The sequence below is a fragment of the Acetobacter persici genome (assembly GCF_018256955.1).
Taxonomy (GTDB): Bacteria; Pseudomonadota; Alphaproteobacteria; order Acetobacterales; family Acetobacteraceae; genus Acetobacter; species Acetobacter persici.
Window position 1 is genome coordinate 1 of record NZ_JAERKU010000009.1, and the last position, 57,671, is coordinate 57,671.

Sequence of the window (57,671 nt, forward strand, 5' to 3'; positions counted from 1 at the left end):
ACAGATGCCCGACCGTCTTCTTCTCGGCAATCTGTCTCGCCGCAACCGTCATCTTCTGGCTATGAGTCCTGAGCCTAGGCAAATACCGCGAGGGCGTACTGCCAACAGCCTTTCGAAACATCGTAATAAACGCATTGACGGACTCATAACCGAGTATGGCCGCGACCCGCTGCACGCTCGTGCCACTCGCCAGTTCACGGAGCGCGACGACAAGATGAAGCTGTTGTCGCCAACGACCAAATGTCAACCCGGTTTCCTGAACCATCAGTCTGGCCAGAGATCGTTCGCTCATCGCAACACGTTGCGCCCAGTCGGCAACTGTACTGCGATCTGATGGCCTGGCTGTCAGCGCATCAGCAATGGTACGAATTTTGGTATGCTCTGATACGGGCAGGTTAAGACCCTGTCGTGGCATGTCGGCCAATTCGTCGAGCATTACGCGCGCCAGTCGGGCGGCATGACTATCTGGAAGATAATCTTTCGGCTCAGCAGCCAGACGATCAATCATCGTCCGGATCATCGGCGTGATCTCCAGCGCACAGCAATGATCGGGGAGGCTACTCGCACCACTTTCAACGAAGAGATAATCGACCCGTGCGTTCGCAGTCGCCCGGGCACTATGCGGCACCCCGCCCGGAATCCAGATCCCGGAGTTCGGGGGAACGATCCATACGTTTTGAGCGGCGATGCAGGTAACGGCGCCATAAGATGCCAGAATCAGCTGTCCTTTTCGATGGATGTGCGTCGGCACTTCGGATGCATGATCAGCAAAATCGAGCCTGTGGGCGATTGCGGTTGCATCCGAAGTGTCCGGGTCCACGGAAGCGATAGCTGAGGAGCGGTACGACATCGGATTGGCAGCTTTCAGTGATTGATTGTCTGGATACCTAATTTACCCAGTTGTTGCAACTTATTATCAACAAGGCATGACATTCAGGCCTTTCTGGCAGGACGGGTGGATCAGACCCGCGTTGATTCTGCCGCAACTCATCGCCCTGCTTCGTAACCCAACCCTCAGGGCGGACGGTGAAGCACTGCTCTTTTCCGCCAAGAGTTTCGCTGCCGCGATGCTGGCTTATTTCATAGCGCTTCGCATTGGATTGCCGCGCCCTGCCTGGGCGATCGTCACCGTTTATCTCGTGTCGCAACCCACGGGGGGCGCCTCGCTCAGTCGTGGTCTCTACCGTCTGATGGGCACTCTGGCCGGGGCGCTCGCGACCGTCACAATCGTTCCGACCTTCGCCAACGAGCCAGTGGTGTGCAGTGCGGTGCTCGCAGGATGGATCGGTCTCGGTCTATTTTTGTCGCTACTCGACCGCACGCCGCGCTCTTATGCCTTCGTGCTGTCCGGCTACACCACCAGCCTGATCGGCTTTCCTGCAGTTGCGGCGCCTGGCGCAGTCTTCGACACCGCCATCGTGCGCGTACAGGAGATCGCACTGGGCATTGTGTGTGCTGTGGTGATCCATCGCTATGTGGTCCCCCGGCCGATGATCGGCCAGTTTCAGGCCAAGCTGACAGCAACGCTGCATGATGCCCGAAAACTGGCCTGCGACGTATTGAACAATGTCTCGGAAAGCTCATGCCGCGATGATCGCTACCGAATGGCTCTGGACCTGCTCGCGCTCAGGGGACTGGCGACACACCTTCCTTATGATCCGATTACAACACGTCTAAGCCGCTTAACGTTGCGCGCTTTACATGATCGTCTGGCTCACCTGTTGTTGCTCCTTGCCGATGTTGAAAAACGGATTGCCCTCATTCATGCGCCTGGAATGCCTGAGGAGTTAGCGCAGCTTTTATACAGAGTTCGCAGATGGATCACTCTGGACACGCCGAATGATCGCGGAACAGAAGCACACAGATTGTTCCAGAGTGCCCGTTCGCTCGACCATGCCGATGACGCCACCTTGATCGATGGCCTTGTCGCCAACATCGCCCGTCATCTCGCCGAGCTTGTCGGCCTCCTTCACGATATTGAACGGCTCGGCGCCGAAGCCAGCGCAGCAGAGTGTGCGACAGAGCCATTCCACGGCGATGGGAAAACGACTGGCTATGTCTTCCACCGCGATCCGATGATGGCGGCGCGGGCAGGTCTGGGTGCCGCTTTGGGGATCCTCCTCGGCTGCTTTTTTTGGATTTGGTCTGCGTGGCCCGATGGAGGGCTGGCCGTATCAGTTTTGGGTGTCACCTGTGCGCTATTCGGCAATGTGGACGCACCGGTGCCCTATGTCCGAAAATACATGCTTGGCTCAGTCTATGGCATCGCGATCAGCCTGATCTACAGCTTTACCGTCCTGCCGCGTGTCTTCGAATTCTGGGTGTTGATCGCGGTCCTCGCACCGGCGTTTCTGTTCGGAGGATCGTTGCAGGCTCGGCCGTCGACCGCCTTCATGGCGCTTGGCATCACGCTGACTGTCCCGATCCTCGTCGGGTTGGGGCCTGTTTATGGCGGAGACTTCGCTGAGGCCATCAATAGTAGCATCGCGCTGTTGATGGGGGTCGGCTTCGGAGCAGCAACTATGACGTTGTTCCAGACCGTCTCCCCAGATACCGCGATCAACCGCTTGCTGCGGCTCGGCCGTCGAGACGCGGCCTATCGCCTCCGAAGCAGGGTTTCCGCCGAAGCCATCTGGACCAATCTGACAATCGATCGCATCGCCCTGCTGCGACCCCGTCTAAGTCTCTCTGCGCGGCCGACAACGGAGACGATCGACATGATCATTCGTGACCTTCGCATCGGTCACGCAGTGAGCCGTCTTCGCGAGCAATTCGACCAGTTGGAAAGTGAGCCCCTCAGTGTCATCCAGGTGCTGCTGCTCGATCTCGCGCACCATTTCGACAGAGGTTCACCATCGGTCGACGAACTGAACGCGCAGGTTGAAGAGTTGATCGCGCTCATGGTCGTCGGGACGGGCGCGCACCGTCACCTGCTTGATCCACTCATCGACCTGCGTTTCGCGCTTTCTTCCGTCCAAAACAGCGAGGCCAGAGCATGATTCCGGACCTCTGCATCAGTGGCGTCTTTGTTCCCGGCTTGTTGGGAGGCGCCTTCATCGCCTTGGTAACCACCGTTGCGTTGCTACGTCTGCTCACCGTCCTCGGCGCGTGGAGAGTGTTTTCTATCCGGCCGCTCGTCGAATTTGCCGTCTTCACCATTCTGTTCAGCCTGCTCGCGCAGGGTCTCTCCACCATCGGATCCCTCCCATGAAATTCCTCCTCACCTTTCTGGGCCGCCATGTCTTGACACTTGGGCTCGTCGTCATCGCCGCTGCCGTCGCGCTCCATCTGTGGGAACGCAATCAGCGCACGCCCTGGACCCGTGATGGCCACGTACGGACTGACGTCGTACGGGTTTCGACCGATATTGGCGGTCTCATCACTCAGGTTCTGGTCCATGACAATCAGGTGGTGCGCGCTGGACAACTCCTGATCGTCCTTGATCGACCGCGTCGGGCCGCGGCGCTCGGACGTGCAGAAGCCGCCATAACGGAGGCAAGGGCGCAACTCGATCTGGCGCGCAAGGAGGAACGACGCGACTTGGCCTTACGCGATCTCGTCGCGACGGAGGCTCACGAGCAGAACATCGCAAAGGTCCGAACGGCGGAGGCAGCGCTGACGCGCGCACTCGCTGACCGCGACGTGGCCCAGATCGACATGCAGCGCACTGAAATCCGTGCAACAGTCGGGGGCACCGTCACCAATCTCGACCTTCATCCTGGTGATTATCTGGCCGTTGGCGTCCAAGCCATGGCACTGGTGGACGCCGAGACATTGCGCGTGGAAGGGTATTTCGAAGAAACCAAACTGCGCAGTGTCTCCATCGGCGATCGCGCGCGCATCCATCTAATGGGAGACGATGCCGATATTGTCGGTCATGTCGAGAGTATTGCCGCCGCAATCGCCGACGACCAGCGCGACAACACCGGAAATCTTCTGCCTAAAGTCGCGCCAACATTCTCATGGGTGCGGCTCGCTCAACGCATTCCTGTCCGTCTGCACATAGACCGCGTACCAGCGGGCACGAAGCTGATCGCAGGACGAACAGCGACGGTGGAAATCCTGCCCTCTACACCCTTGAGCGTGGTTGGGAGGCACCTATGAGATCTGTTTTTGCCCTATGTATGGCGCTTCTGATGACGGGCTGCGTTACTGGACCGGATTATCGTATTCCCGAGGTGGCCATGGCCAATCGCCCTGGAGCGACGCAAGCGCTGCTTGGCAACAAGAACGATGGCGTGGTCCCGGCGCCGCTGCCACCGCATTGGTGGCGTCTTTATAAGGATGCCCGGCTCGACGCCTTCGTCGCCGAGGCACTGACTGCAAATACTGATCTTCGCACCGCAGAGGCCAATCTCGGGAGAGCTGACGCGCTTGTACGCGAAGCAGAGGCAGCACGCACCGTAACCACGGATCTCAGTGGGCAAACTACTGGCTCGCGGATCGGAGGTCCGACCCGGTTTCTGCCAGCGCCTTTCAGCTACGCGTTGGGTATGAACGTCAGTTATCCTCTCGATCTGGCGGGAGGCATCCGTCGCGCAATCGAAGAGGCTCGCGACCAGTCAGAGGCGGCGCAGGCAGCACGCGACCAGGTGCGTGTGATCGTAGCTGCCACTGTCACGCGTAATTATGCTCGCGTTTGTGCTGATGGCGTAGCGCTGGCCGCCGCGAGACACGTTGTGGCAGTGCAACGCGCGACACTTGATGTCGCGTTGCGTATGGCCAGCGCGGGACGCGGCACGCGCTTTGATAGTGAACGCGCGCGGACGGCAACATTCGCCAGCAAAGCAGCCATTCCAGACATCCTCGCTGATCAGAAAACAGCGTTATTCGCATTGGCCGCCGTCATGGGGCGCATTCCATCGGACTATCCGCGCGATCTGGAGGCATGCACTACTATTCCGTCGCTTACACTCCCGCTGCCGGTTGGCGACGGAGCCGCGCTATTGAGGCGTCGCCCCGACATCAGAAAGGCAGAACGCCTTTTCGCCGCAGCGACAGCCGGCATCGGCGTCGCCGAAGCCGATCTCTATCCCCAGGTCAGCCTTGGCGGCTCGGTGGGGAGCACCACGTCGATCACTCACGCCCTGACGTTGTCGTCGTTTGGTTTGAGCGTCGGTCCATTGGTCTCGTGGTCGTTCCCTAATCGGGTCTTGGCGCGCGCGCATATTGCGCAAGCCGGCGCAGAAGGCCGTGCTGCGCTTGGCACGTTTGATGGAACGATTCTACTCGCATTAAAACAGACTGAGACCGCCCTGTCTGTCTACATGCAAACACGTGAGCGTCTGGGAGACCTGGAGCGGGCGGCGAACTCCGCTGGCAAGGCGAGCGCCGATGCCGAAACACTGCAACGCTTCGGCCGCACGCCATTCCTCGACGTCCTTAACGCGCAAGCAAATTACGCCGACGCGCAGGCACGCCTGTCATCCGCCCGGATCGAACTTGTTGATCGGCAGATTGATCTGTTCCAGGCGCTCGGCGGTGGTTGGGAGTGATAGTGGTCTGTCTGGACATTATACCAACGGCTATTATGTGTGACTCATCTGTGAAGTGACGTGTCCGGCCTATTCTGATTCTGTCTTGTGAGGGAGGATCGGAGATGGCTGGTGCGATTGCATTGCGGACGGATTATACTGCTGAGGCGCTTCGGCGGCTTGCCTCTCGTGCACGGGAGGCGAATGTTGCACGGCGCCTTTTGTCACTGGCTGCGGTGCGGGACGGTGTCAGCCGAGGGGACGCGGCACGGATTGGTGGCATGGACCGGCAGACCCTGCGGGACTGGGTACACCGGTTCAATGCTTTGGGGCCAGATGGCCTGCGGGATCAATGGCGAAACGGCTCTGTCTGCCGCCTGACGGGGGATCAACAGGCGGAACTCTCGGCATTGATCATGACAGGCCCTGACCGAAACCGGGACGGCGTGGTCCGCTGGCGCCGCGTTGATCTGAAGCAGGTAATTGAGGAGCGCTTTGGCGTCTCGTATGGCTTTGTTGCACAAATGGTGTCGAAGCGGATTCACGGCGTGAAACCAGTCTGGTAGCTGGGTGTCATGAGCAAGTCGAAGCCCACCCGCTACCGTACGACGAACTGGTGTTCCTACAACGCGTCCCTGAAAAAGCGCGGATCGCTGACGGTGTGGTTTGATCCTGTGATGGTCTGGGAAGGCCTGCCGACGGGGCGGCGAGGACGACGGCAGAGTTATAGCGCGGCGGCGATCCAGACCTGTCTGACACTGAAAGTTCTGTTCGGTTTTGCCCTGCGACAGACGACGGGGTTTGTTGAAGGTCTCCTGCGCCTGGCAGGCCTTGCCTGGTCAGTGCCGGATTTCAGCACGCTCAGTCGTCGGCAGAAATCCCTGACAGTCGACATTGCATATCGCGGTTCGGATGGGCCGCTCCATCTTCTGATCGACAGCACCGGGATCAAGGTCGAGGGAGAAGGCGAATGGCACGCCCGCAAGCACGGTGCTTCAAAACACAGGATATGGCGTAAGCTTCATATTGCTGTCGACGAAGGGTCTCTGGAAATCAGGGCCGTTGAAATCACGGGAAACGATGTCGGTGATGCCCCGGTCCTACCAGCGCTTCTGGCTCAGATCCCCGAAGATGAGGAGATCGCCAGCGTTACGGCCGATGGGGCTTATGACACGAGACGATGTCATGAAACCATTGCCGAACGCGGGGTCCAGGCTGTCATTCCTCCTCGAAAGAACGGAAAACCATGGAGCCCCACCTCGCCCGGAGCGATCGCCCGCAATGAAGCCTTGCGGGCGGTAAACCGTTTTGGGCGTACCATCTGGCGATGGTGGAGCGGATACCACAGGCGAAGCCGCGTCGAGACGAAAATGAACTGCATCAAGCTGCTGGGGCAGCGGCTGATGGCTCGGGATTTCGATCGTCAGATCGCAGAGTTTCACGTGCGTGTTGCCATACTCAATCGCTTCACGGCGCTCGGGGTCCCCCTCACACAGCCTGTCACGTAAGACAAAGTCCTGAATGGTTTCGGCACGCACAATGGACGAATTGTGCAACAGAGCCCCTTCGACTTTCAGGCCAGAGCGCCGCAATATTGGTCCGGTCCACGGCGAAATCGGACAGAAGCGGGAGCAAGTCGCCACGCGCCACATAAGGCGCCGCAATGAATGTCGCGAGCATTCCGATACCGCCTCCGGCCGCGACAGCCGTGACCAGCGCTTCGCTGGCGTCCACCATGATCCCCGATGAGGGGACGATCTCGATCTCGCGGTCGCCAACCCGAAACGGCCAGCGATAGGAGCGCCCTGTGCTCTGGTAACGCAGATTGACGGTGTCGTGCTCCTTGAGGCCATCTGGATGCGTCGGCGTGCCGTGCTCGGCCAGATAGGCGGGCGAAGCGAAGGCGCAGAGCCGGTAGGACGCCAGTCGACGCCACAGGAGCCGCGAGTCCGCGGGCACCCCGATCCGCACCGCGATGTCGATACCCTGCTCGACGATGTCGACAATGTGGTCGCTGAGTCGCAGATCGACCATGACGTCGGGGTAGCGCCTGCGAAACGCAGGCAGGGCGGGTCCGATCAGATGGATGCCAATCGGCAGCGGCGCTGCGATCCGCAGCGTACCTGACGGCACCGCCCGGGCCGCAATCGCGGCCTGTTCGATTTCTTCGGCATCGCGCAGCAGCTTGAGCGCACGCTCGTGCAGGTCACGGCCCTCCGGCGTTAACGTCAGGGTGCGTGTAGTTCGCGTGAAAAGCGACACCCCCAAACGCTGTTCAAGCCGCTGAACGCTCTTGCTGACCGCCGAGGGTGAAATGGAGAGAGCATGTGCGGCGGCCGTATAGCTGCCCATCGATCCGGCCCGCGCGAATGCGATCAGGCCGGTCAGGCGGTCCAAGCCTATCTGTTCCTTCATGGCATTATTAAAGCGACACTGACCGGCATTATCAACCGGGTCCGTGCGGTCTAGTTGTCGGCCTAAATCGCGTCGATGTTCTCCTCTGGAGATCATGGCGCCCAACAAACCGATTCACAGGCCCCTCGTCACTGCCCGGGATCGGTCGTCAAATAAGGATTACGCAATGTCGGAATACACGATGAAGGCAATACGGCAGCATGCGTTCGGCGGCCCAAACGTGCTGCAATATGAAGATGCACCGCGCCCCACAATGAAAGCTGGCGAAGTGCTTGTGCGTGTCCAGGCGATCGGCCTCAATCCTCCCGACTGGTACCTGCGCGACGGGCTGAAGATATTGCCCCCGGAGTGGCGCCCTCCGGTGCACTTTCCCCTGATCCTGGGAACGGATATCTCTGGCCAGGTGGCTGACGTGGCACCAGACGCCGCGGGGTTCGCGATCGGAGACGAAGTCTATTCGATGGTGCGCTTTCCCAGTGGGTTTGGGGAAGCCTACGCCGAATATGTCAGCGTGCCATCCTCCGATCTCGCGCACAAACCGGCCGGGATCGATCATATTCATGCCGCCGCCGCACCGATGTCTTTGCTCACGGCATGGCAGTTCCTGATTGAGGAGGGCCATGATGCTCCCAACCCCCTCCAATCCACCCCGCACATGCCGGTTCCGCTTGAGGGCAAAACTGTTCTGGTTAACGGAGCGGCGGGGGGCGTCGGCCATTTCGCGGTTCAGATCGCAAAGTGGAAGCGGGCGCATGTGACCGCGGTTGCATCGGGCAGGCATGAAGCCTTCCTGCGCGATCTCGGGGCGGATGCCTTTATCGACTATACCAGGGTTGCACCCGAAGAGGTGATGCACGACGTCGATCTCGTCGTCGATGCGATCGGCGGACCGACAACCGCCCGCTTCCTGCGAACGCTCAAACGCGGCGGCGCGCTGTTCCCGATCTTCGGTCTTGGCGCATCCGGTGGCGACGAGGCGGCGCAGCGCGGCGTGACCGTCTCGACGACGCAGGTCCGTGCCAATGGCGCCCAACTGGAAAAGGTTGGCCGCTTGCTGAATGACGCGACGATCCGCGTCGCGATCGACAGCATTTTTCCGCTCACCGACGCCCGTAAGGCGCACGAGCGGGCGGCCGAAGGTCACATTCAGGGCAAGATCGTGCTGACCGTGAAATGAGCAGGGCTGAAGCGGAGCGACACCAGAATGGCGCGCACTCGCCGAACGCTATTGCGTGTTCATCTTGCCTGACCCAATCTCCCGTAAAAATGAATGGCAAACCCGAGGAGGGCGAACATACCGCCTAATGTGCAAACCGTCGGCCATCCACCCGTTCGCCATGCGAGGCTGGCCGCCCAGGATCCTGCAGCACCTCCAACGAACATGCCGCTCATAAAGATCGTATTGAGCCGGCTCCTTGCGTCCTGCCGCAGAGTGTAGACCACGTGCTGGTTCGAGATCAGCGCGGCTTGTTCGCCGAGGTCGAGCACTACGATTCCGACGACGAGGCCGATCAGGCTGCCCCAAACACCCATGACGACATAGGACAGGGCCATGATCAGGCAACCGAGACCGATCACCACATAGGGGCCGCGACGGTCGGCAATGCGTCCGGCTAAAGGGGCAATCAGGATGCCAGCTGCACCTACCATCCCCATGAGACCTGCGGCCTGTGCTCCCAGCCCGAACGCTTCATGCATATGTAGTGACAGGATCGTCCACAGCCCTATGAACGAGCCAAAAAGCGCGGCCTGAATACAGGTCGCGCGGCGAAGCCGCGGCTCATCCCGCCACAGCGCGGCCAGGGACTTCATGAGCGCGGCATAAGTATCACGGGTCTCGGGACGACTTGACGGAAGCCAGACCCACAACGCGACCCACATGAGAGCGCTGAGGGTGGCACCGAAGCCAAAAGTGGCGCGCCAGCCCCAATGGCCGCCGGCAAATCCGCCAACCGCCCGGCCCAGCAGGATCCCACATAGCACGCCGCTCATGACCGTGCCCACCACTTGTCCCCGCCGATCAGGCGCTGCCAGCCCAGCCGCAAACGGCACAATCTGTTGGGCAACTGAGCCCGTGATGCCGACTGCCACCGACGCGATGACGGCAACCCAGGCGTACGGGGCGGTGGCAAGAGAGATAAGGGCCATGCAAAGCGCCGCTGCTTGCCAAAGGATCAACCTTCTGCGGTCCATTCTGTCTCCAAGTGGGATTAACAGAAAAAGCCCGCAGGCGAAGCCCAATTGTGTCGCCATCGGGATTAGGCCGACAGTACTCGGCGCGTTCGGGTATGCGCGCAACAAAAGTTCGAAGATTGGCTGGTTGTAATAAACATTGGCTACGAAGACCCCGCAAGCCAAGGCCATTACTGTCAACAGTACGGGACGAAGCTCTGGCGCGGCTTTGGCTTCTTCCGGCCCGAAGGACTGAACGGCGGAGTCTTGGTCGGTTGGTTGGTATGGCATATCGAGACCCGTCTAATGCTGAACTAAATCGGGCGCGCGGCGGGTCGCCCGGCTGTTTTCGCGCATCGGCATGCCCTCTGGCCTGCCATTGCTTCCAATATGCTCGGCAGTATGATGCACCGTTTCTCTTTCAGGAATTGACAGGATTGATAAATACTCTTTCATCTTTGAAAGAATGGGAGCCGACGCAGAGCGATGGTCGATCGTAGAGATGAAATGGCCCTTCTGGTTGCCGCTGTAGATCAGGGAAGCCTCTCAGGCGCGGCACGTCTCAAAAGCATGTCACTGCCATCTGTAAGCAGGCATCTCAGTGCGCTTGAAGAACGCCTTGGAGTCCGTTTGCTGGTGCGCTCGACCCGCGCCTTGATGCTGACCGATGCAGGTCGGAGTTATTACGCCGCTGCGAAACGGCTGCTCGCCGAAATCGATGACATGGAGGCGGAACTCACTGCCGAGGATGCTGCGCCTGTGGGCCGGTTGCAGATTACCGGGCCAACCCTGTTTGGCCGCGTTCACATGCTGCCGCTCCTCGCGGATTTCCTCGTTCAATATCCCAAATTGACTTTGGATGTCTCGTTGATCGACCGTCCCGTCAACCTGATGGAAGAAGGGATCGACATTGCCGTCGTTGTCGGAGAGCAGCCAGATTCGAACATCATCGCGCGCCGGCTCGGTGCCATTCGTTGGGTGTTGGCCGCTTCGCCAGAATACCTTTCGAAGCGCGCTCAGCCCTCCTGCGTGGAAGATCTGTCTGAGCACGATGGGTTGATTGTCAGCCATTACACCAACGCCGCGACCTGGATTCTCAACAGCGCTGGCCGCTCCGTCACCGTACGGCCTAAGGTCCGCATGCGGACGAACACGTTGGACGGTGTTGTGGCGGCTGCTGTCGCAGGAGCCGGGATCGCACTGGCACCGGCATGGGCCGTTAATGATTACGTCGAATCAGGAGTTCTGCGGATTTTACTTCCCGAATGCGAAATGCCGCCCAGACCAATTTACGCGTTGATGACACATCAGCGCCTCCTCGCCAGCAAGATCAGAGTGCTGCTGGACTATCTGGTAGCGCAACTCGCATCCAAAAATTTGCACTTATAGCAGGCCGTCGCCTTCCCGTCACGGCGATCGGCGTCCGCATGCTTCCAATAACCTGCGGTATGCAGGTTCACGGCCAATACGGTCGCTCCGCGCGCCGGGGCCAGTATCGGATCGTTCTATCGATACGTAGCTGACAAGGACGCGCTGATCAGGGCTCTTGTCGTGCGGGAAGGTGACTGCCCGTTCGAGGCGGCCGTGGCGCATCAGTTCCGTTGCCCCGATCTCGCCCGGATGCAGGATTTCGAGGAATCGCGTCTGCCGTTTGATGCGAGCGTGCGTAGCCGGGACGATCGCTTCAGGCCTCTGCTTGGGAAGATTCTAGTGCGCGAGGATGTTCATCCGCAGACGGATTCTCAAGCGGCCTCGCGTGATGTGCTGGCGATCGTCAAGGGAGTCGTGAACGGCGTTGGCGCCGAAGGCGAGCAGGACGCATCGAGTTTGGTGCTACGAGTCCCGCGGGCGGTCTTCGGCTATCTTGAAACGGCCTGATCGCCCATCGACAAAGCAGGTACCGCGATCCGCAATTGCTTGAATTAACAAGCTTGATTTTCCCCACACCGCGTTGCGCCCAGAAATGGCCAACTTGGGCAGCCTGCCGCAGTCAGCCGTTGGAGTCTTTGGGATTTGCGCCTGCGTGGCGTTCGGCCATGTAGCGGCCAGGCGAAGTCCCCAGAGCCTTGCGAAACATCGTCACGAAGCTTGGCACACTTTCATATCCGAGATCATACGCAACCTGCTGGATCGATGCGCCCCCCGCGAGCCATTTAACAGCAAGCAGGATGCCGAGCTGCTGCCGCCAGCCGCCGAAGCTCATCCCGGTTTCACGACGGATGACCCGGGCCATGGTTCGCGCGCTGAGACCCGCACGTTTCGCCCAGAAATCGGTCGTTCCCCGATCGGCTGGCGCGCCGATCAAGTCTTCGACAATCCGGCGGAGTCGCGGGTCGCCGGGCATCGGTAGGTGGAGGTGCTCGATCTCCGCCGCAGCAAGCTCGTCGAGCAGTACCGCGAGCAGGCGGGCATTCGCACCGTTTTCTTCGTAGAGTATTGGCAGACGCGCTACGCGGGTCAGCAGTTCACGCAGCAATGGCGTTACCGATACGGCGCAACAGCGTAGCGGGAGGTCGGCGGTGAATTCTGGATCGACGAAGGCGCCATATCCCTCCAATGGTCCGCTCACCTTTATCGAATGCAGCGCGTTGCCCGGTATCCAGACTGCACTGCGCGGTGGAACGATCCACAGGCCGCCTTCGACTTCACAGCTTAGCGCTCCGCTCTGGACGAGCACGACCTGACCCTTACGATGCCGATGCGGCTCGAGTTCGAGCCCGCCGAAATCTCTCGCGATGAAACCATAGGTGACCACTGCCCGGGGCACATCGTCGGGCTCGACCATCCGCCTTTTCCGGTAAAGCGTCGGATGATTCATGTCCGCTTTTGGGACAACTTTCCCACTCTCGGCGGCTGCGAGCAGCATGACGCCGCCGTTCGAGGTCAGGCGGCCCCCATCGAAAGCCGCGGTTAGTTTCTTCCGTCTGATTGTTAGAAAGGCGAACGTCTCGGACATGGCGGGTATGGCTCGGCAAGATCAGCTGAGTGGTGCGCTCTCAACACCAAATTCCAGCCATGGCAGTGTAGCTGTTTCCGGGGCCAGGGGCCGATATCCAAGGCTGCTGTGGGGGCGGACGTGTTGTACAACGCGTCCGTCCATATGGGGCGACAAGCCACAGAACGCCGACTTCGCTGCATATTACCGGTGACAAATCCAGCCCGTTACAGCGAAATCTCGCTGGAAACCTACCTTCCGGCGGTTCAACCATCGGGAGCAGATCAATCCCACCCCATCAATAAAGTCCAGTTGAGGGCATGTTCGGCGCAGGGTCGAAATCAACAAACCCATGTAATTTCTGTCCGCAATACCGCTACAGAAAATAAACACAAATACAAAGAATAAAATTATTCGTGAAAAAGAATCTGCATTTCGTGCCCCCTTGACGAGGCATGCATCTCTTCCAATCTTGCTTTCGCTGGACGCCATCGGGTCCGGCATAGGCTCTGTGAGCCAGACAACTGAAGTCCATGTTGCTTTAATCGGAGGATGTGGATGTCGACACTGAAAGGACTTTATTCCCGCTATCGCCGCTCCCTGCGCACAGCCGCCCGGAGATGGCGCAACCGACTGGAGGGAGGCGTATCATGGTAACGCACCCCCTTTTCGGAGACGATCCGCTGGCTCCGCGTGTCCTCTCCATGCTCCGCCGCCTCGGTCACGACGGACGTGGCGTGACGCTGACGTCTCTGGTGGCCCATACCGGCATACCGGGGATCAGACTTCGCGCCACGCTGGAACGTCTGGTCCAGGCGGGCGCGGTAGCCCCTGCCGGGTGTGATCCCCTGGCTTCTGATCTCGCGTTCCGTCTCCACCTGCGGGCAAGAGCCGCACCGCCAGTTCCGGTCGCGGCGTAAGGCACCGAACGCGCCGGGCGGATCAGAAACGCCTTCTCCGAGCGGAAACGCCGTCTTTTCTGGAACGACCGCACGAATGAGAGGGTGGAGCGGGGCCTTCCATCGGAGGCCCCGCGTCTCTGAAGGTGAGGTCGAAAGCAGAGAGAACAGGGAGATGTCGAGTTTTATCCATTTTCTCAACCTGAAGGCGCTTCAGGACTATTGGAATAACCATCCCTCCTTGCCCCGTTCACTTGTGACGATGGGGCCAGTTTGGTCGCATTCCGCCGGAGAGACGGAGCGAGCGGAACAGACGGCCAAGCAACCTTGGCGCCTTCGGCAGAGGGAGAGACCACACGTCGCTGTCGGTCTCGTCCTCATGCTGCTGGTCGGAATGGCCTCGCCGACATCAGCTCATGCGCCGCATGATGTGCTGTCGTGCGAGACAGAAAAGCAGCCGGTGAACATTCCATCCATGCCACTGGCCCGCGCCATCGAGATGTTGGGCCGGCAGACCGGGTGCCCGGTCCTTGTCGACCCGCCCCTTATGGACGGCCGGACCTCGGCAGCCGTCAAGGGCACCTATACGCCTCAGGGCGCCCTCCTCCATCTGTTCGGGTCCGTGCATGTCGACGTCACCGCCACTGTTTCGGGCTTGAGCGTCAGCCCTCTGGATGCGACGGCTCTGACATCGGGCGACACGCGCGCCGGCCTGAGGACTGCATCATGACTCTTCACACGGACAGGCCGAACAGGATTATGTCGCTTCCGACCGTTCAGATCGGCACAAAACTGGCGGCCCTGCTGACCGACTATCTCGGCGACGAGGAAAAAGGCCGGGGATATGACGGCCTCATGCGTCGGGCGGCTGACCACCGGGTTTACGATCGGGTTTCTCGCTGGAGAACCGCGTCAGACCCGGAACCAACGACCGTCGCCGTGGTCCGAAAACTCCTGCCTGTCGCTGACCGCACGCACATGGCCAAGGCCCTGGGCTGGTCGTTGGGAGCCCTCGAAACCCAGCTGACACCGGCTCTGACCTGGATGTGCGCCGGGAGGGCCACAAGCCCTTCCGGAGACTGATTCAATCCGCATGGGGGTCCGCATCCACATCCGAGGGATCGAGCGGTTCGACCAGTCCTTCCTTGTCCGGATCAATTGGCGACTCCTCTTCGTCAGGCGCCGGACGCGGGCGCTGTTCCTTCTCCCGAGAAGGAAGCGGAGGCGGTTCGAACGGGCGGTGAGCGCCCATGATCCGTAACGTGTCCTGCATGGGGACATTCTCCATCGCTAAAAGAAAAACCAGACCCAGGACGTGGGAACTATAACGCAATTCATAGATGGGAAAACGGCTATGGAAGACCTCTCCATGAAACGTTCCTGGCAGAGCAGGGACTGGTCCCGCCTCATCAAGCTGTTCAGGGGCCTGACATTCTACGAGCGTTTTGAACAGGCGATCATTCTGACCCTGATTGCGCTCATCATGCTGGTAACCGCCATCGCGACGATTCATCTGATCGGCGCGGTATGGCATCTGGTCGTCGATGTCGGGATCGATCCGATCAACCAGACGATCTTCCAGGCGATTTTCGGCGCGATCTTTACTGTTATCATCGCTCTTGAGTTCAAACACTCCCTGCTGGTCGTTCTTGCCCAGCATGAGAACGTTATCCGGGTGAGAACCATCGTCCTGATCGCCCTCCTGGCGATTGCCCGCAAATTCATCCTGCTGGATCTGCATGATGTGACTGCCATGGAACTGTTCGCTCTCTCGGCGGCTGTTCTGGCTCTGGGCATCGTCTACTGGCTGGTTCGCGAGCAGGATGCGCGTGTCGCGCGCGACGCCAGGGAACAGGCGCCTCTCGAAGATAATCCTGCGGCCCGCTGTGAGCCTGAACGGTCTTCATCCTGAAGAATCGAGGTAAAGGCGGTCTATAACGCCGCCTTTACTCAAAGCCCCATTACGTCCCGTGCGATGAGGGCGTGTTCTTCGTCGTCTCTGGCCCTGAAGGCGCCAGATGATCTGCGTCGATGGGCCGGAACGGCGGAATGGGTTGTCCGGGATAATAGACAGGCCCCTTGTAGTTCTGATCCAACTGGCTTGCGTTCAAGCTGTCGACAAGCATATCACCTGTGCCGTCTTCGTAATGAGCGCGAGCCCCGGTTTTGGGGACTGTGGACGGTCCCTCAGTCGCCCTCGCATCGAACGATGTTGCAGCCGCCTGGGCAAGATCACCAGCATGTGCACCCGACTGACTCAGGAGAGACAACCCCAGAGCAGCGCACGACAGAAATATTTTCATCCTCTTCATGCTCATGACCTTTCGAGACTCTCCCCCGGCCGGATGAATGGCCGGGGGAGAGGTTTCGTCACGCCATCAGGCTGCCTCTTTCCGCGCCTCGATCTGGGGCACGGCTTCCTCCGCACGTATTGTAGAGGACGTAATCGCGATACGACGCGGCTTCATCGCTTCGGGTATCTCACGTTTCAGGGTAATGGACAGAAGTCCGTTCTCGAAGTGCGCATCGGTGACTTTCATATGCTCGGCCAGATCGAAGCGGCGTTCGAATTCTCTGCCCGCAATACCCCGATGGAGATATTCGGCGGCACTTTGCGGCTCCGGTACCTTTCGTCCTGTCACGACAAGAGTATTGCGCTCCTGTGTGATCGTAAGGTCGTTCTCGGCAAGTCCGGCAACCGCCATGTCGATCCGGTAATCATCCTCACCAGTCTTGATAATATCGTAAGGCGGCCAGTTATCGACCGTCGGGATCCTGCTGGCAAGATCGAGAGCGTTGAGCATTCTGTCAAAACCCACGCTCGAACGGAACAGGGGAGCAAAATCAACGGTGGCTCTCATAGCCATATCCTCCTTTGAGCAACATGGACACAAGATCAAAACTGATAGTTCTGTCTGCCGACCCCTTCGGCGGTCGGCAAATTCAATCTGGGAACTCCGTGCATGGTGTCAAGAGGCATCAAAAATGCAGAAAGGCAGGTTTTGGCGTCCTCTATCGCGCCTTCATTGCCCGCGCGTCATCGCGGGTAAGACGGACCCAATCCCATTTCACGAGCATCGTGCTATAAAGCATCATCGCGTGTTCAGAGTGGACCAGGACAATGACTGATAGCGTCAGATGGAAGTTGCTGGCCGCGGCTTTCGCCGCGACCATGCTGAGCGCCGCTCCGGCGGAGGCCAGGCCATGGATTTACGCTGGACCACCAGTTGTCATTCCGCCACCAGTCGTGGTCACGCCGCCACCTCCGCCTGTCGTGATTGCACCGCCTCCCGTCACGATCATTCGCCCCCCACCACCGGTGCCACCCTACGAGATGGTGCCTTTGCCACGCCGAGGCTATGTCTGGGAGCCAGGCCGCTGGTTCTGGACTCCGCGCGGCTACATCTGGCGAAGAGGCTGGTGGCGGCGCTGGTGAATTCTTTTGTGTAGGACGCCGTTAATGCCAAAGATTATAGAGACGCACCTATGTAAGCCCACGTTGTGAGACGGATGGATCGGATGGTCCCCGGCACGGCAGTGAGATTGTTCCAGGCTGGTCTGGAAGCATAGATGATATGCCCGGAGACCGTCGAAGACGGTATCGAACAGCCAGTTGGCGCGTAGGAACTGCCAGACATTATCAACCGGGTTCAGTTCGGGCGCGCGGGATGGCTGAAACGCGGTAGCACAGCGCAACCAAAGAAGAAGACGGTCGCGTTCCCCGTATCGCAGCCAGCGACTGATCGGCCCGCGGCAATTCTGTCTATCTATCCCGCGGTCGTTCCCGTGCCGAATGCGAGACCCTCCGGCATCGGTCCGGCCTCCACATAGCGCCAAAACGCAATCAGGAGCTTTCTCGCCATGGCCATGACGGCAATCCGTCGCGTCCTTGCTTTCAGATTACCGACGCGCTCAAGCTTGCCTGAGTGACTTTTATTCACTCAGGTGAGTATCAATGTCCGATAGTTTCAGTTCGGTCCGAACCGGCGTTTCTTTTCGAAGGCTTGATAAAACGCGTGGCGAGCAACAGAGCGCCATGGAATAACGCGAGCAATGCAAATGTTTCGGCATAAGCTTCCGACCCGGCATGGGACGGGCCGACCGTCGCAAGCTGCCACCCAAGGAATGTGGCGCATGCTGTAATCAATGTCGGCCCGCCAATCCTTTGCATGATGTTCAGCGCGGTCGTCGCCATCGGGATATCCTCGCGGGCGATCGAAGCGTATCCCGCGCTCATCGCCGGAATGCCGACGGCACCCCCGCCGCCGCCACGCAATAACAATGCTATGGTCAGCAGGGCAACGTTTAGGCCGCTATAGGCGAGCACCATCAAGACCACTGTTCCGACTAAGGACAAAAGAGCACCGCAACCGGTCAGATCGCGCGCGTCAAACCGGTCACTCAAACGACCAATGAGCGGATAGACGCACATCATCCCTAGACCCAAGGGTGCCATGAACAGGCCCGTCCGCTCGGACGAGACACCGCAGGCGTGGATCAGCCATAGGGGTAGAAGCATCTGACCAGCGAACGACACCCCGTTCGTCAGAAACATGATGATCGCCGACACCGAAAAGGCAGGCGCACGCAGCAGGCGCAGGTCGATCAGCGCGTCATCGCCCTTGCGTCGCGCGGATCGGACATACAGGACGAACAGCACGATGGACGCACCCAAGGTCGCCTGTCCATAAGGCCGGGCGACATGATCCATGCCGTAGAGAAACGAGACGAGAGCGGGCGCGAGAAATCCGAGCCCTGTCAGGTCAAGTGGACGGGGGCGTTCGTCATGCCGATCGTCAGGGAGAAATAGAACGGCAAGGGCAAAAGCCGCAAGCCCGACCGGCACATTGAGAAGAAAGATCCAGCGCCAGGACGCGACGGAGAGAATGGCACCGGCGACGACAGGTCCAAGAAGCGGCGCGAGCAGAACAGGTGCCGTCATTGCGCTCGCGACCCTCGGCATCTGACGGCCCGCGACACGAGCAACCGTCATCTGCGCCATAGGGGCAAGCAGACCGCCCGCCATACCTTGCAGCAGACGGAATACGATCAGGGACGGCGCAGACCACGCCAGCGCGCACAGGCCTGATGTCAGCGTGAAAGCACCGAAGCACCATAAATAGACCGCTCGCCCCCCGAGGCGGCTTACGAGCCATCCATTCAGCGGCAACGTCAGGGCGAGCGCCAGCAGATAGCCGCTGACCACCCACTGAATGTGTGAAAAAGGCGCGTGCAGGGTCGCGACGAGATCAGGGAGCGACACATTGACGATCGTGGCGTCCAGTTGCGCCATGAAAGATCCGACCGCCGCGACGCTCACGATTTTCCAGATTCCTGGAGGCAGTTGATCCGGGTCTGAGCCTGGCGACGTCGTTCTGGCGTTCATGAATGATCTCGCTGGGAACTGCGAGACGCGCAGCCATGAGTCATGCGTTTACGCATCCAGCGCGATCGCCTCGCTCGTCGTCACACGGCCAAGACGGGGAAAAATCTCCTCGCAGGCAAAGCGCTGCATGTCTTCGGTGAATGTGGACATGACATCCTCGACGAGCACGACGTTGTATCCATGCTCATGCGCCGCTCTGGCGGTAGATTCCACACCCAGATTGGTGGCGATCCCGCCGAGCACGATGGTCGCGATACCACGTCGCCGTAACTGAAGATCGAGATCCGTGCCGTAGAAGGCACCCCATTGCCGTTTCGTGATGTGCAGATCGGTCGGTTCGGCAAGCCCCTCGACCAGTTCTGCCCAGTCTGGTGCGAAGCCGCCAGGCGGTGAAAAGGAGCGATCGACAACCGCATGCACGGCATCGGCGAAATCTGGCGCAAACGCTACATTAACCAGAATGACCGGAGCCCCGGCGGCCCGGAAGCGGGCTGCGAGTGCTTTCGAGCGCTCCACAATCGCCGCACCCGATGTCGGAGCCAGGGGAAGCCCCGTGATGCCCTTCTGGAGATCGATCAGGACGAGGGCCGTCCTGGTGGCTTGAAGCGAAATCATGGAGCAACATCCCTGTCGGCGTTAGAACCGCCATCTCGAACCATTGTCCGGAACACGCGGAAACGTTAGTAAGTTGAGTAGATACTCAAGTAGGAGCATTATTTGAGGATGGACTCAAATTCGTCAAGGGGTAAACGGACGTCTCTTCAGCCGATGCGCGCGGCTGGGCGTCAGCGCGTCGAGGAGTTACTGGAGGCCGCGTCCGACCTCATGGCGGAACGAGGGTATGAGGCGACAACCATGGCGGAGATCGCCGCGCGCGCCGGGGCGAAGATCGGCTCGCTCTATCGCTTCTTTCCGAACAAGGAGGCGGTGGCAGACGCTTTGGTGCAACGGCATATTGCCGTTCTGGAAGACGAATACGCGGCGCTCGCCAAACGTGCCGCCACGCTGTCCCCGGACGCTCTGGCGGACGTTCTCATAGAGCTGCTTGTCACGCTTCATCCTCGCGTGAAATCCCTGTCCGCGCTGATGGAGGCACGGACTGACAAGATGGAGATCCGTGATCGTGCACGAGGACATGCCATAGCCGGAATTGCGGCAGCGTTGCGTGTCTGTGCGCCAGGACTGGATGAGGCGCTGGCGAAAGACATCGCGGCGGTGGTTCTGAACACCATGAAAGTGTTGCGAGGTATGATTGCGAAGGACGCGCCCACGACGTCAGGCGCGCCTGACGAATTGCGGCGGATGCACCGTCTCTATCTAGCGGAGCGTTTGACTCCCTTCCGAAATATTTTAGCCAGTACAACGGATACGGAGCCATAATTGTCCGGCGCAGGACTTATGGGAGGGAATTGGTGAATTGGATAGAGGGAGATTCGGAGCATTCGGATGGTAGCTTTATCTTAATTGTATTCGCCTGGATTACGGGTCTCCAACGGACGAAGGCGCGTAATAACGTGGTCAGAATGGAAGACGACTCTTGCCGACGGAAGGTGTCTTAGCTATATAGTTAGCTAAGGAGATATCTCATGGCCCAGTTTTCGGTTCACGATGCCAAAACCAACCTGTCTCGCCTGATTGCCGAAGCGCTTGCGGGTGGTGATGTGGTGATTGCGCGTGGTTCTGTACCCGTCGTGCGCCTTGTGCCGGTGGAACCGCAGGGGCGTCGCGTGTTTGGGGCGCTCAAAGGCAGGATCACGCCGGATAAGACCTTCAATGAGACCCTGCCCGACGACGAACTGGACGGGTGGAATCTCGCTTGAGGCTGTTGCTTGATACACATGCGTTGATCTGGTGGCTGGCGGGCGACGAGCATTTGAGTCATCGCGCTCAGGAAGCCATAGCCAATGAAGATAATGTCATAGCCGTGAGCGCAGCGTCGGCCATGGAGGTCGCAACCAAGTTCCGCATCGGTAAACTGCCGGGGGCGGCCCTGCTGGCACAGGATTTTGAGGCTATTGTTGCTGGGCAGGGGTTTGTTGAACTGCCAATCAGCGTTACTCATGCCCGCATTGCGGGCGAGATGAACATCGCTCATAAAGACCCGTTTGACCGTTTCCTGATTGCCCAGGCGCAGGCCGAAGATATGACGCTGATCTCCAACGAGGCCTTGTTTGACAGCTTCGCCGTCAAGCGTCTTTGGTGATCGTCTAAAGCGGACGTACGAACGAGAGGATGGTGGATACGAACCGATCTGAACCGTTGGGATCAGTTCGCGACAACGGTCATGGCGTTGAATGGGAGTTGCCCTACTCCTTGGAGATAGGAGGTGCTATGATTGGGGAAAGATCAAGCGAGCGCAGAAAAAATCTTTTCAAAACAATTATCTAAACCCGCTTTATTCTCACCTTGCGATTGTCGCAATTTGAGAAGCAATCCTGCCCCCGCAACCAAAATCCTACTAAATTGCAATCACTACAGCCAGCCCGCCTCCCTCAGGCGGGGTTTTTGCGTGGCACTTAATCCTTCCCTGGCAAATCCATAAAATCCATCACACTCTCCCAGAGCAGAAATGCTAGCTCAAACTGTTATTCAAAATAGAAATGAAAAGGGGACCGGTAGAGCCGGTGTAATCCGGAGCCGTATCTCTGCAATCCTCTGGTATGACAGGTTTTTAATACTACAATTGTGAAGGGATATCTGTGTCAGATATACTCCCCTTTCTTCATGTAATTTTCTGGAGAAGGTAATTTCTGGATCGCAGCAGGATCTGCCACAGGACGCGGCGCCCCCACAGGGAAATGCGGCTCGAAGGGACAAACAACTGAGAGCGAAGTGCGATGAACCTCTGATGCTTACAGACGAATGGACGCATTTGGGCCTCGAACATTTGAAGAGCAGCATCCATATTGTTCGGACAAGCAGCAAGCGCTTCCCCAAGGGCCTGCCCACCAATCATGCCAGCTGAAGCTCCCATCCCGGAATACAACGTCAGGCACCAGGCAGAATCTCCCAGGAGAAGGACGCGACCTTTCGACCAGTGAGGCATTTTCACCATCTGCACAGAATCAAACAGAAAATCGTCTGTTGCTGAAAGGTCTTCGAGCGCTTTGGAGACAATCCCGTTTACATCCAGATCGGCAAAGATATTGCGCAGTGTAGGAAATGGATCCTTTTTTGACGCTCTCTCCGGATGTTTCGTGCGGTAAGAAAAAAGTGCTGTTGAAGGACGTCCTTCCAATGGGAACACGGTCAGGGTACGCTTTACGTCTGCGATCATAAGGCCATCGCCTGCCTTGAAGCCCGCGACAGGACGCGCCAATGGAAAGGCGCATAGCATGGTGCCAATTGAGTGGAAGAATGCTTGATCCGGCCCAAAGACCAGTTTGCGAACGGTCGAACGTACTCCGTCAGCGCCAATCACAAGGTCATAAATTTCCGTCGTTTCCTGACCATCGTCGTTTTGCAGTATGACATGAGCCTGTGTTGCGCCATTGATGATTGCCACAGGGATAGTGCCAAACCGGACTTCCACTTTCCCCTCAATCCCCTGCCAAAGCGCCTCTTCAATATCGCCTCGCAATACGGCAATCGGCGCATTTGTCTCCTGCGTCAGGTCGGCAATACGCCTGCGGGTGCCATCCTTGCGTACATCCCAGAACTGAATGTGGTCTGGAGTTCTCTTTTCCATGATATCCAGCACCCCCAGAGCGGCGGCAGCGTTTTTGCCTTCCTCACGCAAACCTATGAAATAACCGCCTTTTCGCCGTTCTGCGGCTCTTTCGATAATCACAGGCATCCAGCCCTGACGCTTTAATGCTATGGCAGCCGACATGCCGCCAATACCAAGACCGACAATTAATGCGCGCTGTGTCATATACCGTCATTCCCATAGAGGTGGCTTTTTCTATCTGAACATTGCATAGATTAGGGATTGCATCAATCTAAACACTGTTCATATCGTGAAGAAGGAGAAGACATGGTGGATCAAGAGCGGGAGAAGTACCATCACGGGGATCTGAAAACAGCGCTGATTGAAGCCTCAGAGGGCATCATCCGCGAGGAAGGTGTTGAAGGTTTTACCCTCAGGAAAGCTGCCAAAGCGGCGGGAGTATCCCCAGGAGCCCCCTCACATCATTTCAACGGCACAAAAGGCCTTCTGACGGCTGTCGCCATTCGAGTTTTTAAGCGTCTTGAAACAAAACTGAATGCTTTACCATTTTCCGGTATTGCTGCTCAGGATATCAGAACGCAGGCTTTGGGCTACGTGACGTTTGCTGCGCATAATCCCGGGCTATTCCGCCTGATCTGCCGTGTAGATCTTATTGACTTCAAAGATCCGGATTTCATTCAGGCTTCCTTTGATGCGCTAACACGATATGCAAAGGCAGCAGCGGCTTATTTCGGGCAAGAGCCACCAGATCTGCACAGGCGGGTTTTCCGTCCACATATGGCCAGTGCGATGGCAACCGCACACGGACTGGCACATATGGTAATAGAAGGGCGACCTGCTGTCTTGTTGGATACACCCGACCCAGTCAGCACTTTTATTGAAACAATGCTTCCCTCAGTGCTTCTGGCAACATGGCCAGATTAGTCTGTAAGGCAGGAGTCAGTTTCTCGTGTTCCCCGCAAATACGGGGATGAACCGGAAACTGGTCTGATCCTCCGTTGCTGAGAAATTTTGTCCCAGCAGGCAGGTGTAATAGCATGACTGTGAGCGCTGCTGGTCGCCACTCTGAAGAGTCCTTTCCTGACAACAGGAATATCATTCTCGGACGTCGTACGTCCGACGTGACGATGCCCGACAGGGAAATAGGGTGCCCAGAGTTCCTCTATTCTGCGGGACGACGTAACTGCGCTTGAGGGGGGCGGATAGGCACCATCAGGATACTCTTTTCTTCCGCGGGCATAGGCTGGACGTGGTGGCAGCCCTTAAACTAAGGTCACTGACACCAACCAGATGGTAGATCCATGCGCCTCCTTTCACGCCTCCTTCATGAACCTCGTCGGTTTAAGGGACTGAAACTAAACCGTGACACGTCTAATCATCGGTCAACTGACGATACGTCGTTGCGTTACTGTCCTGTTGGAACAGGATGTTCAAAGGGCTCAGGTTTGAGGGCAGGGAGAGGGTGCGTGGCCATTTGCTTCTGTAAATAGTCAAGTGCTGCATCAAGCTGCTGGTCTTGCCCGTTGAAGGTTGCAACTGGCATGTTTTCTACCTCGATATCCGGTTTCACCCCTTTGTTTTCAACAAGCCAGCGTCCTTGCATGTCGAAATACGGATTTTCAGCGGTCCGTGCACTGCCCATGTCCATCAGACGTGTTCCATCAGAAAGCCACACCCCTGCGCCTGCTGTGCGTTCCCCGATAACGGGAGCGATGTGCAATGCTTCAATGCCCTGAGCAAAGGCCTCGCCGTCTGAATAGGTGCGTTCATCCGTCACGACAGCAATAGGACCCTGAAAGGCCTGCTGGAAGTTTACAGAAGGCGCGTTGCCATAGCGTGCCCAGAACATCCACGGCCGCCGCATAAGTTGTGTCAGAACCCAGCTATCAATATTCCCGCCGTTATTGCCTCTGACATCAATAACAAGGCCCTTCTTATCGATGTTGGCGTAAAATTCGCGGGTAAAGGATTCCATGTCTTCACCCGTCATACCGCCTAAGTGCAGATAGCCAATAGCACCTTTACTGGCTTTTTCCACGGCTTCAGCGCGGTTAATTTCCCAGTCGCGTGTGCGCAGATCTCGCTCATCGCTGGCGCTGACAGCTTTAACAATAACTTTGTGTTCTTTGCCATTGCGGGACAGTGTCAGGAGGACCTGCTTATTTGCCTGATCCGCCAGCAGGACAGAGAGATCAGGGGCATTGACGGTCGATTGTCCGTTAACAGCAGAAATAATATCGCCATTTTGCGCATCCACACCGGGTGCTGCCAGAGGAGACTGCTGGTCAGGTAGGTCTTTGTCACCCTGATAAATATGGTCTATGCGAAAGCCATTTTTCTCCCGGACCAAGTGAGCGCCCAGACTTGCAACAAGCGAGGTCGCGGGTTTTTCAGTGCTTTTTGCAGGAATGATCTGGGAATGCATTGCCCCGATTTCCGCCACCATCTGGGCAAGCACATCGTCAAGGTCCGAACGATCACCCGCACGCGCCAGCAGAGGTTCAAAATGTTTGCGAATTCCGGGCCAGTCTACACCCTGCAAGGCGTGGTCATAGTAATGGTCGCGATGAATGCGCCATGCATCAAGAAATTCTTCGTTCCATTCCTGCACAGGGTCAATTCTTAGCCGGGTTTCTGAAATGTCGATTGTTTTCCCGGTCAGATCATCAGGTTTTTTGGCTGTTGTGGGAGCAATAAACAGATCAGGCGCATCTTTTTTAGGATCACTGGTGATAACAAGAATTTTCTTCCCGTCAGCGGTTACTTGAAAATCACTGGCTTTAGGAGCGAAAATCTCTGTTTTATGTTCATTGTTGTCAATATGAATGGATTTGAGGGGGCCTGTTTCTTCAGACGTTTCAAGGGTGTAGAGGAACTCCTCTGTTGCGCCGAGCCCCCGATAATCAGCCGCCGCAACAGGGACCTTGTAAAGGCGTGTTGCCAGACCGTCCCATTCTACAGCAGGCAGAGGCTTTTTCGGTTCAGATTTGCTTTTATCATCCTTCTTTTTATCGTCGTCCTTGTGATCTTCCGGATCATCAAGCTCTGTTGCAGGCTGGAACGGAAAATGAGTCTTTTTTTGCAGAGCAAGCGCATAAATTCCGGTTCTGTGCGGGAAGGCCGGTCCAAGGTTTCTGTCACCCCATGGGGAGTTGTTTCCCAGTGAAAAATTACGGTCTGATAAAAACCACAACCATTTTCCATCGGGTGAGAAAACAGGTGTGAAGGACTCATAACGGCCGTCAGTCACCCATTCCAGACGGCTGGAGCTTGTATCAAAAAAAGCAATCTGGCGACGGAGGTTTGAGCCGCGCGTGCGCACAAAAGCGAGGGTTTTTCCGTCCGCAGACCAGGATAAACTATCAAAACTGCTGGTGCCATCCGTTGTGGCGGTGTCAATAATGCGGTCTTTTTTGGTCGGGATATCCAGAAGCCACAAACGGCCAGCCAGATCGGTATGAGCAACCTTTTTGCCATCAGGGGAGACGGAAAGATCAACAGGTTCCGCAGCAACAGCTTCATTAAGCTGTTCTCCTGCGCCGCTCCCGTCCGCAGAGAAACGCCAGATGCTTGATTCGCCCTTAACATCACTAAAGGCAATGACTGATTTGCCGTCAGGGCTCAGACGGGCATGCCGCAAACGTACCGTATCCGGCGTTGCGATAATAACCTGCCTGCGGGGGGAGGGCGCCGCTACAACAGCATGCCCGCGCATGGTGAAGACCACTGCGTCCCCTTTGGCAGAGAGATCTGTATCCGTTAAAAACTTGGCAGGCTTTGCCAGCCAGTAGGGCGTGCTCGGCGTATTGTCCGAGACCAGATCCAGCGGGACAGGCTTTACTTGATTTGTTGTCAGGTCATACTGATACAAATCAGCCCCTTTGCGGAAAATGATATGGTCTCCGGAAATACTGGCTTCCAGAACGCTGTAATCCGTAAAATGGGTCAGCTGTTTTGCATCAGATCCGTCTGTAGCAAGGCTCCATAGATTATACCGTTCATTTTCATCTGAAAGCACAATCAGGCGGTCATGCCAAGGCATGGGGCGGTTCAGATTAACTTCATGAGACCCGATACGCTCGGCCTCTTTTCCGCCTTTGAGGTCAAACCGCCAGAGCTGGGACATACCACCACCCCGGTAAGCACGCATGTTGTCGCGCGTCATGGCAAGCCCAAAACGGGTGAAATAGATCCAGCGGCCATCATCACTCAATGCCGCATCATTGGCATTGGCCAGAGGATAAAGTGTTTTTTTACCGTTTTCTGGATGAACCGAGGCGACGTTATAAAAATAGTAGGGTCCGGTTACAGCGGGAAATGAGAATAAGATTCCTGCATTCCTGTCCCATCCGATCAGGCGGATCCGGCCATTTTTATAAGTTACTCTGCGCGGAACGCCACCTGTGGTCGGCATGGTGTAAATTTCTGACGGGCCATCAAAATTAGCCAGAAATGCGATCTGTGTACCATCCGGCGAGAGAATGGGGTGCGGATCAATGTCATGTGGGGCATGCGGAGGACTTGTGAGGCGTTGCGCCTTTCCCCCCGCAAGTGGAGCGCTCCAGATGGATTGTTCAGCGTTGAACAAAACGGTCTGTCCGGCAATGGACGGTTCTCTTGCATAGCCAGTTGCTGCAACCGCCTGCAGTGGGAGCGTAAGGCATACCCATGAGCTGCATGAGAAAAGAAAATATCTTGAACGATTGGAAAGCTTTTGAATTGTTTTCATGTGTTTATGTATCCAGCGCCTTGTAAAAAGTGAACTGTGCTGTAATTTTTCCTGTCACAGCCGTATCATGTTGTTCTGATGTTTCAACAACAAACTGTTGGGCCCTCTCTAAAATTATTCTCACCATGCTCACACGTAAGCCGTCTTCTCCACCATAGGGCAACGCGGACCGCAGGACTGATTTTAAAGCCTTTTAGAGGCTTCATGAGATGCTCATTGTTGAGATGATCACGAGCATAATCAATTTGCACCCGTCTGCGCGTGTTTATGATCAGGAGCACCAAAACACTCCTTTCCATGACAGAGAGCCGCAAAATCCTCTCGAAATACCACTGAGGTATCTTTGAGATAGTGTTCTCGTTCCGGTTTTATCTGGGATGCCAGAGGCGACTGTTGCCGTAAAAACACAGTGCAGGTCCGCAATGATGAAGTCCTCCAAATTTATATTTGCTCACTAAGGATCGTGTAGTAGCAGAAAGCACGGATATAATTTTGCTATATAAACATAACACTAATCAATAGGGTGGAATATGAATTTTTCTAGGCAGGATTTTTTTATTCCTCAATCCATAAGACGTGTCCGCTCAACCGGTTTCAGACTGGCGCTTCCCATGGCGATGTCCACGCTCCTTTTTTCGCCTCTTCTGCGCGCTGAAACAGTGCCTGAAATTGTAAAACCGTCTGAACAGGTCAAAAAAGACAAGAAGACAAAAAAGCAGAAAGATTCGGAGAAAACAGTCGCTGCTGTCCAGAAAAGCGGTAACTCTTCTACAGAGACCCTGACTGTAACAGGCACGCGTTTGTCCCAAAGCCGCCTAACAAACGTGATGGCCGGTGTGACGGTTGGTGCCGATCAGGTGCGTAAGCGGGGCTATACCGACCTTGGACTGGCGCTGCTACGTGAAAACACGGCCTTTTCTCTTGGCGACCAGTCTCCTATCGGTGGGCAGGGACTAGGGGCTGGGCAGTCCTTTGTCTCTCTGCTTGGTCTGGGCTCACAACGTACCCTGACCCTTATTGACGGTATGCGTATGGTAGGGGGTGCCTCAGCGTCTGTTTACGGGGCAGGGTCGGGCTCTCAGGTTGACGTGTCGGCCATTCCGACTTCCCTCATCAAAAGCATGGATACCCGCATTGGGGGCGCGGGTGCCGCTTACGGTGCTGATGCTGTGGCAGGTGTCGTGAATTATCAGCTTGATGATCACTTTACAGGCGTGGATATGACGGCTCAGGGTGGCTGGACACAAAGTCTGATTGCACCGTCTGAAAAAATTACATTCAAATATGGCCATACGTTTGACCATGATAAAGGTGGCGCCGTACTGGATATTGAATATCGTAATGCCGGTGGCGTTGTGTATAATGACCTGCCGAATACACTGGGCTCAAACGCTACATCGTATCAGCGTGGCCCGCTGGGTGTCAGCACACCTTATACCTACATGCTGGAACCTTCAGCCAGAAACCTTTGGGCGTCTGTTACCGGTATTCCGGGGCTGACGGGCACGGATATCCCTATCTACAAAGGTGTAAATGACGGAATTGCCAACGCGGCTGGTCAGCCTCTGATGTTCAGTCAGGATGGGAAATCTCTTGTTCCTGTCACGTGGAATTACCTTACAAAAACAGGCTATAATGCTTCGGGTGGCAATGGTCTGGCGACCCGTGACTATAATCAGCTTTACGCTCCTTCAAGCCAGCTTAACCTGACCACTCTTGGTCATTATGATTTTACGGACCATCTGCATGCAACATGGCAGGGCTGGTACGCCCGCAGCCGCGCCAGTAGTCAGGTCGGGCAGGGGACATGGACAACACCCTATTTTGGTGACGGCCCTCTGGACATGGACAGCTATCTGAACACAGACGGGTCTTATGGAGCAGGCTATCATAACGTAAACGGTGCCTATACGCTGAGCACCGACAATCCATATCTGACGGATGCCGAACGGACGACAATCAAAAATGCACTTGCTGCCAATGGCCTGCCGACGGACAAGTTCTATCTTTCCCGTCTGAATCAGGATCTTGATGGCGGAATGTATCGCACTGATATGCAGATGTTCCGTTTTCAGGGCGGTCTTGCAGGGGATTTCAACGCACTGGGGCGGCATTTCAACTGGTCTTTGCGGGGGCAGTACAGCAAATATATGAGCGATACATGGCAGCCTATGATCAACACCCAGAACCTGATCAATGCGCTCAACAGCACACGGGACGCGAGCGGTAACATTGTCTGTGCGCCCGGATATCAGAATTCTCCCGCTGCAACCCGGAGCGAAACCTGTGCTCCATTCAATCCGTTTGGAACGGACCAGCTCACGCTTGGCGCAAAGAATTACATTATATCTGATGCGCATTATAAAAACAGCAATGCACAGCGCGATTTTCAGGCGGAAATCAACAGTACGGTCCTGAAGCTTCCGGCGGGTGATGTTCGGTGGGATCTGGGGTATGAACACCGCCGTGAAGGTTATACCTTCAATCCGGGTAGTTTCTTCGCGGGTGAAGAACTGGCGGATGGTTCCCGCAGGCAGTATGGTAACGTCACAGCTATGCCATACACATCCGGTTCTTACTACACGCACGAAGCGTTTGGAGAGCTTGATGTGCCGCTTGTCTCTCCTGCGATGAATGTTCCGGGAGTGTACAGCCTTTCTGCTACGGCAAATGGCCGATACATTCGCAATAGTATGACAGGAAGCTACTGGACGTATATGTTTGGCGGCGCCTGGTGGCCAACGCAGGATCTTGGTTTGTCCGGGAATTATGCACAATCTGTTCGGAACCCGTCTGTTACGGAACTGTTCTCACCGCAGAGCACGTCTTATGAAACTGCTGATGATCCGTGCGATGCAGCTTATGTTAACTCAGGCCCGAACCCCACTGTCCGTGCTCTGAACTGCGCAAAGGCACATGTGCCGAGCGGCTTTGTCTCCAACATCACTAACGGAACTGTCAAAGGAACAACGGGTGGTAATCGTGGCCTGCAGAACGAAACCTCTCATAGTTACACAGGTTCTCTGGAATTTCGTCCGCACTTTATCAGGGGATTTGATCTGAAGGGTTCGTTTGTTGATGTCAAAATCAATAACGAGATTACCTCTCTCAGCGCAGAAAATCTGATCCAGGCGTGCTACGATTCATCGTCCTACCCGTCAAACGCTTACTGCAACACGTTTACCCGTGACTCTTCCACACATCAGATTACGGGTTTTACGGATGGATATTTTAACATTGCCAACCAGCACATGCAGGCTTTGCAGGGCGCGCTGAGCTACGTTCTGCCTTTGTATCGTGTTGGTTTGTCAGAAAATGCGGGGACTGTAGCTGTTAACGGTAACTACACGCATTATGTGAAAAATTCGCAGACTTATCTGGGAAATACATATTATCAGGTAGGGACGACAGGTAGCCCGAATGATTTGTTCACTCTGAACCTCAACTATACCCGTGGGCCTCTTTCTGTGCAGTGGCAGACTATTTTCTACGGGAAGTCACAATACGCGGTTCAGGTTGCCAAAACGGCTTATGAACATAATGACCGTCCGAGCTTTGCCTACTTCAACGCAACCTTTGGGTATGAAATCACGAAAAACTTTGACGCCAATTTCATGATTAATAATATTACAAATGCTCTGCCGAAATATCCCGGCACCGTCAGCGTAACCCGTTATTATGAAGCTCTGATTGGCCGATCTTTCCAGCTCAATCTCGGAGCACATTTCTAAGAATTAACTGCGGAGGACGGTCTGAAAGAAGTGAGGGAGCCAGAGGCTCCCTCATTTTTTATGGGGGCTTGTCTGAGGCTGGTTTGTTTGCAGCACGTTTTTATTGCCAGTTCTTATGGTGATATCTCATTGACTTGAGGTGAGGCGTCTGTTTCAGGCTTCTATGAAGAGACTATAGAATAAGTGATCTATATTGGCTGACGGCGAACTCATGATGCGCCTTTACCCGTTTTTCCCTGAGAGGCAGACGTCAGCGTACAGTGTGTGACCGCCGCGTAATGAGCGGGATCATCTTCGTCAACCAAAATGGCTAGCGCAGCCGAACGCCATGAAGACATATGGTCGCACAAGACGCTTTGGATCTGCTGGAAACGTGGGGGGCATGAGTGTTTGCGTCTGGGTAATGGATGGACTGGCGGCCTTCCAGAAAAGCAGAACGGCAGAGAGTTGTGATTGAGGCCTCTTATCTGAACGCACCGCACAGCGACGAGACTGTGAATAAAAAAGGGGACGCTTGGCGTCGGGCCAGTCGGACCAATGACAGTATAATACGAACCCTCATGGCGTGACCAACCGCAATGGGGAACCTCTGAGTTTCTTCATGACCATGGGGCCGGTCAGCGACCACAGGGGAGGTGGGCGGTAGCCCTTCTCGATACTCTGCCACCATAGTTTTGATCCCCTCAAAGCATGCTATCAGATCGACTGCGGCTATTCTGTAGATGCTTTATGATCAGCCCGAGAAAGCTCCGTGGCTATTTTATGCATATGACGCATGGAATATGCTGAATTAGCATTGGCTAGGGTGGCCGCTTATACCGTATTCATATCGAAACGAGAACAAAAAGCAAAAAGTCTCTTAAAAAGTGGTTGGAAAATAAGAAGGCCAGCTTTTTACCTTTGAGGTTTTTTGATGTTTCGAAAAGGATAAAAGGTGACGGTTGTCTTCCTGAATGGTCGTTTCATCAATGAGGATGAAGCAATGATTTCGCCCTTTGACCGGGGTTTTACCTTCGGAGAAGGCGTTTACGAAGTTTGTATTTCCGTCGCGGGAAAGATCATTGATCTGGAAGAGCATCTGGCCCGTCTAGACCGGTCTCTGAACGCGGCGGGGATCACTCTGCCGCCGGAAAGAAGCCTGATGCCGGGTCTGATGCATGATCTTCTTGAGAGAAATGGCATTCAAAACGGGTTCATCTATATTCAGGTCACACCCGGTAAAACTGTCCGTAATTTTATCGCATCTCCAACGGAACGCTCGACACTCCTCATGAGCACCGGTCCGACACCACTTGAGGAGAGCAATGCCTTCAAACACGGCATGCGTGTCCAGGTTATTCCCGACATTCGCTGGGGGCGGCGTGATATCAAAACGACCATGCTCATGCCGCAGGTCATGGCTAAACGTGCCGCGCTGGATGCGGGTTTTGACGACGTAATCTTTTATGACGATCTCGGGATTACAGAAGGCAGTTCCTCAAATGTTTTTATGGTGACAAGCGAGGGTGAACTTGTCACGCGGCCTGTATCGCATCAGATCCTGTCTGGCTGTACGCGGAATACTGTGATTGAGCTCACGGAGCAGAACGGTATGACCGTTACTGAACGCCCGATTACGCGTGATGATCTGTTTCAGGCAAAAGAAATATTTCTTACCAGTTCGACTTATCTTGTTGTTCCGGTTGTTGAGCTGGAACTCGACGGAAAATCTAAAACCTATTCTTGTGAAGAAACAAAAAAAATCCAGAATATTTATATAGAATACTTAAATAAATAGTTTCCTTCTAAAAATAACGCCGTTTTGTCGTCAACGCCTAATGCTGAACAATGGAGTGAGGGTATGAAAAGGAATAGAACGGTTATTTGCACAGCCATTGTTTCGTTCCAGATCGGGTTGGGCGGAATGAATGCTTATGCCGCCGTGCAGGATGATGAGAATGTCGACAAGGCGAAAGATCGTCGGTCGTCGCTGGTTAAACCGGGGTCTAAAGCAACGAATGCTGCGGCAGTGCGTCAGGCCCGCGGGCGCAGTGTGCGATCGGCTTCCAGTGCGGTGCCAGCCAGTTCTGCGGAGACGATGATTATCACCGGAACGCACGCGTTCAACCGCCGTGCTCGTGATTCCACCTCTCCGATTTCTATTATTACCGGTGCGCAGTTGCGTCAGACCGGCCAGATGAATATTGCAGATGCCATCACCCGGCTTGATCCTTCTATTACCATGCAGGCAGTGGGTGGAGATGCTGGTGCACTGACTTCGTCTATCCGTATGCGTGGCCTGAACCCGAATGAGGTTCTTGTGCTTGTGGACGGAAAAAGACGTCACACCACAGCAAATATCTATGCGGATAACGGTCCGCAGCAGGGTGGTACGCCGGTTGATCTGAATATGATCCCGCCCAGCGCCATTGATCATATCGAAATTCTGCGCGATGGCGCGGCGGCCATGTACGGGTCGGACGCAATTGCGGGTGTTGTTAATATCATCCTAAAAAAGACCGATCATGGCCTGCACATCAGCGGGCAGACGGGGGCAAATGCTTATGCCGGTAATGGCTGGAATTATCAGGTCAATGTGGATGGCGGACTAAAATTCGGTGATGATGGCTACGTCCACATCAGCGGGTCCATGTATCACACGGATCATATGTATCCGCGCACCGTTGATTATCGTTCTCAGCCGGGGCGGCTTGGTTATGCGGGGTATAGTTTTCCGTCCAATTCCAATAAGGTAATCAGCACGCCCGAAGAAACGCGTGAGAGCCTGAGTATCAAATTCGGTAAGACCTTGTTCAGTGGCGTGAAAGGCTATGGTCTGATTACATACGCGCACCGGCATGGTGAAACATATGAGAATTTCCGTCTGCCGAGTGTTCTGCCGGAAGTCAAACCTAATGGCTTCACGCCCATTGAGACCATGAACGAGAATGATTTCTCCGGCATGCTGGGTCTGACCGGGGATAACTTTCTTGGGTTTTCCTGGGATCTGAGCACGACTTACGGCGAGGATGATGACCGGGTTAACAACCGGAATACGGTTAACATCAACCTCTATAAATATACAGGTTATACGCCCACAACGGTCACGGCGCAGTCTTATTCAATGGCGCAATGGACGAACGATCTTGGTTTCCGTCGGCGCTTCAATATTGGTCATGTCGTGCCGATGACGCTGGCGTTCGGTGGGCAGCACCGGCTGGATATGTATCATCTGTATGCGGGTGAGCCTGCATCCTATCTGTATGGCGGCACGCAGGCCTTTGGCGGGATTATTCCGGAAAACGCCGGAAAGTGGAGCCGGGACATCTGGGCAGGCTATCTGGACGGAGATTTCCATCCGTTAAAGCACTGGGACCTCGATTTTGCCGGTCGTTTTGAACACTATACGGACACAGGTAATACGGAAAACGGTAAGATTTCGACCCGCTATGATTTTACCAAACGCATTGCAATCCGTGGCACCATCAGCAACGGGTTCCGTGCGCCCACTCTTGCGGAAGAGCATTATAGTGAGGTGAATATCGGGCCGACCAATGCGGGTGGCTTGCTGGCGTCCTCCAGTGATGCCGCAAAGGCGCTTGGCGCAAACCATCTGAAGCCCGAACGCTCCACGAGTGCCGAGGCCGGAATTCTGCTTGAGCCGGTGGACCGTTTTCATATCAGCGTCGATGTGTATCAGATCAATATCCGTGACCGGATTGCTGGTGGGGGCACAGTGCGGGGGCAGGCGGCGCATGATGCCATCCTCCAGACGGGGGCTTCCATCCCGCCGGGTGTGCTTCTGGACAATACAACGGCTTATTATTTTGCTAACGTAGGCTCTACCCGGACGCAGGGGATCGATATTTCTGGTGATTATCTGTTCCATTTTGAAAAATACGGGAATCTCGACCTCAGCGCATCGCTCAATCTGAACCGGACGCGCATGAGCCATATCAATACGGATCAGCACGGCAGCCCGGTGCTCAACGCACAGAATGTCAGTTATCTCACGACGGCCTCTCCGCGCAGCAAGATCATTCTGAACGCACACTGGACCTTTCAGAGCTGGGACATCAATCTGCGTGAAACGCGCTATGGCCTGACAAGCACCTTGATGACTTATGAGGATCAGACGCCTGCCAGTGCTGTGTGTCCTCTGGATGGTGGGTCACTGCGTTATTCGGTGCATTGCTTTGGCCAGTATAATAACACGCCGGTCTGGCTGACAGACCTTGAGGTGGGTTATCGTATTACGCCGCGTCTGCATGTTGCGGTTGGTGCGAACAACATCTTCAATCAGCGGCCGCGCAGGCTGCAAGATCAGTTCAATTATGTTGGTGCCAATATCTATGATTTCCGAAATTCGGGAATTCCCATTACGGGTGGGTATTATTATGGTCGCGTCAACGTCGATCTGTAATGCAGACTGAAGAGATACGGTCTGAAGAGCGGTAGAAATGTTTCCGGGTGTTTGCTGTTTGCCCGGAAACATTCTGAATTCTGGAGGAAGCAATGGGTGTGCATGATATGGCAAAAAGATCGCTCAGGGCATGTTTGATGGCGACCGCTCTGGGGCTGACTTTTGGCTCCTTTTGCCCGCTGCATGCTGCGCCTCAGCCAGCCTATTCCGAGGCCTCTCATGCTTCATCAAAGTATGATGTGCGGGAAGTGATGATTCCGATGCGTGATGGGGCGCATTTGCAAACGGTGATTGTGACCCCAAAAGATCAGACAGGCCCTCTGCCAATTTTACTGACGCGCACGCCTTACGGCATTCCTGATCAGGCCATGATTGATACAGAATCTGTGAAAGATATTTCCAGCGCCCTGCCAAGCTGGAAGGCTTTTCAGAAAGACGGCTACATCATGGTGTACCAGAATTTGCGGGGGCGCTTTAAATCTGAAGGCCAGTTTTTGAAAACTGCCCGCTATGATGCGAATGACCCCATGCAGGCGAATGAAGTCAATGACGCATGGGATACGATCGACTGGCTTGTTAAAAACGTCCCCCACACGAACGGTCGCGTTGGAATGTATGGTGTGTCTTATGCCGGAATGACATCGGGTATCACTTTGCTGCACCCGCATCCTGCGCTTAAGGCCATCAGCGAGCAGGCCGCCCCGGCGGACCAGTGGATGAATGATGATAATCATCATTACGGTGCTCTTCGGGAAAGCTATACATTTGAATATTGCGTTCTTGAACAGGCCGATAAGAACAAAAATACAAATTATGATTTTGATACCCATGATGTTTATGACTGGTACCTGCGTGTTGGACCAGTCCGTAATACAGACAGGCTCTATACGCACGGTAAGCTGAGTTACTGGAACGCAAATCTGGATCATCCGGATTATGATGCGTTCTGGCAGGAAGAGGCGTGGTATAAAAAAATTACAGGCTCCACAGTCCCTAATCTGAATGTTGCAGGGTTCTGGGATCAGGAAGATCCAATGGGACCGTGGGATATTTTTTATAAATCTCAGTCTCATGACCCTGATAATACGAATTTCATCGTAGCTGGTCCGTGGTTTCATGGTGGATGGCAAAGGACAGACGGGGCCTCAATCGGGCCGATGTTGCTGGGGGGGCACAAGACCAGCAAGGAGTTTCAGGATGAAATAGAGGCACCTTTTTTTGCCTACTATCTGCATGACAAGGGTGCAAAGCCTGACTGGAAAGCAAGGGTTTTCGAGACAGGCTCTAATACATGGCGGACGTATGCGACATGGCCGGACAAGCACGTCTCACCTCAGAACCTCTATTTCCATTCTGACGGAACATTGTCTTTTGTCGCTCCTAAAGTGCAGGACACGCCTTACCGACAGTATATTTCCGACCCGGATAATCCGGTTCCTTACCGGCCACGCCCGATATCACCAACATTTCCAGTCAGGGAATGGCGGACATGGGAGACGATGGACCAGCGGTTTGTTGATCACCGGCCGGATGTGCTGAGTTTTACGAGCGCGCCGCTTGAGCAGGATCTCCGGATTGCCGGGCCGGTTCAGGCACATCTTTTTGCAGCGACGTCCGGGCAGGATTCCGATTTTATTATCAAGCTGATCGATGTTTTTCCGGAAAAGGGGCAGGAAAGCGTTTATTCCAAAGATGACAAGGCATCATGGGCGCAATCACTGGACGGGTATGAATTTCCTGTTGCGATGGAGGTACGTCGCGGGCGTTATCTGCGTGATTTTAGCCATGCGACGCCACTACAGTCGAATAAGGTCACAGAATGGCCTGTTTCCCTGCGGGACCATGACCATGTCTTTCTGAAAGGGCATAGACTTATGGTGCAGGTCCAGTCTACCTGGTTTCCGCTGATTGATCGCAACCCCCAGACATGGGTGCCGAGTATCCCGGACGCGAAAGGGACGGATTTTAAGGCCGCCACACAGAGGATCTATACCACGCCACAGGCGGCATCAAACATTACGCTTCCCGTTCTGCAGTAAGCCCCTCAACACATTTTTCAGGCCTGTTCTCTTTCCGGAATGATATGGTATCATGCAGGAATGTGAGGTCTGGTTGCGTTGCCTGTGCAGACGCTGCGTGTGGATGCATAATGATGGATATCAAGTGGCTTGAAGATTTTCTCGTGCTGGCACGCCTGCAAAGCTTCTCAAAAGCGGCTGAGGAGCGGAATGTCACGCAATCCGCGTTCAGCCGCCGGATACAGGCTCTCGAATTGTGGGTAGGCGTGGCGTTGATTGACCGGACGCGCTACCCGGCATCCCTGACCGCGGAAGGGATGCTTTTTCGTGAAACCGCGAAAGACACCATCAGGCTGCTCAATACTGGAAAAAATAACCTGCAACGGCAGCCGGATGACAGAATGCCGACTGTATCAGTTGCGGCACTCCACACAATTGCGATCACCTTTTTTCCGCTTTGGCTGCAAAAGATTGAAGACGAGGTAGGGCAGGTCTTTTCACGCTTATTGTCGGACGATTTCTACAATTGTATTTCAGCCCTTTCTGAAGGGGAGTACGATTTCCTGCTCTGTTTTTACAATGAGAGCATGGAAATACCTTTGGACGACAATGCCTATAGTTATAAAATTGTCGGGTTTGACTCTTTTGTTCCTGTGATTTCAAGAGCTATTTATAAAGATAACGATACGGTCTATCCACTCCTGTCCTATAGCGAAAACTCTCTGCTGGGGCAGTTAAGTCACTCTGCCCAATCAAGGACGCTGCATGTTCTGACAGAAGAGCGACACCTTAATGAAAGTGCGATGGCGGAGGCACTTAAACATATGGTGTTTGCAGGCCATGGTGTTGCCTGGCTCCCCAAAAGCCTTGTCTCGAAGGAATTGCAGGACGGTCAGATTGTTGCTGTGGGTGAGGACCTTCCTCTGGAGATAAGACTTTACCGGAAGATGGGGCGCAGGAGCGCTGTAACTGAAAAAATCTGGCGTTCTCAAAGCAGTCGGTAAGAGTGTTTGCTGCTGTTTTTTGACTACAAAAGACGCACAATCTGGGGGCGTATACGCTGTATTTTATCCTTCCGTGCATTAGCGGAGGAAAGGGAATACAGACTTGGTTTTAATCTCCTCCACCCAGTAGACGCCAAAAATGCTGACAAAGAAAAAGGACTTCTTTGCTACAGAGCATCAGTCCTGAGCGCTCCGATAGTCCGCTACTCTAAATAGTTTTGCAATCTTATAATATAACCCAACAAACCCGAATGTTGGGGCGTGTTATTACAGTGTATATGTCTCTGATCACGCCAATCAAACAGGAACGCTCAGACACTCGAATTGACTTATTAAAAATTTATATAAGACGATAATATTTTTTTTAAAAGATTTCCGTATAAATCAAATTCTATTGTGCGTTGAATTCCACCGACCCTAGCAAGGAAGGAAACGCATGAATGCCATCGTTGTGACGGCGCTGAAGCGACCTTACACATTTATTGTCCTGTCGCTGCTTATTCTCGCTTTTGGTGTGCTGTCTCTCTTCAAAGCCCCGACCGACGTGTTTCCAAATATCAGGATTCCCGTTGTGTCTGTGGTGTGGACATACGGTGGCATGTTGCCGGAGGAGTTTGCCGGGCGCATCACCTATAATTATGAACTGGCCGTGACCTCCACCGTGGAGGGCATAGAGCATATGGAGAGCAGCTCTTACTACGGCAGAAGCATCGTCAATATCTACTTCCAGCCGGGCACGGATATTGGGGAGGCTGAGGCAGAAGTCACAGCAATTTCCCAGACTGTTATCAAACAGCTCCCGGATAATATTCCAGCACCTATGGTGATGAAGCTTGAGGCATCTTCTGTTCCGGTTCTGGCTCTTCAGATCACGTCTGAAAAACAGACGCCGTCGGACCTGTATAAAATTGCCATGACACGCATCCGTCCTGTTCTGGTAACAGTGCCGGGCGCGGTTCTCCCCCATCCTTATGGTGGGATGGACAGCTTTATCATGGTGGCGCTGAACCAGAAGCAGCTTCAGGCGCATCATCTGTCCGCAATGGATGTACAGAACGCCCTGCGGAAGCAGAATATTGTGCTTCCTGCTGGTGATCAGAAAATCGCCACAACCGACTGGATGGTGCAGACCAACGCTACGCCGCGTTCCATGAAAGAACTTGGTGATATCCCGGTCAAACGTGTTGGGAACGCCGTCATTTACGTGCATGACGTGGCGCAGGTTTACCGTGGCGGGCACCCACAGACCAACCTTGTTCTGGTGCAGGGGCGTCAGGGTGTAGAAGTGGTTGTTATGAAAAGCGGTGATGCTTCAACACTGGATGTTGTGGCACGCACAAAAGAACTTCTGCCCCGTATTCAGAAACTTGTTCCGCCTGACGTGCATATTTCCATCCTGAGTGATGCGTCCGTTTTTGTGAAAGACGCCATTAAGGACGTTGTGCGGGAGATGGTGACGGCGGCTATTCTGACAGGGCTTGTGGTTCTGCTTTTTCTGGGGTCATGGCGTTCGACCCTTATTATCGCCACGTCTATCCCGCTTGCTATCCTTTCCGCCATTATCTGCCTTTTGCTGTCCGGCCAGACCATCAACGTCATGACGCTTGGCGGTCTGGCGCTGGCTGTCGGGATTCTGGTGGATGATGCCACCGTGATGATTGAAAATATTGATACCCATCTTGAAGAAGGGAAGGAGCTTGAAACCGCCATTATCGATGCTGCAAACCAGATTGTCGTGCCGACACTGGTTTCAACATTATGCATCTGTATTGTCTGGACCCCTCTTTTCCGGCTGAGCGGGGTTGCTGGGTGGCTCTTCATGCCCATGGCGGAAGCCATTGTTTACGCCATGCTGGCCTCCTTCATTCTGTCACGCACACTGGTGCCGACCATGGCCAAATATCTTCTGGCCGGGCAGGTGCATCCGGGCCTGCATAGCGATGAACATCTTGCGCTGCCCAAGGGTGTTCTTGGCCGCTTCCAGAACAAGTTTGAGCATGCGTTCCATAATTTCCGCGCGGCATATGGGCGGCTGCTTGAACGTATTATTGTGCGTCGCGGTGTTTTCGCTCTGGGCTTTCTGGGGGCGTCTGTACTCTCTGTCGGGTTGTTCCTGCTCTCCGGACAGGATTTTTTCCCTGAAGTGAAATCTGGTGTCATGCAGATGCATATGCGCACTCCTCTGGGCATGCGCATTGAAACAACCGGCCGGATTGTCTCTCTGGTGGATGATCGGGTCCAGCAGCTTCTTCCGGGGAAAGTTTCTGGCATTATCAACAATTGCGGCTTGCCTGAAGGACCTCATAACCAAGCCTTTATCCCAACCCCGTCTATCGGAACGCAGGATTGTGACCTGACAATTTCTCTTAAAGATGAGGAATCTCCTGTCTGGAACTACCGTAAACTGCTGCGGAGTGATTTATCCGCCAGATTTCCGGGAAGTGTTTTTACCTTTCAACCGGCTGATCTGACTGAAAAAATCCTGAACTTTGGTTCTCCTGCGCCGATTGATATTCAGGTTTCCGGACCGGACATTCGTGACAACTATCAGTATGCGCGTCTTCTGGTGAATAAGCTGCGTGCCATCCCCGGTGCGGCAGATGTGGTTATTCAGCAGACCATGAAAACGCCGACCCTGTTTGTGCAAGGTAACCGGACTTTCAGTCAGGCGACCGGCATGACCGAAGCCGATATTGCCAATAACGAACTGATGACCTTGTCTGGCAGTCAGACGGTTGACCCTCAATACTGGCTTGACCCGAAAACCGGCATTACATTCCCGCTGAATGTGTATGTCTCACAGGATCAGCTGACCCATTATAATGATTTGCTGACAATCCCTGTTGATAAAGGGGATAATGACCCTAAAGGAACGGATATGCAGCTTCTGGGCAGCATCAGCACCGTGACGCCAACAGGAACGCCGGGGCAGGTCTCCCACTACAATTCCATGCCGGAAATTGATGTGTATGTTTCCGCTGAAGGCACAGATCTCGGGTCTGTTCTGGCAAAAGTAAAACAGACGGTCGCCAGCACACAAAAAGACCTGCCGCAGACAGCCGCGGTGGATATCCGTGGGCAGGCTGTCACCATGCACGGGGCCTATGTGGAACTCATTGCCGGACTGGTTGTGTCGGTGGTGCTGATTTACATGCTGATTGTTATCAACTTCCAGTCCTGGGTTGATCCTTTCATTATTATTTCGGCTCTGCCGGGCGCACTTGCCGGTATTGCGTGGAGCCTGTTCCTGACGCAGACACGTCTTTCTGTTCCGGCCCTGACGGGCGCCATCATGTGCATGGGCACAGCAACGGCAAACTCCATTCTGGTTGTCTCTTTTGCAAAAGAACGGTTTGCCTTGCACGGGAATGCTCTGACCGCAGCGATAGAAGCCGGGTTTGGCCGTATTCGCCCGGTTATCATGACCGCTTCTGCCATGGTGATTGGCATGGTGCCGATGGCAATCAGTAATTCGCAAAATGCACCGTTGGGAAAAGCAGTTATTGGTGGCCTTATTCTGGCGACCGTTTCAACTCTGCTCTTTGTTCCGTGCGTCTACGCAATTTTCCATAATCGTTCTCATACAAAAAAATCTCGTCCGCCTGAAGCGGGCCATGAAAACGGGCAGGAGGCTATCTGATGTCCACTCTTACAAAAAACCGCCTGTTTATCGGCGCTCTGCTGTGCGTAATTGTGGGATATGTGGTTTATCTGGAAATCCAGCATCAGCATAACCAGCTCACGCTTCAGGCTGATGCCACGCATGCCACCGTGCCGGATGTTGCGGTGGTGCAGCCAAAACCCGCCCCGCCGACACTCGCCATGACTTTGCCGGGAACGATCAGCGCATGGTACGAAGCGCCCATTTACGCGCAGGTCTCCGGCTATACAAAAATGTGGTATAAGGATTACGGCGCAGCGGTCAAAAAAGGGGAAACTCTGGCTGAAATTAATGCGCCGGGTCTGGATGCCCAGTATGCACAGGCCAAAGCGGATTTGCAGGTTGCACAGGCCAAATATGGGCTGGCAACGGTTACGGCAGACCGCTGGCGTTCCATGGGCAAATCACAGGCAGTCTCTGGCCAGTCTGTGTCTGTTCAGAATGCCAACGAAAAATCAGAGCGCGCAGCGCTGGACGCAGCCCAGCATAACCTTGACCATTATGATGCGCTTGAGCGGTTTAAAACCATTGTTTCCCCGTTTGATGGCGTGGTGACAGCCCGAAATATCAGCGTAGGGGACTATGTTGGTGCAGGGAGCGGCAATCTGAATGCCAACGGTACAGCAAGTGAGCTGTTTACTGTGGCCGATACGCATGAAATGCGCCTTTTTGTTTCTGTTCCGGAAGTGTTTTCCTACGTTCTGAAGCCGGGGCTCAAGGCGCGTGTAACGGTGCCGCAATATCCTAATCAGGTTTTTACAGCCAATTTTCTGACGATTGCAAAAGGGTATGACCCCAATACCCGAACGGCCGTGACGGAATTTACCATTGATAACGCTGACCAGAAACTCTGGCCCGGCACCTTTGCCTCTGTCTCTCTTTCTGCTCCGGCGGAAGGTGGCGTTTATACAGTTCCAACTGGTTCGCTGGTGTTTCAGGAAAAAGGGATGCAGGTTGTTACTGTGGATGCCCAGAATAAAGCCCACTACAAAAACATAACGGTGGGCCGCATGTCTGACGCCTATACGGAAGTGGACGCAGGCCTGACCCCGACGGACCATATTATCAACAACCCTCCCGCTGACCTGCTTGAAGGCCAGACCGTGCGCCTGAGTGTGCCGGAGAAAGGATACCTCGCATCTTCCAGTGATAGTGAAGAGGAGGATGATGAATGAGCACGCTCCTGATACGTCCCCAGACACCAACGCGTAAGAGCAAGCCGATGCCGGGAAGAGATAAGGCGGCCTTTCAAAAAATCTTTTCTCAGAGAAAGATTTTGAAAGCTGTAACCCTTGCAGCCTTAACAGCGCTGAGTGCGTGTGATCTTGCTCCTGCCTATCAGGCGCCGCATTTTGTTGTGCCGATGTCCTGGCATGGGCAGGGGTTGTTCCATGAGGCACAGCCGCAGGAAACTGTCATGGGCTCGGATTGGTGGACACTTTTTGCAGACCCGACGCTCAACACGCTTGAAGCGCAGGCGATGAACGGGAACGCGGATCTGCAGGCCGCGGCTGAACGCTTTATTCAGGCACGATCTATCGTGATGGAAGCACGCTCGGACCTGTTGCCGCATTTTGCGCTGGCTTTTGGGTCCAGCAACAACAAAAGCTCTTCTGACAGATTGTTCCGATACAAAGGGCCAATAACAGCAACAGACGAGTTTTACGGAGGAATGGCGAGCTGGGAGCCTGATATCTGGTCTTCCATCCGTAACCGGGTGCGGGCGCAGAAATATTATGCGCAGGCACAGGCCGCGCAGTATGCCTCCGCACGGCTCAGCCTTCAGGCGGAACTGGCAAGCGATTATTTTGCTTTAAGGGGGCTGGATGCCCAGAATGCGATCTATACGCAATCCATCAGCTATTATCAGCAGGCGCTGCGTGTGACGCAGACGCGGCTGGATAATCAGGACGCAACCGGCATTGATGTGGCGCGGGCTAAAAACCAGCTTTACATGACGCAGGCGCGTCAGCTTGATGTGCAGGCGCAGCGCGAGGTTCTGGAACATGCTCTGGCTGTTCTGGTCAATGCGTCACCGTCGTCCTTTCATATTTCTGAGGTAGCGGCTCAGGATCAGGAGGAACCTGTTTTTCCGCTCGGGATGCCGTCTGAACTGCTGCAACGCCGGCCGGACATTGCTGTTGCGGAGCGTGAGATGGCGCAGGCCAACAGGGCTATTGGTATTGCCCGTGCGGCGTTCTATCCGCATGTCTCCTTTAATGCCAATGGCGGTTTTGATGCCAACGGGTTTGATCTGGCTAATCTGGCAAACAGCATGTGGTCTTACGGGGCTTCCGTCACCATGCCGCTGTTTGAAGGCGGCTTGCGCCGCGCCCAGCTTCAGCGCACCTGGTCCAATTACCGGGAGACGCGGGACCATTATCGTATGACGGTACTGTCTGCCTTCCGGGATGTGGAAAACGGCCTGTCTATGACGGCGCGCCTGAGGGCAGAAAATGTTCGGCTTAAACAGGCGGTTGATGCCGCCATGCAGTCTCAGACCCTGACCATGACATTGTATAAGGGGGGCGCGGATGGGTATCTTGATGCACTGATTGCGCAGGTCAACACGCTGGACGCGCGGATTGAACAGGCACAGGTGCAGGCTCGTGCCCTTCAGGCGGCTGTCAGCATGGTGCGGGCACTGGGTGGGGGCTGGAATGATAAGCTGCTCCCCACGCCGGACCAGACCATGACGTTTAAGGGCTTTCAGTATGAGGGACTGGACCATCCTGCGCCGGTGGCGGGCATTGATAGCCCTCCTGACCCGGCGCAGTATGAAAACCTGACGGCGACCGGGCCTGTGGAGACAGGCGCCGCCGGACGCAGCACTTCGTCCAGCCCAGCCAGGTTGCCGCGATAGTTTTTTCTAGGTTTTCTGGTGAAGATTATACGAAAAACAGGCTCAGTACCCATGTTTTGCGGTAAAACGTGGGTTCTGAGCCTTAGTTTGAAACAGTTCCGTGCAGCGTAAAGCTTTCCCCCCGGCCATCGGGCAGGCGCAGGAGCGGGCCGACAAATTTGGGGTCCCGCATGGTTTTGTCATGCTCCAGCAGACTGATCAGGCGGGCGGCCTCTTTTGACTGACCTTCCAGCGTAACCTGCCCCTGTTTGAGGGACAGAGACTCCAGAAACGTCGTGTCTGGCAGAGATTTTGTCAGATTGGAGAGAAGCGTGAGGGGGGAGCCAACCCGCTGAATCTCACGGTTAAGAAGGGTGCTGGCACTTGTCAGCGCATCAATGCGGTTGCGGAGTGTTTCTGCAACCAGCCGTGAAGGCTGAAGTTCTTCAAGCTGCCCGGCAAGCCGATACTCCATGACGGACTGCCAGATGAAGGGCACACTAAGGACGACCCCCAGAGCAAGGGCGATCAGAAGAGCGGTTTGGCCTGATGTCTTTTTGGAGAGGCCATGCTCGGCAAGTGGCAGACTGACAGTTGAGTGGCTCGTCTGATTTGCAAAGCAGACGGGCGTGAGGTGCGCCGCCTTAAAAGCATCGAGCCAGGGGGCAAGAGGGGCCAGCGGTGCAACGCTGAGCAGAAACTCGGCCTCTGCCGGATGCTCGGAGGGCAGGGGCGTAAGGCCCCACACACTTTCTTCAGCCGGAAAGGGGACAACCCGATCCATCTGATAGCTGATCAGCGAGACGGCTTCTCCCGCTACAGCAGCGGGAAGCCGGATAACGCGCTGTAAAATCGGCAGGTCTGGAAATACGACCCGTATGCTGAGAGAGTTCTGTCTGCGGTGACGCCATGCCCGCAACGCAGGCTGGCGGCTGGCGCACAGACTGGCGAGATGCACCATGCCATCAGGTGTCGCAGGGGTGTGCTGGGGGGCTTCACCGGGTGTCTGGGGCAGTAATGTCAGGCTCCCTGTTGTGGGCGCAATGACGACGGTAGGGATGGCGTAACGGGTCTGGATCGTATGCAGAGCGCGCGAGAGACGTGCAGGAAGATAGCGGGAAGATATTTTGCGCAGGACGGCCGTGTTCTGCTCAAGCCACCAGTTGATCAGGGCGGTACGGGTGAGGGCGTTCAAAAAAATCTCGTGTGACTGGTGGGCAGGCTCTGGCCGGGCCTGATCCGGCGGCTAGGCAAAAACATAGCGATACTCATAGCATTGGCGTTCTCTGCCTGTCAGGGTGTGGGGTGTGACAGTTTTGAGACATCTCGGTCTCACCACTTTTCCAGTGAGTTTTTCATCAAACAATCATAATTATAAGAAGAGGTTAATGGTAAGCAGCCCCGTCTCTCGGAAGGCCGGGTCCGAACGCTGCAAAAGAAGGTTTCCATTCGTGCGCTCTTTTAAGCTGTTTCAATCAACATTTCTGGTGACCGGATGCGCCGCTCTGCTGGCTTTGGGGCTTGGTGGAACTGCCCGCGCCCAGCCAGCGGGGGGAGCGGCCTGTAATCCGGCTGCGGATGGAAGCAACCCGTGCCCGCGTAAGCTGCACCTGCATACGCAGCAGCCGTTATCCACGATGGCAACGGTCGGCAAGGCCATGTTTTTTGATCCGGCTTTGTCCGGTTCGGGCAAATTTTCCTGCGCGTCCTGCCATGTGCCGAGCCTGCATTACGGCCCGGCGGGTAAGACTTCGGTGTTTATGGGTGGTGTGACGGGAGACAGGGAGGGGCGGCGTGAAATTCCGAGCCTGACCTATCTGGAGCGCCAGCCGCCGTTCAGCATCGGGCCGGATGATGCCGTGGCGGATGATGTCGCGCCCACCATTGCGGTGCCGGTGACCGGCGGTGCGCATGCCGCCAAAAGTGCCTCTAATACAGCAAGCTCGGCAGCCAATCTGGTGCCGCAGGGCGGTCTGTTTCTGGATGGCCGGGCCGATACGCTGCACCAGCAGGCCAGCGGCCCGATGTTTGACCCGGATGAAATGGCGGGTCTGCCTGAAAAAGTAACGGCGCGGCTCCAGACGGCTGATTATGCCGCTCCGTTGCGGGATCTGGCAGGTATTCGTGGCCGTAAGTCTTCTGATTTTCTGTTGTCTGAAGGCCTGTTTGCTCTGGCGCGTTACCAGATTGAAGACCAGAAATTCCATCCCTATTCCAGCAAGTTTGATGCATGGTTGCAGGGGAAAGCGCGTTTTTCACCCATCGAACGTCAGGGTTATCTGCTGTTTAATGACCCGAAAAAGGGAAATTGTGCGGCCTGCCATGTCGATACGGTGCGGGGAGACGGTTTGCCGCCGCTTTTTACGGACCATCAGTACGAGGCTCTCGCTGCCCCCCGTAATCCGGCCCTCACGCATACGCATGATGCGTCCTATTATGATCTGGGTGTGTGCGACCAGAAACCGGGCGGCCGCAAGGAACTGGCGGCCTATTGCGGAATGTTCGCGACCCCGACATTACGGAATGTGGCGACACGCCATACCTTTTTCCATAACGGCGTCTTCCATTCTCTGGAGGATGTAATGGATTTCTACGTGTTGCGTGATCTGGAGCCGGGGCGGTTTTATCCGAAAGGTCCGGATGGCAAGGTGCAGGCCTATAACGATATTCCTGCCGCGTATCAGGGCAATATTGATAAGAGCGACGCGCCGTTTGACCGGAAACCCGGTGAGGCACCTGCTTTGAATGAGGCTGAGCGTAAAGCGATTATCGCCTTTTTGCAGACGCTGACGGATGGCTGGACAGGGGATGCCACGCAGGCTGATGTATCTGTCACGCCTCAGAAAAATCCCTGAGAAAACCCCTCAAGAAAACCTGAGGAATATGCGCCCGATCTGGCATCGGGCGCGCAGCGGGTTACGGGTTGCAGATCGCACCGGACTGACCGGGACTGGCTACACCATTGCCGCGGGCTCCGGCGGAGCACAGGTCATAATCATGGCCCTCGCGCGATGAGGGAGCCTGATAGCTGTAGGGGTGGTTCCACGGGTCTTTTGGCTCGTTTGCATCTTTCAGATACGGGCCGTTCCAGTTCTGCGCATCGGCCGGTTTGTGGATGAGGGCCGCAAGACCTTCTTCCGTTGTCGGGTAGGCTCCTACGTCCAGCTTGTAGAGATCCAGCACCGAGCCAAGCCGGGAGATGGATTGCCTGGCGACTGACACGCGTGCTCCGCCAAGCTGGCGTAACGCTGCGGGGGCGACAAGACCAATCAGCAGCGCCAGAATGGCCAGAACAACCAGAATTTCCAGCAGGGTAAAGCCGGATTGCGGATTGTTCTCTTCGGGCGGGAGCGGGGAAGCGGGACGAGAGTTTGTCATAAAATCCTCACAGGACTTGTGCGAAGGACGGGCGCATTATAGTGCGCCGCCCGGAAAAGTGAGTCATGGGCTGTGCAGAAAACAGCCCGCTACGATCAGGATCACGATGCCCATTCCCCTTCTTGCCTGCATGGTTGCCAGTGCAATCCGGTATGATATTCCGCCCCGTGTTCTCCCCGTGATTCAGAAAGTGGAAGGCGGCGTTGCGGGCATGGTGCGGCGGAATACGGACGGCAGTTCCGATCTGGGCCTGATGCAGATTAACACGCGCTGGGTGCAGCCTCTGGCGCAGGTGACACATATGCCCGCGGTGCAGACTGCGGCGCGGCTGGTATCTGATTCCTGTTTTAATGTGGCTGCGTCCGCCCTGATCCTGCGCACATATATCAATGAGGCTCATGGTGATCTTATGCAGGCCATAGGCTATTATCATTCCCACACGCCATCATTGAATGCGGCTTACAGGCAGAAGGTGCTGAGTACTGCGGTTTCAATGTTTCCTGCCAGACAGTAAGGCGACCGATCCTGCTCTAATGCCCGCCGGGTGAGGTTTCAACCGGCAGGGGGTGGGAAGAGAAAGAGTTCATCAAACTGTCTTTATTCTCAAAATGATGCGCAGTTTTCAGGCTGATTACATCTGGTCCTGACGGAGTGTTTCCAGTGACAGAACGGCAAAAGGGATGCTGTGCCCCGGCTGCGGTGCCAGCACGGCCCGGCGGAGCAGCATATGGCCGCCCGGTCTTGTAACCCGTGCTGTGACAATCAGTGTCCGGTCTGCCCAGTTTGCCGTGGTCTCTTCCTTTGCTGGCGAGGGGAGGGGGCTTCCCTGCATGGGGGATGGTCCTGCCTGTGGCTGCGTCTGCATCTGCGCGAAGACTGCACGTAAAAAGGGGTCATGGGTGCGGGGTGAGGGCATGTCTTTTTGCGTAAAAGAAAGATGCGGGGAGAGTGTTTGCAAAAGGCTGGGCGTCATGCCGGGGATTTCGGCCATGTCGTCCAGTGTCCGCATGGGGCGGCCTGCGGGTCTGCACGCTCCCAGTGTTGCAACCAGGCTGGTGTTGGCCTGCCGGTTTGCCTGCTGCGTGAGGGACGGGGGCGTGCGCCACAGCACCACCATGCGGGCCAGTGTCTGTGCGGCTGGGGTCTGGAGACCTGCGGTCTCGAAAACGGCTGTCAGCAGGCCCGGCGGGGCATTGTTCGGGTTAATTTTCCCGGCTTCTATTTGTATTCGCACATACGCTGTCAGGTCTGGTTCGGTAATGGTGTGGAAGGTTCCGTCCGCAGCCCAGTGTGCGCTTCCAGTCGTTAGCAAGTGATATAAGGCGGTCTGGATGGCCGCATCGGCTTGCGCCTGTGTTGTGGCCAGCAGAGTTTCGGCCTCATCCTGTTCCGTGGCTGCTTTGCTGCCGACCAGAAGTGCTGTGCCAATCAGGCTCAGCGTCACCAGTGTCCAGAGCACGAGCAGCAAGGCAAAACCTTGCTGGGTTTGGGGGGCATGCCGGGGGGCGCTGCGCATGGTGCGGGAGGTCAGGCAGCGTCAGTCATGCAGGCCAACGGCTTTTAAAATCCGTTGCTGCGGATCGGGAGAGCCTGTCTGCGGCGTGCGTGCAAGTTCTGGGGCCAGAGCGGCAGATTGCGCAAGGTTGCGGCGGAGGTCTTCCGTCATGGCGCGGGCATCGTTCTGGCTGCGGATTACATGCGGGGTGATGAGCACCAGCAGTTCCGTCCGTTCCCGCACGTTGGTCTGCTGGCTGCCGAGCATGCCCAGAATAGGAATGTCCTTTAACCAGGGCAGACCCTGATTGCCGCGTGATGCGTTATCGGTAATCAGTCCCGCCAGCCCAACGGTCTGCCCATCCTCAATCGCCACGCGAGAACTGACCTGCCGCTGGGAGAAGGTGGGACTGTTGATGCTGGAAGACCCGGTGCTGGTGGTGGAGGACGAGACGGAACTGACCTGCTGTGAGATATCCAGCGTGACCAGCCCGGTATTGCTCACATGCGGAGTGACTTGAAGGATCACGCCGGTCGGCTGGTAGTTGATGGAATTGGTGATGGTGGAATTGGAGGTCACAACGCTTGTTGTCGCCCCGGTCAGGTAAGGCACCAGATTACCCACCATGAGGGAGGCGGGCTGGTTATCAACCACCATAATCTGCGGGGAGGACAGAACACGGACTTTAGTGACACTTTGCAGCGCGTTGATAACAAAAGGCGCGCCACCCTGCCCACTGCCGCCCAGTACAAACCCCGGAAAGCTGGAGGAAAGCTGAGAGGACACCAGATTGGCAGCCCCCAGACTTTGTGTTGCATTGCTCAGAATACCGTTGATGCCACCGGATTTAAAGAAAAACTGTGTGCCATACTGGAGAGAGTCATTCAGCGTGACTTCCGCGACGGTGGCATCCACCATGACCTGAAGCGGCATAATATCAATTTTATGCAGCATGGCGGTGATGGTTTCTGTTTCTGCCCGCGTGCCATACACTAGGACTGAGTTGTTCTGCAGGTCCGGAATAATGCGAATGTGAGAGCTGTTCTCACTATTTTCGTTCATGTTGCCCAAACCGCCCAGAAGCGGGTTATTGCTGATCCCGTCATTCTGGCTGGTCGTCTGGTTCTGTCCGCTGGTGCTGTTCAGGCTGCTGCCAAACGCGCCGGAACTGGAATCGCCCGAACTGTTGCCGGACGCCATGGAGCCGGACTGGCCAGATCCCAGACCGGAGGAGCCTGACATGCTGCCAAAGCCGGATGAAGAATTGCTGTTGCTGGAATTCATGCCCGTCTGCTGTTTGGGCGAAGGCGTTGGGGTAGCCGTGACATGCTCAGGGGTAAAAGCCTGCTGGAGCACATAGGCCACATCATTCGCGCGGCCATTCTGGAGGTAGAATGCGCTCCAGTTCCGCACCGTCTGTTTCCGGCCGGCTTCAATCACAGAAAAGGCCCGCCGGGCATCTTCAATCAGGCGGGGCTGACGGGCTGTGACCAGAATGGAATCAATGCTGGGCATGGGGAACAGGCGGATTGAGTCCGGCCCTGCGTTCTCGCCCCCCGTGCGGCGGACGCCCAGAGCATTTTTCAGGGCCTGACTGAGTTCACTCACCGTGCCGGTTGTTGCGGGGAGCAGCAGGTAGGACTGCCCGGCCAGTGTATCCGTATCAAAGGTGTGGACCAGTTCTGTCAGGGTTTCCCGTGTTGCCGGGTCCCCCGAGAGGATGATGGTATTGCTGTCCGGGTCTGCCGCAACGTGGCCTCCGCCCTGCACCACAGGCTGAATGAGCTTTGCAATGCTGGCGGCGTTTGTATAGCGCAGCGGGATGGCGGTTGTGCTGTTGGCCGAGCCAGCACCAGCGCCGGGCCCGCCGGCGGAAGAGAGGGAGACAACCCGGTAAAGGCCGCTTTGCGTCACAAGGGTTGCGTTTGCCCCGGCCAGCAGCACACGCAGCGTCGGAATAAGCTGATCCCGCCGCAGAGGCTGAGCGGTGTGCAGGGTAGCGGTGCCCTGCACGGAGGGATCAATCACGTAGTTGACGTGCAGGATGCCCCCCAGAATTTGCTCCGTGACGGCATGAATATCCGTGCCTGCAAAATTCAGGGAAATATCGCCTCCGCCACTTGCCGTATTGCCCGGCAGGCCACCGCGCGTGCCGCTCCCCATCCGCACAAATGTCTGCCCGTTCGCAGGCAGAGGGGCTACGGCTCCGTCCTCCCGCACGGTTGCGCGGATGTCATGCTCCGGCACAGGCAGGGGCGCCAGTTCCGGTGGTTTCTGGGTGCAGCCAGCTATGGAGATCAGGAGGGAGGCGGCGCTGAAGCGACGGAAAAAATGCGGCATGATCCTCAGGGTGTCGGAGCGGTTTGAGCGGGCGTGCCGAGATCGGCCCTGAAACCCGTGATGGAAAGCGTTGCGTCTACGGCGCTGGTATGTCCGCGTGTGGCTTCAGTGATGGTGCGGGCGCGCTGGATTTCCAGATCTTCAACCAGCAGGCGGGGTTGTGCGTGGTCAAGGTCATCAAGCAGCGCGACAAAGGCGGCCCAGTTGCCTGTCAGCGCAATGCGGACGCCAATGGCGCGGAAGTGCCCCATGGTGTGTGGCGGTATGGTTTCTTGACTGGCGATCTCAATCTGGTGCTGTGCGGCCAGTGCCTGCACTGTCTGGACAAGGTTGGCGGCTGCTTCAGAATCACTCTGGCCCTCCAGCAGGATATGCGCGCTGGAGGCTGAGCTATGGCGTTCCTGATAGCGGCGTTTGAGGTCAGGGATCTGGCGGATAAGCTGTTCTGTGTGGCTGAGGACTGTGCGCTGGTCTTCAAGCGCTGCGGCCCGGTTCTGATAGAGTGAGAGCAGGGAAAGGCCTGTCATGGCAACGCAGGCCAGGCCCGCAAACGTCACGCTACAGGCAAGGATCTGTCCGCTCAGGCCCGTTGGAAGGCGTGCGTCTGTCACGCGCAGTGCCTGCCAGACAGGCTGAGGGCAGCCGGGCTCAGAAGAGGGATCAACAGGAGGCTCATGGCGTGCTCATGCCTTGCGCGCAGCAACAGGGGAAAACCGTGAGGGTGCTTACCACCCCCGTCTTCCGGGTGGCGAGGGGGAAGTTGTGACAGTTTGATGAAACGTTCCGGGTGCGGCGGATGCTGATCTGGTCGCCCGGAAAGCGTTCTCTTATAACCAGCCCTACACGTGCTGCATCAGGCGCGTTATCCAGAGTGAGAGAGCCAGACACGGGCCGAAAGGCAGCATCATTCTGGCGTGAAGGTGCCGGCCCCGCGCCGCCAGAATGAGGGCAAGGATGAAACCGCAGACGGACGCGCCGAGCAGGACGGAGGGTAGCGCCTCAAGCCCCACCCATGCTCCGCCTGCCGCGAGGAGTTTGGCATCTCCCCCGCCCAGTCCTGCTCTGCCGCGTACCGCTTTATATAGGGTGGAGACTGCACTCAGCAGCGCCCATCCGGCCAGCGCCCCTGTGACCCGGCTCAACAGAGAGGGGCCATCCGCGAGTAAGCATCCTTCCAAAACGCCACCCAGCAGCAGGGGCAGGGTGAGGGCGTCTGGTAGCAGAAAGGTTTCAAAATCTATCCAGCTTAATGCCAGCAGGACCCAGCCCAGCAGGACAGTCCCGTATACGAACGGGGAGGCGGGGTCTGCGAGTATGAGTGCCAGAGCAGCGACCACTGTTGCCGCGAGTTCAATAGCCGGATGAAACAGGCCAATACGCGCGCCGCACGCACGGCAGCGCCCACGCTGAACAGCGTAGCTGAGCAGAGGGATCAGTTCCGCCGGGCCAAGCGTATGGTGGCACACCTCGCAGCGGGAGCGGTCCATGCCAACCGACTCCCCGCGTGGCAGCCGACGAATGAGAACGCCCAGAAAGCTGCCAATAAACGGCGCGAGAGCCAGAAGAAGGAAGCGCATGCCGTGTGTTGTGCCGGAGGTTCAGCGGGCCTGCAAGCACCCGGCCTGTCCGGATCTCAGAAAAAGGTCTGCATGGTATGAGCTTTTCTATTCTTCCGGCTCCCGGAACGCGTGCGCAGGCAGAGGCGCGGCTTGCGGGCGCTCTGATGCAGGCCGGTACGTGTGATGCGGCTGTGCTGGACCGGGCGCGGCGGGTCGCGACGGAAAACCGGCAGGCTCTGGCGACCATACTCCTTCAGCTCGGTCTGGTAAGCGAGGCCGCACTGGCCGCCGCCTATGCCACACTGACGGGCTGGCCAGTTGTCTCTGCCGCCGCACTGGCCGCGCTGGAAGAGCCGGTTCTGCCAGACATACTGAGCGCCCCGTTTTTGCGGCAGGCGTCTGCCGTGCCTCTGCCGTGTGAAGGGGGCGTGCTGCCGTTGGCAATGGCGGACCCGCTGGATGATTTTGTTGTAGAGGCGGTCTCTCTGGCCGCTGCTTTGCCAGTGCGCCCGATGGCGGCTTTGCCCGTGGATCTGGAAGCAGCTTTAAGCCGCCTTTACCCGGAAGCAGCGGAGACTGAGGGGGCGGACGCAGAGGAGGGAGGCGCGGAGGGGGACCCGCTTGAAGAGGATGCAGACCGCCTGAAAGATCTGGCAAGTGAAGCGCCGGTCATCCGGCTGGTAAACCAGATTATCTTCCGGGCGGTGGAGACACACGCCTCAGATATCCATTTTGAACCTTTTGAGGACCGGCTGGGGGTCCGCTTCCGGTATGACGGTGTGCTGCATGAAATGGACAGCCAGCCTGCACGGCTGATTGCTGCTGTCATCTCCCGCATCAAGATCATGGCGCGACTGGACATCGCCGAACGTCGCCTGCCGCAGGATGGCCGTATCAAGCTGGCGGTGCGGGGGCGGTCGGTGGATTTCCGTGTTTCCACCATCCCGGCATTACATGGGGAATCCGTGGTCATGCGTGTGCTGGACCGGGGGTCTGTTAAATTTGAGTATGGGCGGCTTGGTCTTTCTCCGGCTGTAACCGCGCAGTTCCGTGCAGCGCTGGAGGAGCCGAACGGCATTGTGCTGGTGACTGGCCCGACGGGCAGCGGCAAAACCACCACGCTGTATACGGGGCTGGCGCAGTTGAATGTGACCGAGCGCAAGGTCGTGACGATTGAAGACCCGATTGAATATCAGCTTGCCGGTATCAATCAGATTCATATCCGTCCGCAGATCGGCCTGACCTTTGCAACACTCCTGCGGGCCATTCTGCGGCAGGACCCGGACGTGATTATGGTGGGGGAAATCCGGGATCTGGAAACTGCCCAGATTGCTGCACAGGCGGCTCTGACCGGCCATCTGGTGCTTTCCACATTGCATACCAATTCAGCCGCCGCCGCCATCACCCGCCTGAGGGATATGGGGCTGGAGGATTATCTGCAAACAGCCGTGCTGCGGGGCGTTCTGGCCCAGCGGCTGGTGCGCAGGCTCTGCCATAGCTGCCGTGCTCCGATGCAGCTTGACGCGACCGTGGCCCAACGGCTGGGTATTCCACCGGAACAGGCCGCATCACTCTGGCAGGCGGTCGGGTGTCCGGAGTGCCGCCACACCGGATATCGCGGGCGTATTGCCATTGCGGAATATCTGGTGCCGTCGCCTGCTATTGTCCGGCTGATCCTTGCGCGGGCTGATCACACGGCCATTGAGCGTCAGGCTGCGGACGAGGGGATGAAGACCCTTTTTCAGGCCGGGATCGATGCCGCCTGTGAGGGAGAAACGACGGTTGAGGAAGTCATGCGGATTATCCGCGCCGAGACCGAAGCCACGTCCGCCCCGGTTCCTGTGCCCGGAGCCTCTGACGCGTGAGCACCATCTGGCATTATCGTGCGCTCACGGCAGACGGTCAGCTCCAGCGCGGGCAGGCGCAGGGGCCGGATGAAGCGCATGTGGTGGCGGATCTGCGGCGTAATGGCCTGACACCCGTGCGCGTTATGCCACAGTCTGACCGTGGGCGTCTGGCAGGGCTCCAAATTTCATTTTCCCTGCGGCGCACAGGTCTGAGGCGCGCGCAGGTTACGGATATCACGCGGGAACTGGCACTCATGCTGGGGGCGGGGCTGGATCTGGACCGCGCCTTGCGTTTTCTGATCGAGACCCTCCCAGAGACCGGTCGTGCTGGCCTCCGTGCCCGCGGGGTGCTGGTAGAATTGCGGGACGCCATGCGGAATGGCGGGTCATTTGCGTCCGCGCTCTCCACGCGGGCTGACAGTTTTACGCCGCTTTATATCAATCTGGTGAAAGCCGGGGAGGCCGGGGGGGCGCTGGGAGAAGCGCTGGACCGTCTGGCCACGCTGATGGAGCGGGAGCGCAAACTCACAACCGCCATCCAGTCCGCGCTGATTTACCCGGCTATTCTGGTTGTCGCGTCCATTGGCTCGGTTGTGTTGCTGCTGACCGGGGTTCTGCCGCAATTTGTCCCGCTATTTGCGGAGGCCGGGGCGCAGCTTCCGTTTTTGACGCGCTGCGTGATTGCCGCCGGAGATTTTCTGACCCGCTGGGGGCTGGTTCTGCTGCTTGGTTGTGTGGCCGCTATTTTTGTTTTGCGTGCTTTGCTGGCACAGCCTGCGTTCCGCCTGCGGTTTGACCAGACTTTGCTCCGGCTGCCGGTGGTTGGTGCGCTGTCACGGAATATCATGGCGGCGCGGCTCACCCGTACGCTTGGAACTCTCTTACAAAATGGCGTGTCTCTGCTAAGTGCTTTGAAAATCAGTGAGGACGTTATTGGCAACCGCGCCGGAGCGCAGGCTGTGGCAGAGGCAGCCCTTGTGGCGCGGGAGGGGGGCGGTCTGTCCCGCCCGCTGGAGAGCGCGGGCCTGTTCCCGCCGCGGGCTATCCATCTCATGCGTCTGGGTGAGGAAACAGCCCAGCTCGGCCCCCTGTGCCTACGGGCGGCGGAGTTGCATGAGGACGCGGTGCGGGTAGGGCTGCAACGTCTGGTTGCGTTACTGGTGCCTGCGATTACCGTTGTGATGGGGGCTGTGGTGGCGGGTATTGTCTCAGCGTTGTTGCTGGCCATGCTGGGGCTGAATGACCTTGCGCATTAAGCGGGAGCAGGGGTTTACGCTGCTGGAGATGATTATTGTTCTGGCGATTGCCGGACTTTTTCTCTCCCTGATGCTGGAGCGTGGCCCGGTGCATAGCACGCTGGCCTCCTTTCTGCAGGCGCGTGAGGCGCTCCTCTCCACCCTGCGTACCGCGCGTCTGGATGCCATGACGAAAGGGGCTGCGATTACGGTCCGGCTTGATTCGGCGCACAGCCAGCTTCTCGAACTTTCCGGAAAAATGGTTCTTAGAAAGGTGTCTTTGCCGAAAGAGACGGTTCTTGTAGCACCCATACCTCTTGTTTTTCAGCCCGATGGGCTCGGCACGGCTGTTTCCTGGGTTTTGCAGGTGGGGGCTCGCAGGCTCAGTGTGTCCGTCAGCCCTTTGACGGGAAGGATTGTGACGCATGACGTCTGAAAGATCTCCCGTTGCAGAGCAGGGATTCACCCTGCTGGAAGTG

Annotated in this window: 47 protein-coding genes and 3 pseudogenes (1 of these 50 running past the window's edge); 32 read left to right on the forward strand and 18 right to left on the reverse strand. The window is 56.3% G+C overall.

The genetic code is table 11. The annotated features are described in order from the left end of the window. Positions 1 to 850: AraC family transcriptional regulator (locus tag JK199_RS10620; protein WP_244985082.1), on the reverse strand; the 850-nt coding region annotated here is incomplete at its 3' end. A 76-nt stretch (positions 851 to 926) separates the two neighbouring features. Between JK199_RS10620 and JK199_RS10625 the strand changes: the two genes are divergently transcribed. The 6 genes and pseudogenes from JK199_RS10625 (at position 927) to JK199_RS10650 (ending at position 6,982) form a co-directional block, all read left to right on the forward strand. After that, a complete protein-coding gene (locus JK199_RS10625) occupies positions 927 to 2,999 on the forward strand; it encodes an FUSC family protein (protein ID WP_244284928.1) in 2,073 nt (690 codons plus the stop codon). Beyond that, positions 2,996 to 3,211: a DUF1656 domain-containing protein gene (locus JK199_RS10630; RefSeq protein WP_077931506.1), complete on the forward strand. Its 216-nt coding sequence runs from the start codon at positions 2,996 to 2,998 to the stop codon at positions 3,209 to 3,211. The genes JK199_RS10625 and JK199_RS10630 overlap by 4 nt, the downstream gene beginning before the upstream one ends. Then, complete coding sequence (locus JK199_RS10635) at positions 3,208 to 4,104, forward strand: HlyD family efflux transporter periplasmic adaptor subunit (protein ID WP_077931507.1); 897 nt, start codon at positions 3,208 to 3,210, stop codon at positions 4,102 to 4,104. Before JK199_RS10630 ends, JK199_RS10635 begins: the two co-directional genes overlap by 4 nt. Beyond that, positions 4,101 to 5,495, forward strand: coding sequence for an efflux transporter outer membrane subunit (locus JK199_RS10640; protein ID WP_244284930.1), 1,395 nt, complete (start codon positions 4,101 to 4,103; stop codon positions 5,493 to 5,495). Before JK199_RS10635 ends, JK199_RS10640 begins: the two co-directional genes overlap by 4 nt. Positions 5,496 to 5,599: 104 nt before the next feature. Further along, a pseudogene (locus tag JK199_RS10645) lies at positions 5,600 to 5,983 on the forward strand (helix-turn-helix domain-containing protein); the annotation flags it as partial. Positions 5,984 to 6,049: 66 nt separating this feature from the next. After that, positions 6,050 to 6,982 (forward strand): IS5 family transposase, encoded by a 933-nt coding sequence (locus JK199_RS10650; protein WP_077931509.1) that lies wholly within the window; start codon positions 6,050 to 6,052, stop codon positions 6,980 to 6,982. Here the strand turns inward: JK199_RS10650 and JK199_RS10655 are convergent. Next, positions 6,975 to 7,871, reverse strand: a complete 897-nt coding sequence (locus JK199_RS10655; protein ID WP_244284932.1) for a LysR family transcriptional regulator — start codon at positions 7,869 to 7,871, stop codon at positions 6,975 to 6,977. The two genes, JK199_RS10650 and JK199_RS10655, sit on opposite strands and share 8 nt — an antisense overlap. Before the next feature lie 184 nt (positions 7,872 to 8,055). On the opposite strand from JK199_RS10655, the gene JK199_RS10660 reads away from it, so the two are divergent. After that, positions 8,056 to 9,066, forward strand: a complete 1,011-nt coding sequence (locus JK199_RS10660; protein WP_077931511.1) for an NADP-dependent oxidoreductase — start codon at positions 8,056 to 8,058, stop codon at positions 9,064 to 9,066. A gap of 59 nt (positions 9,067 to 9,125) precedes the next feature. On the opposite strand, the gene JK199_RS10665 is transcribed toward JK199_RS10660, so the two are convergent. Beyond that, positions 9,126 to 10,352, reverse strand: a complete 1,227-nt coding sequence (locus JK199_RS10665; protein WP_077931512.1) for an MFS transporter — start codon at positions 10,350 to 10,352, stop codon at positions 9,126 to 9,128. 195 nt (positions 10,353 to 10,547) lie between these two features. Between JK199_RS10665 and JK199_RS10670 the strand changes: the two genes are divergently transcribed. After that, positions 10,548 to 11,450: a LysR family transcriptional regulator gene (locus JK199_RS10670; RefSeq protein ID WP_077931513.1), complete on the forward strand. Its 903-nt coding sequence runs from the start codon at positions 10,548 to 10,550 to the stop codon at positions 11,448 to 11,450. A gap of 162 nt (positions 11,451 to 11,612) precedes the next feature. Then, positions 11,613 to 11,939, forward strand: a complete 327-nt coding sequence (locus JK199_RS10675; protein WP_208864095.1) for a hypothetical protein — start codon at positions 11,613 to 11,615, stop codon at positions 11,937 to 11,939. Positions 11,940 to 12,051: 112 nt separating this feature from the next. Here JK199_RS10675 and JK199_RS10680 read toward each other — a convergent pair whose 3' ends face one another. Further along, positions 12,052 to 12,927, reverse strand: a complete 876-nt coding sequence (locus JK199_RS10680) for an AraC family transcriptional regulator (protein WP_244985091.1) — start codon at positions 12,925 to 12,927, stop codon at positions 12,052 to 12,054. A 719-nt stretch (positions 12,928 to 13,646) separates the two neighbouring features. On the opposite strand from JK199_RS10680, the gene JK199_RS10685 reads away from it, so the two are divergent. From JK199_RS10685 to JK199_RS10695, 3 genes are all read left to right on the forward strand, one after another. Then, positions 13,647 to 13,916: a hypothetical protein gene (locus JK199_RS10685; RefSeq protein WP_077931514.1), complete on the forward strand. Its 270-nt coding sequence runs from the start codon at positions 13,647 to 13,649 to the stop codon at positions 13,914 to 13,916. Positions 13,917 to 14,070: 154 nt separating this feature from the next. Beyond that, a complete protein-coding gene (locus tag JK199_RS10690; protein ID WP_244284935.1) occupies positions 14,071 to 14,625 on the forward strand; it encodes a hypothetical protein in 555 nt (184 codons plus the stop codon). After that, the gene (locus JK199_RS10695) at positions 14,622 to 14,978 is read left to right on the forward strand and encodes a hypothetical protein (RefSeq protein ID WP_077931516.1); all 357 of its coding nucleotides are present in this window, start codon (positions 14,622 to 14,624) and stop codon (positions 14,976 to 14,978) included. Before JK199_RS10690 ends, JK199_RS10695 begins: the two co-directional genes overlap by 4 nt. 1 nt (position 14,979) lies before the next feature. On the opposite strand, the gene JK199_RS10700 is transcribed toward JK199_RS10695, so the two are convergent. Next, positions 14,980 to 15,168, reverse strand: a complete 189-nt coding sequence (locus JK199_RS10700; RefSeq protein WP_077931517.1) for a hypothetical protein — start codon at positions 15,166 to 15,168, stop codon at positions 14,980 to 14,982. Positions 15,169 to 15,249: 81 nt separating this feature from the next. Between JK199_RS10700 and JK199_RS10705 the strand changes: the two genes are divergently transcribed. Beyond that, positions 15,250 to 15,807: a phosphate-starvation-inducible PsiE family protein gene (locus JK199_RS10705; protein ID WP_077931518.1), complete on the forward strand. Its 558-nt coding sequence runs from the start codon at positions 15,250 to 15,252 to the stop codon at positions 15,805 to 15,807. Between the two features lie 466 nt (positions 15,808 to 16,273). Here JK199_RS10705 and JK199_RS10710 read toward each other — a convergent pair whose 3' ends face one another. After that, positions 16,274 to 16,756 carry an Hsp20 family protein gene (locus tag JK199_RS10710; protein WP_077931861.1) on the reverse strand — a complete coding sequence of 161 codons (483 nt, stop codon included), beginning with the start codon at positions 16,754 to 16,756 and terminating at the stop codon, positions 16,274 to 16,276. 260 nt (positions 16,757 to 17,016) lie between these two features. Here JK199_RS10710 and JK199_RS10715 point away from each other — a divergent pair, with 260 nt between their 5' ends. Continuing rightward, positions 17,017 to 17,331, forward strand: a complete 315-nt coding sequence (locus JK199_RS10715) for a YXWGXW repeat-containing protein (protein WP_208864096.1) — start codon at positions 17,017 to 17,019, stop codon at positions 17,329 to 17,331. Between the two features lie 34 nt (positions 17,332 to 17,365). Here the strand turns inward: JK199_RS10715 and JK199_RS10720 are convergent. The 4 genes and pseudogenes from JK199_RS10720 to JK199_RS10735 all read right to left on the reverse strand — a co-directional run. Further along, positions 17,366 to 17,609: pseudogene (locus JK199_RS10720) on the reverse strand (IS630 family transposase); the annotation flags it as partial. Between the two features lie 53 nt (positions 17,610 to 17,662). Next, positions 17,663 to 17,809 (reverse strand): annotated as a pseudogene (locus tag JK199_RS10725) (IS110 family transposase); the annotation flags it as partial. A 38-nt stretch (positions 17,810 to 17,847) separates the two neighbouring features. Further along, positions 17,848 to 19,281 (reverse strand): DHA2 family efflux MFS transporter permease subunit, encoded by a 1,434-nt coding sequence (locus JK199_RS10730; RefSeq protein ID WP_077931520.1) that lies wholly within the window; start codon positions 19,279 to 19,281, stop codon positions 17,848 to 17,850. A 48-nt stretch (positions 19,282 to 19,329) separates the two neighbouring features. Next, positions 19,330 to 19,896, reverse strand: a complete 567-nt coding sequence (locus JK199_RS10735; RefSeq protein ID WP_077931521.1) for a hydrolase — start codon at positions 19,894 to 19,896, stop codon at positions 19,330 to 19,332. A gap of 108 nt (positions 19,897 to 20,004) precedes the next feature. Between JK199_RS10735 and JK199_RS10740 the strand changes: the two genes are divergently transcribed. The 3 genes from JK199_RS10740 to JK199_RS10750 all read left to right on the forward strand — a co-directional run bounded on the left by JK199_RS10740 (position 20,005) and on the right by JK199_RS10750 (position 21,484). After that, positions 20,005 to 20,661, forward strand: coding sequence for a TetR/AcrR family transcriptional regulator (locus JK199_RS10740; protein WP_077931522.1), 657 nt, complete (start codon positions 20,005 to 20,007; stop codon positions 20,659 to 20,661). 206 nt (positions 20,662 to 20,867) lie between these two features. Continuing rightward, a complete protein-coding gene (locus JK199_RS10745; protein WP_077931523.1) occupies positions 20,868 to 21,101 on the forward strand; it encodes a type II toxin-antitoxin system Phd/YefM family antitoxin in 234 nt (77 codons plus the stop codon). Continuing rightward, positions 21,098 to 21,484 (forward strand): type II toxin-antitoxin system VapC family toxin, encoded by a 387-nt coding sequence (locus JK199_RS10750; protein ID WP_077931524.1) that lies wholly within the window; start codon positions 21,098 to 21,100, stop codon positions 21,482 to 21,484. The genes JK199_RS10745 and JK199_RS10750 overlap by 4 nt, the downstream gene beginning before the upstream one ends. Before the next feature lie 519 nt (positions 21,485 to 22,003). On the opposite strand, the gene JK199_RS10755 is transcribed toward JK199_RS10750, so the two are convergent. Continuing rightward, positions 22,004 to 23,155, reverse strand: a complete 1,152-nt coding sequence (locus JK199_RS10755; RefSeq protein ID WP_212375782.1) for an FAD-dependent monooxygenase — start codon at positions 23,153 to 23,155, stop codon at positions 22,004 to 22,006. 102 nt (positions 23,156 to 23,257) lie between these two features. On the opposite strand from JK199_RS10755, the gene JK199_RS10760 reads away from it, so the two are divergent. Further along, positions 23,258 to 23,875 (forward strand): TetR/AcrR family transcriptional regulator, encoded by a 618-nt coding sequence (locus JK199_RS10760; RefSeq protein ID WP_212375785.1) that lies wholly within the window; start codon positions 23,258 to 23,260, stop codon positions 23,873 to 23,875. Positions 23,876 to 24,356: 481 nt separating this feature from the next. On the opposite strand, the gene JK199_RS10765 is transcribed toward JK199_RS10760, so the two are convergent. Further along, entirely contained in the window at positions 24,357 to 27,539 is a 3,183-nt protein-coding gene (locus JK199_RS10765) for a S41 family peptidase (protein WP_244985083.1), read from the reverse strand. Positions 27,540 to 28,480: 941 nt separating this feature from the next. Between JK199_RS10765 and JK199_RS10770 the strand changes: the two genes are divergently transcribed. The 8 genes from JK199_RS10770 to JK199_RS10805 all read left to right on the forward strand — a co-directional run bounded on the left by JK199_RS10770 (position 28,481) and on the right by JK199_RS10805 (position 45,359). Then, a complete protein-coding gene (locus JK199_RS10770; protein WP_237388812.1) occupies positions 28,481 to 31,411 on the forward strand; it encodes a TonB-dependent receptor domain-containing protein in 2,931 nt (976 codons plus the stop codon). A gap of 934 nt (positions 31,412 to 32,345) precedes the next feature. Further along, positions 32,346 to 33,188 (forward strand): aminotransferase class IV, encoded by an 843-nt coding sequence (locus tag JK199_RS10775; protein ID WP_212375794.1) that lies wholly within the window; start codon positions 32,346 to 32,348, stop codon positions 33,186 to 33,188. 126 nt (positions 33,189 to 33,314) lie between these two features. Beyond that, entirely contained in the window at positions 33,315 to 35,813 is a 2,499-nt protein-coding gene (locus JK199_RS10780) for a TonB-dependent receptor plug domain-containing protein (protein WP_408742370.1), read from the forward strand. A 137-nt stretch (positions 35,814 to 35,950) separates the two neighbouring features. Next, a complete protein-coding gene (locus JK199_RS10785; RefSeq protein ID WP_244985084.1) occupies positions 35,951 to 37,852 on the forward strand; it encodes a CocE/NonD family hydrolase in 1,902 nt (633 codons plus the stop codon). A 110-nt stretch (positions 37,853 to 37,962) separates the two neighbouring features. Next, on the forward strand, positions 37,963 to 38,835 hold the full coding sequence (locus tag JK199_RS10790) for a LysR family transcriptional regulator (protein WP_212375802.1): 873 nt from the start codon (positions 37,963 to 37,965) through the stop codon (positions 38,833 to 38,835). Positions 38,836 to 39,271: 436 nt separating this feature from the next. Further along, positions 39,272 to 42,475 carry an efflux RND transporter permease subunit gene (locus tag JK199_RS10795; protein ID WP_212375804.1) on the forward strand — a complete coding sequence of 1,068 codons (3,204 nt, stop codon included), beginning with the start codon at positions 39,272 to 39,274 and terminating at the stop codon, positions 42,473 to 42,475. After that, a complete protein-coding gene (locus JK199_RS10800) occupies positions 42,475 to 43,671 on the forward strand; it encodes an efflux RND transporter periplasmic adaptor subunit (protein ID WP_212375807.1) in 1,197 nt (398 codons plus the stop codon). The genes JK199_RS10795 and JK199_RS10800 overlap by 1 nt, the downstream gene beginning before the upstream one ends. Before the next feature lie 47 nt (positions 43,672 to 43,718). Then, positions 43,719 to 45,359, forward strand: a complete 1,641-nt coding sequence (locus JK199_RS10805; protein ID WP_212375949.1) for an efflux transporter outer membrane subunit — start codon at positions 43,719 to 43,721, stop codon at positions 45,357 to 45,359. Between the two features lie 82 nt (positions 45,360 to 45,441). Here the strand turns inward: JK199_RS10805 and JK199_RS10810 are convergent, their stop codons facing one another. Beyond that, the gene (locus JK199_RS10810; RefSeq protein ID WP_212375810.1) at positions 45,442 to 46,533 is read right to left on the reverse strand and encodes a PilN domain-containing protein; all 1,092 of its coding nucleotides are present in this window, start codon (positions 46,531 to 46,533) and stop codon (positions 45,442 to 45,444) included. Positions 46,534 to 46,789: 256 nt separating this feature from the next. Between JK199_RS10810 and JK199_RS10815 the strand changes: the two genes are divergently transcribed. Then, positions 46,790 to 48,193 carry a cytochrome-c peroxidase gene (locus JK199_RS10815; RefSeq protein ID WP_342356316.1) on the forward strand — a complete coding sequence of 468 codons (1,404 nt, stop codon included), beginning with the start codon at positions 46,790 to 46,792 and terminating at the stop codon, positions 48,191 to 48,193. 61 nt (positions 48,194 to 48,254) lie between these two features. Here the strand turns inward: JK199_RS10815 and gspG are convergent, their stop codons facing one another. Further along, the gene (gene gspG / locus JK199_RS10820; protein WP_212375815.1) at positions 48,255 to 48,716 is read right to left on the reverse strand and encodes a type II secretion system major pseudopilin GspG; all 462 of its coding nucleotides are present in this window, start codon (positions 48,714 to 48,716) and stop codon (positions 48,255 to 48,257) included. Between the two features lie 106 nt (positions 48,717 to 48,822). Between gspG and JK199_RS10825 the strand changes: the two genes are divergently transcribed. Beyond that, positions 48,823 to 49,230 (forward strand): lytic transglycosylase domain-containing protein, encoded by a 408-nt coding sequence (locus JK199_RS10825; protein WP_025826658.1) that lies wholly within the window; start codon positions 48,823 to 48,825, stop codon positions 49,228 to 49,230. Between the two features lie 117 nt (positions 49,231 to 49,347). Here JK199_RS10825 and JK199_RS10830 read toward each other — a convergent pair whose 3' ends face one another. From JK199_RS10830 to JK199_RS10845, 4 genes are all read right to left on the reverse strand, one after another. Further along, entirely contained in the window at positions 49,348 to 50,232 is an 885-nt protein-coding gene (locus JK199_RS10830) for a type II secretion system protein GspK (RefSeq protein ID WP_212375818.1), read from the reverse strand. Positions 50,233 to 50,253: 21 nt separating this feature from the next. Beyond that, complete coding sequence (gene gspD, locus JK199_RS10835; RefSeq protein ID WP_212375821.1) at positions 50,254 to 52,551, reverse strand: type II secretion system secretin GspD; 2,298 nt, start codon at positions 52,549 to 52,551, stop codon at positions 50,254 to 50,256. Positions 52,552 to 52,556: 5 nt separating this feature from the next. Further along, positions 52,557 to 53,162 (reverse strand): type II secretion system protein GspM, encoded by a 606-nt coding sequence (gene gspM, locus JK199_RS10840; RefSeq protein WP_212375824.1) that lies wholly within the window; start codon positions 53,160 to 53,162, stop codon positions 52,557 to 52,559. Between the two features lie 228 nt (positions 53,163 to 53,390). Further along, on the reverse strand, positions 53,391 to 54,128 hold the full coding sequence (locus JK199_RS10845) for a prepilin peptidase (RefSeq protein WP_212375827.1): 738 nt from the start codon (positions 54,126 to 54,128) through the stop codon (positions 53,391 to 53,393). A 77-nt stretch (positions 54,129 to 54,205) separates the two neighbouring features. Between JK199_RS10845 and JK199_RS10850 the strand changes: the two genes are divergently transcribed. The 4 genes in view from JK199_RS10850 to JK199_RS10865 are tightly spaced (each overlapping or abutting the next) and all read left to right on the forward strand, a layout consistent with a single transcriptional unit that may run on beyond the window. Next, complete coding sequence (locus JK199_RS10850; protein WP_212375830.1) at positions 54,206 to 55,975, forward strand: GspE/PulE family protein; 1,770 nt, start codon at positions 54,206 to 54,208, stop codon at positions 55,973 to 55,975. Beyond that, the gene (locus JK199_RS10855; RefSeq protein WP_342356317.1) at positions 55,972 to 57,213 is read left to right on the forward strand and encodes a type II secretion system F family protein; all 1,242 of its coding nucleotides are present in this window, start codon (positions 55,972 to 55,974) and stop codon (positions 57,211 to 57,213) included. Before JK199_RS10850 ends, JK199_RS10855 begins: the two co-directional genes overlap by 4 nt. Beyond that, entirely contained in the window at positions 57,197 to 57,628 is a 432-nt protein-coding gene (locus JK199_RS10860) for a pilus assembly FimT family protein (RefSeq protein ID WP_212375834.1), read from the forward strand. Before JK199_RS10855 ends, JK199_RS10860 begins: the two co-directional genes overlap by 17 nt. Then, positions 57,618 to 57,671, forward strand: partial view of a prepilin-type N-terminal cleavage/methylation domain-containing protein gene (locus JK199_RS10865; RefSeq protein ID WP_212375837.1) — the 5' portion only. 345 nt of this gene lie beyond the right edge of the window; only the first 54 of its 399 coding nucleotides appear in the window; the start codon lies at positions 57,618 to 57,620; its stop codon lies off the right edge, out of view. The genes JK199_RS10860 and JK199_RS10865 overlap by 11 nt, the downstream gene beginning before the upstream one ends.

Coding starts and splice junctions, on each gene's coding strand:
- JK199_RS10730 (WP_077931520.1), bottom strand. CDS start 19,281: ATGAACGCCAGAACGACGTCGCCAGGCTCAGACCCGGATCAACTGCCT.
- JK199_RS10780 (WP_408742370.1), top strand. CDS start 33,315: ATGAATGCTTATGCCGCCGTGCAGGATGATGAGAATGTCGACAAGGCG.
- JK199_RS10735 (WP_077931521.1), bottom strand. CDS start 19,896: ATGATTTCGCTTCAAGCCACCAGGACGGCCCTCGTCCTGATCGATCTC.
- JK199_RS10650 (WP_077931509.1), top strand. CDS start 6,050: ATGAGCAAGTCGAAGCCCACCCGCTACCGTACGACGAACTGGTGTTCC.
- JK199_RS10740 (WP_077931522.1), top strand. CDS start 20,005: ATGGACTCAAATTCGTCAAGGGGTAAACGGACGTCTCTTCAGCCGATG.
- JK199_RS10860 (WP_212375834.1), top strand. CDS start 57,197: ATGACCTTGCGCATTAAGCGGGAGCAGGGGTTTACGCTGCTGGAGATG.
- JK199_RS10760 (WP_212375785.1), top strand. CDS start 23,258: ATGGTGGATCAAGAGCGGGAGAAGTACCATCACGGGGATCTGAAAACA.
- JK199_RS10690 (WP_244284935.1), top strand. CDS start 14,071: ATGTCGAGTTTTATCCATTTTCTCAACCTGAAGGCGCTTCAGGACTAT.
- JK199_RS10670 (WP_077931513.1), top strand. CDS start 10,548: ATGGTCGATCGTAGAGATGAAATGGCCCTTCTGGTTGCCGCTGTAGAT.
- JK199_RS10665 (WP_077931512.1), bottom strand. CDS start 10,352: ATGCCATACCAACCAACCGACCAAGACTCCGCCGTTCAGTCCTTCGGG.
- JK199_RS10755 (WP_212375782.1), bottom strand. CDS start 23,155: ATGACACAGCGCGCATTAATTGTCGGTCTTGGTATTGGCGGCATGTCG.
- JK199_RS10795 (WP_212375804.1), top strand. CDS start 39,272: ATGAATGCCATCGTTGTGACGGCGCTGAAGCGACCTTACACATTTATT.
- gspG (WP_212375815.1), bottom strand. CDS start 48,716: ATGACAAACTCTCGTCCCGCTTCCCCGCTCCCGCCCGAAGAGAACAAT.
- gspD (WP_212375821.1), bottom strand. CDS start 52,551: ATGCCGCATTTTTTCCGTCGCTTCAGCGCCGCCTCCCTCCTGATCTCC.
- JK199_RS10805 (WP_212375949.1), top strand. CDS start 43,719: ATGCCGGGAAGAGATAAGGCGGCCTTTCAAAAAATCTTTTCTCAGAGA.
- JK199_RS10800 (WP_212375807.1), top strand. CDS start 42,475: ATGTCCACTCTTACAAAAAACCGCCTGTTTATCGGCGCTCTGCTGTGC.
- JK199_RS10710 (WP_077931861.1), bottom strand. CDS start 16,756: ATGAGAGCCACCGTTGATTTTGCTCCCCTGTTCCGTTCGAGCGTGGGT.
- JK199_RS10705 (WP_077931518.1), top strand. CDS start 15,250: ATGGAAGACCTCTCCATGAAACGTTCCTGGCAGAGCAGGGACTGGTCC.
- JK199_RS10830 (WP_212375818.1), bottom strand. CDS start 50,232: ATGCGCAGCGCCCCCCGGCATGCCCCCCAAACCCAGCAAGGTTTTGCC.
- JK199_RS10700 (WP_077931517.1), bottom strand. CDS start 15,168: ATGCAGGACACGTTACGGATCATGGGCGCTCACCGCCCGTTCGAACCG.
- JK199_RS10790 (WP_212375802.1), top strand. CDS start 37,963: ATGATGGATATCAAGTGGCTTGAAGATTTTCTCGTGCTGGCACGCCTG.
- JK199_RS10715 (WP_208864096.1), top strand. CDS start 17,017: ATGACTGATAGCGTCAGATGGAAGTTGCTGGCCGCGGCTTTCGCCGCG.
- JK199_RS10850 (WP_212375830.1), top strand. CDS start 54,206: ATGAGCTTTTCTATTCTTCCGGCTCCCGGAACGCGTGCGCAGGCAGAG.
- JK199_RS10785 (WP_244985084.1), top strand. CDS start 35,951: ATGGCGACCGCTCTGGGGCTGACTTTTGGCTCCTTTTGCCCGCTGCAT.
- JK199_RS10745 (WP_077931523.1), top strand. CDS start 20,868: ATGGCCCAGTTTTCGGTTCACGATGCCAAAACCAACCTGTCTCGCCTG.
- JK199_RS10630 (WP_077931506.1), top strand. CDS start 2,996: ATGATTCCGGACCTCTGCATCAGTGGCGTCTTTGTTCCCGGCTTGTTG.
- JK199_RS10825 (WP_025826658.1), top strand. CDS start 48,823: ATGCCCATTCCCCTTCTTGCCTGCATGGTTGCCAGTGCAATCCGGTAT.
- JK199_RS10680 (WP_244985091.1), bottom strand. CDS start 12,927: ATGCTGCTCGCAGCCGCCGAGAGTGGGAAAGTTGTCCCAAAAGCGGAC.
- JK199_RS10625 (WP_244284928.1), top strand. CDS start 927: ATGACATTCAGGCCTTTCTGGCAGGACGGGTGGATCAGACCCGCGTTG.
- JK199_RS10685 (WP_077931514.1), top strand. CDS start 13,647: ATGGTAACGCACCCCCTTTTCGGAGACGATCCGCTGGCTCCGCGTGTC.
- JK199_RS10695 (WP_077931516.1), top strand. CDS start 14,622: ATGACTCTTCACACGGACAGGCCGAACAGGATTATGTCGCTTCCGACC.
- JK199_RS10640 (WP_244284930.1), top strand. CDS start 4,101: ATGAGATCTGTTTTTGCCCTATGTATGGCGCTTCTGATGACGGGCTGC.
- JK199_RS10635 (WP_077931507.1), top strand. CDS start 3,208: ATGAAATTCCTCCTCACCTTTCTGGGCCGCCATGTCTTGACACTTGGG.
- JK199_RS10845 (WP_212375827.1), bottom strand. CDS start 54,128: ATGCGCTTCCTTCTTCTGGCTCTCGCGCCGTTTATTGGCAGCTTTCTG.
- JK199_RS10660 (WP_077931511.1), top strand. CDS start 8,056: ATGTCGGAATACACGATGAAGGCAATACGGCAGCATGCGTTCGGCGGC.